The following is a 47,038-nucleotide window of genomic DNA, read 5'->3' as shown; positions in this document are numbered from 1 at the left end:
CTTGCCGCTGCACGCGGCCTGCCACGGCTGGAGGCGATGGTCGCCAACTGGATCCGCCGCGTCTGCGAGGTGGAAATCCCGCACGGCTGCCTCTACGTGAGCAGCGCGGTCGAGTTCGACGACCGGCCCGGCGCGGTGCGCGATGCGCTGTACGCGCTGGTCGACGACTGGCAGGCCGCGTGCAGCGGCAAGCGCCGGCTCGAACACGGCGGCGCGGAACACGCGGTGGTATTCGCCGAGGACGGCGATCTGCAAGTCCTCGCGCGAGCCGAAATGCGCGAACACGCCCGACTTGCTCATGCCGGTGCGCTCGGAGATGAGGCCGATGGTCAGGCCCTCCAGGCCGTCGCGCGCGGCCAGGTCGAGCGCGGCGGCGAGGATGGCGGCGCGGGTCTGCTCGCCCTTGCTGGCGCGGGGGGTGGGGGTGTCGGGCATGCGGTGAGTGGCTTGTGTTGAAACGAACGGTCGTGCTTTTTTAACCGGGATTGCGGGGCGGGGAAAGCGCGGAACGGTGACATTGGGGTTTGTCGGGAGGGGGCAGACATCATTTACCCTGCCCCGTTGTTCGTTTTTTAATAAAAACAATTATTCTGAACAAACGACAAATCTGAACAAAATCAGCCTGCGATGACCCTCGCCTCCATCGATCCTGCCGTGCAGCAAGCTGTCGCCGTTCTCACAGCGAACACCGGCCTATACGCCCAGCTCATTGACGCTGAAGAAGCCGAGGCGCAGCCGCGTTTGCGAATCGAACTCGCTGAAAATGTTGTGGACTACCTCGTACACAGCGAAGCAGAGATCACACCCGCCCTGCTGGTAATGCTGCACCTGCGCACAGACAGCACGCCGCCCGATCTGCTCATCGCCCCCCAGCTCACCGCAACCCAGGCCGCGCGCTGCCGCGAGCTGGGCATCCAGTTTCTCGACGCCGCCGGCAACGCCTACCTCAGCGCGCCGGGGTTGTTCGTGTTCGTGAGCGGGCTCAAGGCCGAGCCCAAGACCGCCGCGCGTCTCATCAAGGCGCGACCGGCGGCGGCTGGCGGCACCGGCAGCGCGATGCGCGTGGTGTTCACGCTGCTCGACCGCCCCGCTCTGCTCGACGCCACCTATCGCGACATCGCCGCCAGCGCCGGGGTGTCGCTCGCCAGCATCCGCCCGGCGCTCGACGATCTGACGCTGCGCGGGCATCTGCGCAGCATCGCTGCCGGCAAGCGCCGCCTGACCCAGCCGCGCCGGCTGTTCGAGGAATGGGAACACCTCTGGCCCACGCGGCTGAAGCCGCGCCTGAAGGGCCGCCGCTTCACCGCCAGCCGGCCCGACTGGTGGCGCGATCTGGACCCGCGCGAGCACGCCGCGCAATGGGGTGGCGACGTGGCGGCCTGGCATTACACGCATCAGCTCAAGCCGGCGACGGTCACGCTCTATGCCCATCCCGACGCCCTCGCCGACAGCACGCGCGGTCTGGCCCGCGCAGGTCTGCTGCGGGCCGATGCGCGCGGCGAGGTCGAAATCCTTCCGCGCTTCTGGCAGCTCGACACGCTCGCGCCGGCGTCGGCGCTGGTGCCGGCGATGCTGGTGCATGCCGAGCTGATCGCGACGCTCGATCCGCGCTGTCTGGCCGTGGCGCAGGCGCTGTACGAACAAGAGATTGCAAGCGCCATCGCCCTTGCTTGAGGCCCCAATGCCAGACTCGGTCCTCGTTGCCACGGCACCCATCCGAGCCCGCCCATGCCCACCCTCGGCCTCATCTCCGACACCCACAACCTCATCCGCCCCGAAGCGCTCGCGGCCCTGGCCGGCTGCGCCGCCATCGTCCACGCCGGCGACATCTGCGGCCCCGAGGTACTCGCCGCCCTCGCCCGCATCGCGCCGGTGACTGCCGTGCGCGGCAACAACGACCGTGGCGCCTGGGCTGCCGCCATTCCCGAGCAGGCCACGCTCGACATCGCCGGCATCCGCGTCTTCGCCGTGCACGACGCGCTCGACGAGCGGCGCCATCCGCAGGCCGCGCAGGCGCGCGTGATCGTCACCGGCCATTCGCACCGGCCCGCGCTGGCCGACGACGGCCGCGTGCTGCGCATCAACCCGGGCAGCGCCGGTCCGCGCCGCTTCACGCTGCCGATCGCGCTGGCGCTGCTGCACATCGCGCCCGGCGCCGACGGGCCGGCGCTGCGGGTCGAGTTCGTCAATCTGGCGGGCGACGCGGCGGTGCCGGTGGCGAGCCGCTGAACCTCACTCGCCAAACCGCTCCAGCATGAAGTCCACGAAGCTGCGCAGCTTCGGCGTCATGCGGCGGTCGCGCGCAATCACCAGATGCATCGGCTTGGGCGTCGGCAGCCAGTCGTCGAGCAGGCTTTCGAGCCGGCCGGCCGCGATGTCCTCGGCCAGCAGCGCGGCCGGCAGCAGCACCAGCCCGAAGCCGGCCAGCGCCGCCGTGCGCAGCGCGATGCCGTTGTTGGCGCGCAGCCGCACCGGCCCGGGCGGCGCCGGCGCCGCATCGCGCAGCCCCCAGGGCACGTCCTGCCCGCCATAGGTGAAGACAAGGCAGCGATGGCGCGCCAGATCGGCCGGCGTGGCGGGGCGGCCCTCGCGCGCCAGATAGCCGGGCGCGCCGCACAGCGCCATGCGATAGGGCCGCAAGGGCCGCGCCACCAGCCCCGAATCGTCGAGCCGGCCGACGCGGAACGCCGCGTCATAGCCCTGCCCGACCAGGTCGACGGTGAGATCGTCGAGCACCAGTTCGGCATTCACCTCGGGATGCGCGCCGAGATAGTCGACCAGCGCGCCAGCCAGCTGGAGGCAGCCGAAGGCCACGGTGCTGCTGATGCGCAGCGTGCCGCGCGGGCCGATGCGCATCGCCTCGGCATCGTCGTCGGCGGCTGCGACCTCGGCCAGGATGGCGCGGCTGCGCTCGCAGTAGCGCGCGCCGATCTCGGTGAGCGCGAGCCGGCGCGTGCTGCGCGCAAAAAGCTGCGCGCCCAATGCCTCTTCAAGCTGGCGGATGTGCTTGCCGACCATGCCGGCCGACATGCCGAGCGCGGCGGCGGCGGCGGTGAAACTGCCCCGGTCGGCCACGGTGACCAGGACTTCCATGCTGCGCAGCTTGTCCATGCGGATTGCGTACTCGCGGTGAGAACTCTAGGCACCGGCGCGCGGTTCACGCGGGCGGTGGCGGTTTGCACAATCCCGGCTCCCCAAACGCTTCGGAGAGCAGCAATGAAGATCGTCATCGTCGGCGCGACCGGCACGCTCGGTCAGGCCATCGTCGCGCAGCTCGGCGCGCGGCACGAGATCGTGGCCGTGGGCCGCACCAGCGGCGCCCGGCATGCCGACATCACCGACGCGGCCAGCATCGCCGCCGCGCTCGGCGCCATCGGCCGCTTCGACGCCATCGTGGCGGCCGCCGGCGATCCGCATTTCGGACCGCTGGCCGAGACCACGCCGGCGCAGTTCGCGGTCGGGCTGCACGGCAAGCTGCTCGGGCAGATCAACGTGGCGCTGGCGGCGCTGCCGCTGCTGAACGACGGCGGCTCGATCACGCTGACCAGCGGCTGCCTGAGCGACTGGCCGGTGCGCGGCGGTGCGAATGCAAGCGTTGCCAACAGCGGCATCGATGCCTTCGCGCGCGCGGCGGCGGTGGATGTGCCGCGCGGCATCCGCATCAACGCGGTGAGCCCGACGGTGCTGACCGAGTCGCTGCCGAAGTACGGCGCCTTCCTGCCCGGCTTCGAGGACGCACCGGCGGAGAAGGTGGCCCGGGCCTACCGGCGCAGCATCGAGGGCGCCGAAACCGGGCAGGTGTTCCGGGTCTGGGGCTGACGGCGGCAGCGGCGGCGCAACCGGCCTGCCGCGCCCGCCGCCCTCAGCCGCGCCAGCGCTCCATGTCGCGCCGATCCCGCTTGGTCGGCCGGCCGTGCAGCTGCACGCTCGGCTCGGGTGCGAGCTTGTGCTGCTCGGCCTCGCGCTCGCGGGTCTTGCGGCTGGCCTCGGTCTCGGCATAGAGCGCCTGGGCCACCGGCGCCGGGCCGCGCACATCGCTCACGCCCAGCACCTGAAGCTCGAACTCGCCGCCCGGCGAGCGCACCAGCAGCCAGTCGCCGCAGCGCACGTCGTGCGCCGGCTTGACGACCGAACCGTTGAGCTTGATGCGACCGGCCTGGCAGGCCTCGGTCGCCAGGCTGCGCGTCTTGAAGAAGCGCGCGGCCCAGAGCCACTTGTCGAGTCGGACACGTTCAGTCACGGCCATAGGCAGTCATCCCCGGCGATTGATCGATGAGCGAAGCCGACGCCCGCGCGGGCGTCGATGAAAACGCCATGCCGCCGCGCGGCACGGCAAACACGCGCTCGGGCGTCACCACGCAGATGGCATCGCCCGGCGCGGCAGCGGCCAGCAGGCCGCCGGTAAAGGCACCGAAGGCCGGCAGCACGCCCACGCGCGTGCCGAACCAGAAGCACGGCAGCCGGACGCCATCGCGCCGCGTGGCGAGCCGCCAGGCCGGATGCAGATGGCCGGCGAGCGTGTAGGCGCCCGCCACCGGCTGCGGGTGATGGCAGAGCGCAAAGCCGTCCTCGCGCCAGCCTTCAGGCAGCGCGTCGATGCGCAGATCGGCCGGCAGCGCGCCGGCCCTGGCGTCGTGATTGCCGCCGACGAGTGCCAGCGCGAGCTGGCTGCGCCGGGCGCGCCAGTCGCGCAGCGCGGCCAGCGTGAGCGGGTTGTGGCCGTGGCCGTCGTGCATGAAGTCGCCGAGAAAGATCACCCGCTCGGCGCCGTGGCGGTCGATGGCGGCATCGAGCCGGCGCAGGTTGTCGGCGGTGGTGCCGGCCGGCACCGGCATGCCGTGGGCGCGGTAGCTGGCAGCCTTGCCGAAGTGGGCGTCGGCGACCAGCAGGGTGCGGCGGCGCGGCCAGTCGAGCGCGCGTTCGGGCGCGAGAAACAGCTGTTCGTCGTGCAGCGTGAAATTCATGCGGACAAGGCTAGGCCTTTGGCGGGGCAATGGCTGTCGGCGGCGGGGCGGGGATTGCCCGCAGCGCGGTGACGGCGGCCGGTGCCGGTCACGGCGTCTTGCCGAGCGCGGCGGCGACGGCATCGATGCGGGCGCGCCGCACGGCAGTGCGGATCGCCTCGGTCGGGCTGGCGGCCGGGTCGCGGCGGGCATGGCTGGCAGCGGCAGCCTTGGCGGCGGCGCCGGCGTCCACGCCGCGCGCGGCGGCGAGTGCGGCGAGCCAGGGTTCACGCGGCGGATAGCCGCTGTCCTCGAAGCCGAGCCGGCCGCGCCGGTCGCATTCGCAGGCGTCGAGGGCGCGCGCGAAGCGCTCGGGCTTGCGCAGCGCGTCGCTGGCTTCGAGCGTGTCGAGCACGGTGGCGGCGCGCATCTCGTCGATCTTGCCGAAGCGCGTGTGCTCGCGCGCCACCAGCCGCGCCAGATCGCGGCAGTCGGCCGGCACCTTGAGCCGCGTGCTCACCAGCTCGACCAGATCGGCGCTGCGCCCTTCATGGCCGAGGTGGCGCGGCAGCACGTCGGGCGGCGTGGTGCCCTTGCCCAGGTCGTGCAGCAGCGCGGCAAAGCGCGCGTCGAGCGGCAGGCCGAGCTTCGCGGTCATGTCGATGACCATCATCGTGTGCACGCCGGTGTCGACTTCGGGGTGGTAGTCGGCGCGCTGCGGCACGCCCCAGAGCGCGTCGAGCTCGGGCAGCAGCCGCGCCAGCGCGCCGCAATCGCGCAGCACGGCAAACATGCGCGACGGCCGGGCTTCCATCAGGCCGCGCGCCAGTTCCTGCCAGACGCGCTCGGGCACGAGTGCGTCGACCTCGCCGGCCGCGACCATCGCGCGCATCAGCGCGAGCGTCTCGGGCGCGACGCTGAAATCGGTGAAGCGGGCGGCAAAGCGCGCCAGCCGCAGGATGCGCACCGGGTCTTCGGCGAAGGCGGCGCTCACATGGCGGAACACGCGCGCCGCGATGTCGCGCCGGCCGCCGTGCGGATCGACCAGTTCGACGGCGGCATTCACCTGCCGCTGGCCGGGCATGGCGGCGGCACCGACCTGCCCCGCCGCCAGCGCGAACGGTCCGCGCGCGATCGCGTTGACGGTCAGGTCGCGGCGCAGCAGATCGTCTTCGAGCGTCACGTCAGGCGCGGCATGCACCGCAAAGCCGTGATAGCCCGGGCCGGTCTTGCGCTCGGTGCGCGCGAGTGCGTATTCCTCATGCGTGACCGGATGCAGGAACACCGGGAAATCCTTGCCGACCGCCACGAAGCCCAGATCGAGCAGCTGCTGCGGCGTGGCGCCCACCACCACCCAGTCGCGGTCCTGCACCGGCAGCCCGAGCAGCTCGTCGCGCAGCGAACCGCCAACCTGATACACGCGCGGCGGCGCGGGCCGGGCGGGCGGCAAGGCGGGCGAGAGATCGGTGCGGGCTACGGTCATGGGCGGTGGCGGGCGGCGTGGTCGCTGGCGGGACGGGCGGTGGCGGGCACTGGGGTCGGTGTGACGGGCGGTGGCGTCGGCGGCGCGCGCTCAGGCGTCGTGCAGCGCGTCGTACTTGGCGATGGTCACCGGGTCGGCCACGCCGGCGGCGATCCATTCGGCCACCGCCGGCAGCGCCAGCACCGCCGCCACATAGCCCTGCGCCGCCAGCGACAGCGGCGCGGCATAGGTGACGAAGCGCGCCACCACCGGCGCATACATCGCATCGGCGGCGGTGAAATCGGCGCCGAACAGGAAGGGACCGCCGTGGGCCGCGAGCAGTTCCGTCCACAGCGCATCGATGCGCGCCACGTCGGCCAGCGCCTCGGGCGTGTGGCCCTTGCCCGGCGAGCGCTTGCGGATATTCATCGACATGGCCTGACGCAGCGCCGCAAAGCCCGAATGCATCTCGGCCGCCACGCTGCGGGCGCGGGCGCGCTGGCGCAGATCGGCCGGCCAGACGCGCGCGGCCGGATGGCGGTCGGCGAGGTATTCCAGGATCGCGAGCGAATCCCAGACCGCAAAGCCGTCGTCGAGCAGCACCGGCACCCGGCCGGCCGGCGACACCTCGGCGATGCGCGCCGCCGTGTCGGGCTGGGCCAGCCGCACCAGCCGCTCGGTGAAGTCGAGGCCCAGATGGCGCATCAGCACCCAGGGCCGCATCGACCAGGAGGAATAGTTCTTGTCGGCAATCACCAGCTCGTACATGGCATGACCTCGGCGGAAAGGGGGCGGTCAATGTCGCGGCGCATGACGCGGCGCGTCAAACGGCGATTGTCGATTGTGTGGATGCGTGCGCTGCATGCGCGGCTGCATGCATGTGGCGGGCCAGCGCTGCGCCGGCCCGCGCGGGCAATCAGCGGCCAGCGGCGCGCCGGAAGGCATCGAGATGCCCGGTGCGGCCCAGGCCGCCGAGCCAGCCGGCGGCAATCTCGACCGAGGCGAGCGGGCCCAGATGCAGCTCGGGCGCGGGCGCCCAGCCGGCCGGCGCCACGTTGTCCGCCTTCATCGAATCGAGGTTGTCGCGCGACATCAGCGGGCCGCCCGGCGCGTATTCCAGCGCCAGCGCCTGCAGGCGCGCGAGCGGCCCCGGCAGGCCGACGACGCAGCGCCGATGACCGGCCGACTGCGCCGCAAACTTCACCAGCTCGCGCAGCGAATACACCGTGGGGCCGCACAGCTCATAGCTGCGGCCGACGGTCTCGGCGTTGTCGAGCGCATTGACGAAGGCGCGCGCCACGTCGTCGACGAACACCGGCTGAAAGCGCGCCTCCGCGCCGCCGAGCGCCAGCACCGGCGCAATGCCGGCCAGCCTGGCGAACAGATTGAGAAAGCTGTCGTCCGGGCCAAACACCACCGACGGCCGGAACACCGTCAGCGCCAGCGCCGAGCCGGCCGCCTCGCCGCGCAGCGCAGCCTCGCCATCGCCCTTGCTGCGCAGATACATCGACGGCCCGGCCGAATCGGCGCCGAGCGCGCTCATGTGCAGCAGCCGCAGCGGCCGGCCGGCGCGCGCCGCCTCGGCCTTCATGGCGACGGCTATCGCGCGCGGCAGATCGACATGCGCGCGCGCGAAATCGGGCCCGTAGGGCTCGCCGCGGCGCGAATGCAGGATGCCGACCAGATTGATGACCGCGTCCTGCCCGACCATCAGCCGGGCGAGCGCGGCATGGTCGTTGACGTCGGTTTCCACCAGCCGCACGGTGGGCAGCGGCAGCAGTTCGCGGCCGCGCACCGCGCGCCGCGTGGGCACCGTGACGCTGGCGCCGCGATTGACCAGTTCGCCCGCGATGGCCCGGCCGATGAAACCCGTGCCGCCGATGAGAAGAATGCGTTGATGCTTCATGGACTCGCTTGTCGTTGATCTTGTTGTGCTGCGGGTCGGATCAGGGCAGATCGGTGGCGGCAAGCGCGCTGGGCGCAATGCTGCCGAGCCGGCTCCTGAGCGACTGGGGACGGCCCTCGAACAATGCCGCATAGAGCGTGGCGTTCGCGAGCACTCTCTTCACGTAGTCGCGGGTTTCGTTGAACGGGATGGTCTCGGCAAAGATGGCGCCCTCCACCGGACGGGTGAGCGTCGAGCGCCACTGGCGCGCCCGGCCCGGGCCGGCGTTGTAGGCCGCCGAGGCCAGCACCGCCGACTGGTCGAGATCGTCGTAGACCAGCTTGAGATAGCTGGTGCCGAGCGTGATGTTGGTATCGGGCTCGTCGATCAGCTCGGGCTTGTAGTCGGCCCAGCCGATGCGCTTGGCCACGTATTTGGCGGTCGCCGGCATCACCTGCATCAGCCCGGCCGCGCCGACCGAGCTGCGCACCGACGGCATGAAGCGCGACTCCTGCCGCACCAGGCCATAGACCCAGGCCGCATCCAGCCCCAGTTGGCCGGCCTGGCGCTCGACCAGCTCGCGGAACGGGCTGATGTAGCGCAGCGAGTAGTCGTGCTCATCGCGGGTGCGCTCGGCCGAGGCGATGGCGCGGTCGTACAGGCCCTGCCGGCGTGCGTATTCGGCGGCGGCGAGCAGCTGGCGGTCGCCCAGGCCGCGCAGCTGCCAGTTCCATTCGCGGATCGCCTCGAAGCGCAGGTTGAGCGCGTAGAAGCGCAGCGAGCGGCCAATGCCGGCGTTGACGGCGAACGGCGCGACTTCGCCATCGGCCGGCGCGGGCGCGCGCGGCGGCACGACGATGGGCCGGCCCAGATCCTCATGCGCGAGCAGCGCGTAGAACGAGCCGTCGCCGGCGATGGAGCGCAGCAGCTCCCTGGCGCGCTCGGGGCTTTGCGGCTGGATCGCGCGGGCGCGCCAGTAGATCCAGGCCGGGTCGGCGGCCATCGTCGGGCTCATGCGCTCGATGGTGCTGCGCAGCAGCTTCCAGTCGGCGGCGCGCAATGCGGCGCGCGCCTGCCACTGCAACACGTCGTCGGGCTGGCGGCTGTCGGGCGCGAGCGCGTCGGCGCGGCGGAAGTAGTCGAGCGCCTCGGCCAGTGTGCGGCGCGCGGCCACGCCGCCGAGCTGGCCCCAGGCGGCGGCGGCGCGCGGCGCGGCAAGGCGCGAGCCGATGCGGTCGGCCCAGACGGCGGCGGCGCGCACGTCGTCGCGCGCAATGCGGATGACGGCGAGCACGGCCAGCTCCTGCGCCACCGGGTCGGACAGATCGGCCTTGGCGAGGTAGGCGGCGGGCTTGTCGGCGGCCTGGTCGAGCGCGGACTTGTCGGGCAGGTTGCTGAGCCAGCGCGCGGCGCGGCGCGCCTCGGTCAGGCGGTTGGCGTCGTAGGCGATGCGCAGGAAATGCCAGATGTCGTCGTCGTTGAAGGCGCCGCCGGCGGCAACGGTCTCGACCAGCAGCTGGCAGCCGTCGCCCCAGCCCTTGCCGTCGAACAGCAGCGGGCTGGCATCGCGCGCGAGCGCATCGCGCAGCGCCTGGCGGCCGGTCGGCGACAGCTCGCCCTCGGCCGAGCCGGCGCTTTCGCCGAGCAGGCGCTGGGCACGGAAGGCCAGCGCATAGCAATCGAGCTGGCGGTCGTCCTTCAGCGCAAACAGCGGGTATTGCTGCTCGAACAGATTGGCGTCGCGGCGCCGGCCGATGGCCAGCAGCCAGTCGTTGCGCAGCCGGTCGGCGATCGCCTCGCCCTGCCAGCGCGACAGGAAGGCGAGGATGTCGGCATCGGGCGTCGTGGCGCGTGGCAGGCCGTTGCTGTCGTAAATCTGCGCGCGCAGCCGGTAGTACTCGACGTATGAAGGGATGTCGAAGCCGGCCGGCAGCGCATCGGCCAGCGCCTGCACGCGGGCGGCATCGTTGGCGCGCGAGGCCTCGCGCAGGGCGACGAAAATGTCGTCGGCGCTTTGCGGCACGGCGGCCCGGGCGGCAGCCGGCGCGGCACTCGCATCGAGACAGCAGCAAAGCGCTATCGCCACCACGGCGCGCACATTTTTACGAAGGAAGGCAGACACCATGAGCACGACCGGTTCGGGGGACGAAACGACTCTAGCACGCAGGGAATTGCGCCAATTGCTGCTCAAAAAGCGCGCCGAAATCCCCGCCGAAGCGCGTTTGCAGGCCGAGGCGGCGATTGCGCGCAACGCCTTCGATGCGCTGCTTGCGCTGGCCGGCGCGCGCGGATTGCAGGGGTTGGTGGTGTCGGCCTATCTGCCGATTCGCGGCGAGCCGGTGCTGGATGCGCTGTGGCAGCGGCTGCTGGAGGCCGGCGCGCGGCTGGCCTTGCCGGTGGTGGTGGAAAAGGCCGCGCCGATGGTGTTCCGCGAATGGGATGGGGCCGAGCCGACGGGGCGCGATGCGCTCGGGCTGGCGGTGCCGGCGGCGGATGTGCGGGTGACGCCGGAGGTGCTGGTGATTCCGTGCGTCGGGTTTGATCCGGCGGGGTGGCGGCTGGGGTATGGCGGGGGGTACTACGACAGAACACTCGAGCGCCTAGTAGATAAAGGGGCCAAATCTGTCGGCGTTGGCTTTGAACTATCAGCTCTTGATTTGCAACCTGCACTTCACGATATTAGGCTGCACTTCATCTGTTCGGAAGCCCGATTAATTGACGAACAGTCAGCGCACAAAAGCTAGACGGCAACTTAGCAACTTATAAAAAAGGGAAGAGAGCACTTCATCTCAATCAAACAAAGCTTAAATGGAGCAACTGTCCTTTCAACCAGAAAATGTCACACAACCACAAACCAAATTAAGACAAATTAGCCCCACACGACACAACGCGAGCACCTTTACTTTCCGCCAACGAAAATCATGAATAACAAGACAACCACCAGCTCATCAATCAGCTCATCAGACGTGGACGATTGGTTCGAAGAGGAATTCAATGAGCCGCATGAAATTCCCTCCACCGACCAAATCAAACTCGACCCAGCAGAAAAGTATTCAAGGAGTCAGCTTCGCGTCGTCAGAGAAACAAAAGATTATCAACTAGATTATCTGAAGCACGCGCTGCAACCAGGCAAGGAATTGATCGACACGGCCCCAGGTTATCAGCGCAGACTAAGGTGGCCTAATAAAAAACGGTCACTTTTGATTGAATCATTTTTACTTAATATTCCTGTGCCAGCCGTTTTTCTTTTCGAGCGAGACTACAACGAATATGAGGTTATCGACGGGCGACAGCGCATAGAGACTATTCGCTCATTTCTGGCCAATGAATTTCCACTCACCGGACTGGAATACTGGCCCGAACTTGATAGAAAGCGCTTCAATGATTTGCCCTTGGTTTTACAAAAAGGACTGTTGCGCCGCAGCCTCTCCGCCGTCGTGTTGCTGGCAGAAACACGTGGAGTAGGCACCGACGAAATTGATGTTCGCCGCGTGCTGTTCGATCGATTAAACACAGGAGGGATTCGGCTTAACCCTCAAGAACTACGGAACGCCCTTTACCCAGGAAAATTTAATGCGCTACTAATTAAACTAGCCCGATCAGCTCCTTTCACTACCGCGTGGGGCATTCCGCCGTACACACGTGATGAAGAGCATGATCCGCCCGAAGAACTTCTTAAGAACGCTCTTTTCGCATCGCTCGCCGATGCTGAGTTGGTATTGCGCTTTTTTGCTTTGAGAGATGCAATAATCGAAAAGCGAAGCGGATCACTTCGCCGCATCCTTGATCGCTACATGGCGAGTACCACGGAAATCACAACGGAAAATTTGGCAACGCTAGAGATTCAATTTTTAAGCGCATTATCTCGACTGACGAACCTGTTCGACCAAGAACCTTTTAAGTTGCCAACAACTAATCGCACGAGTCGCCCGCTGTACGATGCACTTATGGTTGCGCTTAGCTTGACACCAGAGTTGGATATCGAGAATCGCAAAAGAGAAATTCAGAAAATGCTTAAAGAGGCCTTGGGAAACCAGTCGAATTACGACGTACTTGTTGGCCGAGGAAATACTATCGATGCGGTACGACAACGTGTTGCACTAGCTGGAAAAATTCTGCGCACGGAGACTTAACTCCATGAGTAATCTGGACCACGTCCTTAAAGACTTTCGATCCGACGTCGAAAGGACAGAGCATTTACTCAATTTGATCAAAACCTTCAGAGAATTCGGAGCAAGCACCCCTCCATCATCACTACATGATGGAACCACCAAATGGACCACTGCAATGTCATTATATGACGCATCAAAACTTCGCCGCACAGACCTACCCATTTTATCCGGATCATTACAACTTTATCTCGCCGGACGATTTGAGTACTGCATCAAGCAAGTGGTAGAGGTCGTGGCAGATGAAATCGCATCCCGCGCCCTTAAATATGCAAACCTTCCAGACTGCATCAAGAGCGAGCTAAGAATAAAAACTTTAGAAATTGCTCAAAACCCACGAAAATATGGTTTCGATGACAATCAAGCCGATGCAATATTAACTGCGTTTGTAGAGTCGAAAGCTGATGAGAACAAACCCATAAACATTAGTAGCGCTGCCCTTTCCATCACAGAATCCAACATGAAGGATCGAATACTAACCGACATACTGAAACGAGTTGGAATTCAAGACTACTGGAAAGATGTGGGAAAACAGACCGCCATCAAACTTGAACTCGAAACATCTTCTGATGGCGAAACAACAGCAAAAGCCCAAGCAACGCTGAATGCAATCATGGATGAGCGAAATCAAATTGCACACCCAACATCCACAACGCAATTTCCGGATCCAGATCAAGTATTAAATGCGGCCAGATTCCTTAAGACACTTGCTTGCACCACAATTGATCTCGCAAAGATTTACTTGGCTGCAAATCGCCCCAGCTAGCTACAAGCTCGATAGATTGAATGCATCCAGTTAGAAATGCATTCAATCATCACCAATCTGCACGTAAGCTTATCGACGCCCCTGTAATCCCAACCGCCCCCAAAGCCCCTTCACCGGCCCTGCTGCATTCAACGTGTAGAAGTGCAATCCGGGCACGCCGGCCGCGAGCAACCGTTCGCAAAGCGCCGTCATCACATCGAGCCCAAACGCGCGAATCGACGGCAAATCATCGCCGTAATCGCGCAGCCGCTCGCCAATCCATCTCGGCAATTCGGCACCGCAGCCTTCGGCAAATCGCCGCAGACTCGTGAAATTGGTGATCGGCATGATCCCCGGCACGATAGGCACTTCAATTCCGGCCTTGCGCACGTCGTCCACAAAGCGGAAATAGGCGTCGGCATTGAAGAACATCTGCGTGATTGCCGAATCGGCGCCGGCATTCACCTTGCGCACGAAATTGGCCAGATCGGCCGAGGCCGAGCGCGCCTGCGGATGCACTTCCGGATAGGCCGCCACTTCGATATGAAAATGGTCGCCGGTTTCGGCGCGGATGAATTCGACGAGTTCATTCGCGAAGCGGAATTCGCCGATCTCGCCCCAGCCCGAGGGCAGGTCGCCGCGCAGCGCCACGATGCGGTCGACGCCGCTCGCGCGGTATTCGGCCAGGATCTCGCGGATGCCGGCGCGGGTGGAACCCACGCACGACAGATGCGGCGCGCAGGGCACGCCGTCGCCGATGATTTCGAGCGCGGCGGCGAGCGTGCCTTCGCGCGTGGTGCCGCCGGCGCCAAAGGTCACGCTGATGAAGTCGGGGCCGAGCGCGATGAGTTCCGCGCGCGTGGCCGCCAGCTTCAGCGCGCCCTCGGGCGTCTTGGGCGGGAAGAATTCAAAGCTGTAGCTGCGTTGCATGTGGGGTCCGATCAGGCTTCGCGGGCCGGGACGAGGAAGGACAGCAGCCAGGAAATCAGGCCGTAGAGCAGCCCGCCGAGCACGCCGGCGCCGAGGCCGCCGACGCTGAATCCTTCAAGGATCGAGCCGACAAACCAGAACAGCAGGCCGTTCACCACCAGGTAGAACAGCCCGAGCGTGAGCACCGTGATCGGCAGCGTGACGAGCACCAGCACCGGCCGGATCAGCATGTTGACCAGCCCCAGCACCGCCGCCGCGATCAGCGCCGAGCCGAAGCTGGCCACATGCACCGACGGCAGCAGCCAGGCCACGCCGAGCAGCGCGATGGCGTTGAGCAGCCAGACGAGCAAAAGCCGCATGTGTCCTCCTCTGGAAGATGGAGTGACGCCCCGCGAACGGGGCGCCAGAAGTCGCAGCCGGCCACCGCAAGCGGCGGCCGGGCGCCGATCAGTAGCGGTAGCTGTCGGGCTTGAACGGGCCCGACTTGTCGACGCCGATGTAGCGCGCCTGGGCGTCGCTCAGTTCCGTCAGCTTCACGCCGAGCTTGGCGAGTTGCAGGCGGGCAACCTTCTCGTCGAGGTGCTTGGGCAGCACGTAGACGCCGATCGGATAGGCCGAGGTGTTGGTGAACAGCTCGATCTGGGCGATGGTCTGGTTGGCGAACGAGCTGCTCATGACATAGCTCGGATGGCCGGTGGCGCAGCCCAGGTTCACGAGGCGTCCTTCGGCCAGCAGGATGATCCGCTTGCCGCTCGGGAAGATGACGTGATCGACCTGGGGCTTGATGTTGTCCCAGGTGTATTGCTTGAGGCTGGCAACGTCGATCTCGTTGTCGAAGTGGCCGATGTTGCAGACGATGGCCTGGTCCTTCATCGCCACGAGGTGCTCGTGGGTGATGACGTGCAGGTTGCCGGTCGCGGTCACGAAGATGTCGGCATGGGCGACGGCGTCTTCCATCGTCACCACGCGATAGCCCTCCATCGCGGCTTGCAGGGCGCAGATCGGGTCGATCTCGGTGATCCACACCTGGGCCGACAGCGCGCGCAGCGCCTGGGCGCAGCCCTTGCCCACGTCGCCATAGCCGCAGACCACGGCGACCTTGCCGGCGATCATCACGTCGGTGGCGCGCTTGATGCCGTCCACCAGCGATTCGCGGCAGCCGTAGAGGTTGTCGAACTTGCTCTTGGTGACCGAGTCGTTGACGTTGATGGCCGGGAACTTGAGCTTGCCGTCCTTGGCCATCTGGTACAGGCGCTTGACGCCGGTGGTGGTTTCCTCGGTCACGCCCTTGATGTGGGCGAGGCGGGTCGAGTACCACTTGGGATCGGTCGCGAGCTTGGCCTTGATGGCCGCGAACAGCACCGTCTCTTCCTCGCTGGTCGGGTGCGCGAGCACCGACTGGTCGGTTTCCGCGTCGGCGCCCAGATGCAGCAGCAGCGTGGCATCGCCGCCGTCGTCCAGGATCATGTTCGAGTAGCCGCCATCGGCCCATTCGAAGATGCGGTGGGTGTAGTCCCAGTACTGCTCCAGCGTCTCGCCCTTGACGGCGAACACCGGCGTGCCGCCGGCGGCGATGGCGGCAGCGGCATGGTCCTGCGTGCTGTAGATGTTGCACGAGGCCCAGCGCACTTCCGCGCCGAGCGCATTGAGCGTCTCGATGAGCACGGCGGTCTGGATGGTCATGTGCAGCGAGCCGGTGATGCGCGCACCGCGCAGCGGCTGCTCGGCGGCGTATTCCTGGCGGATCGCCATGAGGCCGGGCATTTCGGTCTCGGCGATCTGGATTTCCTTGCGGCCCCAGGCGGCGAGGCTCAGGTCGGCAACGATGAAGTCTTGCGTGGCAACGGGTTTGATGACGGCGCTCATGACTCGCGCCCTCCTTTCGTGGTTAGGGAAAGATGGTTCGCGAGCGCCGTTCTTGCACCGGGCGAGCGGCCCGGCTGGTGTGGCTGGACTGGCCGGCAGGGGATGCCGCAGTCCGCCGCGCTTCGAGCCTGGCAGGGTCGAAACCCCGTCGCAGCGCCCCTCGAAGTGCGGCGCGGATTATAGAGCGCGACTGCGCGCGCCCGATCGAACGAAAAGCCGGCCGCCGACTGGCTCAGAGCGTGCCGGTGCGGGTGTTCTCGTAGGTGGGCTTGCTCGCCGCTGGCGGGATGAGCGCTGCCGGCGCACTGGCGGCCTGCTTCGCGGCACGCATGCGCCCGAGCTTGCGCAGCGCGCGGCCCGGAAACGCCAGCCCGTTCGACCACAGCCAGCGGATCGGCGCGAAGCCCAGCACGATCGCGATCGGCACCAGGATGGTCGGCGACGCGCCGTGCTTGAGGCCGTGCACGAACAGCGAGTAGTACTCCTTGAAGATGGGCGCGGCGCGCATCTTTGCCTTGAGGATGCGCCACGGCACCAGCGGCTCGTCGAAGCAGTCGGGGATCGGCAGATTGCTCACGCGGAAGTTGAGCATCGAGCGCACGCACTTCTCGCACTTGCCGCAGTTGCGGCCGTTCGACGCCTCCTGCCAGCACACGCGCAAGCCCTGGGCGCCCGCCGGCCAGGTGGCGATGGCGGCCACCTTCTGCGTGCGGGTATGGCTCGCGCCGTCGTGGATGACGGCCATGCGCTCGCTCGACAGCAGCGCATCGGTGATCGGCAGCGAGCCGTAGGGAATCACCAGCTCGTCATAGGCCTTGGTGCTGCCCACCAGCGCCACGCGCGCCGTGCCCTGCACCGTGTGCAGTGCGGCGGCCAGCGCGGCCACATGCGCGTCTTCCCAGCTCACCTGCACCAGCTGGCGGAAGTTGGTGCGGATGCGGATCAGCGGCACCTGCACATCGGCCAGCGTGCGGCTGGCGCTCTCGAAGGCATGGTCGTAGGCGGCCTGATCGTCGAGCCCGATGTCGAAGCCGTGGATGAAGGCGCAGGCCTTGAGCTTGCGGGTGCGATGACCGACTTGCGCCTTGGCATGCCGCATCGCGGTAAACGTGGCATCGACCCCGCCCGAGAACGCCGCCACCGCCTCGAAGGGCGCGGCCGGCAGCAAGGGCTCCAGCACCGTGTCGGCGAACACGCGGATGCGCTTGTAGTTCTTCGGAATCCAGCGCGCCCAGGCTTCGCCGAATTCCTCGAGATTGGCGAGCAGGCCGTGGGTGACGGCGCCGGTCACATGCACATCGGCATGCAGCGTCATTGCCCACTGGTAGACAGCGAGCAGAAATATTTCAGCGTCAGGCTGATCCCAGGCCCAGGGCTTCTCGGCCTCGAACCACAGTTCGCCGAAGGACTGGCGCCCAGCCGGCGTCAGCAGGGAAATCTCGGCGCTGTGGCGCACAAAACGCTCGCTGCCCACGACGCGCGGTGCGCCGATCAGCAGCGTGTTGGGGCTTGCGCCCGTGGACGGCTTCGGATCCAAGAATGACCTCGCGGGTTGGGGCAACACGGAACGTCAATGGGCATTCCTATGTCGCCACTCGCACCTGAATGCGGATTTTCTCTTAGTTTTACCCGCTACCGTCCGGCGCCGATCAAAGGAACTTGCGCAGGTTTTCGACCTTGTCAGTCGCTTCCCAGGTGAATTCCGGCTCACTGCGACCAAAGTGTCCATAGGCCGCCGTCTTCTGGAAGATGGGCCGGCGCAGGTCGAGCATCTCGATGATGCCCTTGGGTCGCAGGTCGAATTCCTGCTCCACCAGCTGGGCGATCTTGCCGTCGTCGATGACGCCCGTGCCCTTGGTGTAGACGGTGATGTTGATCGGCCGCGCCACGCCGATGGCATAGCTGAGCTGCACCTCGCACTGCGTGGCGAGGCCGGCCGCGACGATGTTCTTGGCCACATAGCGCGCCGCATAGGCGGCCGAGCGGTCGACCTTCGTCGGGTCCTTGCCCGAGAACGCGCCGCCGCCGTGGGGCGCCGCGCCACCGTAGGTGTCGACGATGATCTTGCGGCCGGTCAGGCCGGCGTCGCCGTGCGGGCCGCCGATGATGAAGGCGCCGGTCGGATTCACGAGGTAGCGGGTGTCGCGCAGCATGTGCGGCGGCAGCACCGGCTTGATGATCTCCTCGATCACCGCTTCCTCGATTTCCTTGTGCGTCTTGGACGGATGGTGCTGGGTCGACAGCACCACGGTGTGCACCGACTCCGGCTTGCCATCCACATAGCGCACGGTCAGCTGCGACTTGGCATCGGGCCGCAACCAGGGCAGACGGCCATCGCGGCGCAGCTGGCTCTGGCGCTCGACGAGGCGATGCGAGAAGTAGATCGGGAACGGCATGAGTTCCGGCGTCTCGTCACAGGCGTAGCCGAACATCAGGCCCTGGTCGCCGGCGCCCTGATCCAGATGCAGGCCCTTGCCTTCGTCGACGCCCTGGGCGATGTCGGGCGATTGCTGGCCGTAGCACACATGCACCGAGCAGCCGTCGGCATCGAAGCGCAGTTCGGGATCGTTGTAGCCGATGCGGCGGATCGCCTCGCGCGCGACCTTGGCGTAGTCGACGGTGGCGCGGGTGGTGATCTCGCCGGCCAGCACGCACAGGCCGGTGGTCACGAGGGTTTCGGCGGCCACGCGGGCGGTCGGGTCCTGCGCCAGGATGGCGTCGAGGACGGCATCGGAAATCTGGTCGGCCACCTTGTCGGGATGGCCTTCGGAAACGGATTCGGAAGTGAAGAGAAAGTCGCGGCCCATGATTGTTTTGGCTCCTGTACGTTGGGTACGACGGGGCGGCCAAAGCGGGCTTGTCTCCCTGCGGGAGCGACGCTTTAGCGGTATTTGTAGAACGCCCCGCAAGTTGTCCAGTTAACTCGGCGTGCGAACATTATAGGTTTGTGACGCCGCCCTCTGCTGGGCCGTGGTTTGGCAAACAGCCAGCACAATCCGGCCCATCTTTCGACACTTCCCCACTCCAACGTTCCGATGCTGACCTTGCTGCGCGTCCTGTCGCTGCTTCCCCTGCGCGCGCTGGCTGCCATCGGCAGCGTCGGTGGCTGGATCACCTGGGCTTGCAGCCGCCGCTATCGCAGCCGCATGAGCGCGAATCTGCGCCAGGCCGGGCTGTATTCCAGGGCCACGCGCAATGCGGCGATCGCCGCTGCCGGTCAGGCGCTGGCCATCCTGCCCAAGATCTGGCTGCGCCCCAATGCAGAGGTGAAGCGGCGCATCGTCTGCAACTCGCTCGATGTGCTCGACGCCGCCGAAGCCGAGGGCCGCGGCGTGATCTATCTGGTGCCGCACATCGGCTGCTTCGAGGCGGCGGCGTCGCTGCTGGCATCGCGCAAGCCGCTGATGGCGATGTACCGGCTGCCGCACAAGTCCTATCTCAACGAGGTGCTGCGGCTCGGCCGGCTGCGCGAGGGCATGACGGTGGCGCCGGCCACGCTCGGCGGCGTGCGCGAACTGGCGCGGGCGCTCAAGCGCGGCGACACGGTGGCGATCCTGCCCGACCAGGCACCGTCGGGCGGCGAAGGGCTGTGGGTCGATTTCTTCGGCAAGCCGGCCTACACCATCACGCTGCCGGCCAAGCTGTGGCGCATGTCGGGCGCGGCCATCGTCATCACCGAGCCGCGGCTCGATGCGCTGCACGGCGTGTATCGGGTCGAGTTCACGCGCTTCGTGCCGCCCGCGTCGGACGATGCGGCGGTGTTCACGCTGGCCATGAACCATGCGCTCGAAGACCTGATCCGCCGCATGCCCGACCAGTACCTCTGGGGCTACAACCGCTACAAGCATCCGGCGGGCGCGCCCGAGCCGCCGGGCGGCCTCGCCAACCATCTGCGCTGACGCGCCTGCAACGCCGGCGATGCGCCAACTGCGCCGACGGGCCGGGGCGCCGCCATACTTCGCGCCCGCGCCTTCGGCCTGACCGGAGCGCCCTCGCCCGTCATCGCTTTCGCCCTGCCCATGTCCGAAGAAGCCGCCAAGCCTTCCGTCTCCCTTGCCTCGCGGCTGGCCGCCCATGCCGGCATCGGCTTCATCGCCGCGCTGCGCTTCGTGCCCTATCCGCTGCTGCGCGCGTTTGGCGAGGCGCTCGGCAGCCTGCTGTGGCAGGTGGCGCGCTCGCGGCGCCGGGTGGTGCTGCGCAATCTCGAACTCTGCTTTCCCGAACTGGACGAAGCCGAGCGCCGCAAGCTCGGCCGCGAGCATGTGCGGCGGCTGGCGCGCAGCGTGGTCGATCGCGCCATCCCGTTCTTTGCCAGCGCCGAGCGGGTCAAGCGCTTCGTGCGCATCGAGCATCGCGAGCGCATGCCCGACGACCGGCCGGTCATCCTGCTGACGCCGCACTTTCTCGGGCTCGATGCCGGCGCGCTGGCGCTGTCGATCGACCGCGACTGGTGCTCGGTCTTCAGCACGCAGAGCAATCCGGTGTTCGACCGGGCAATCCGCGCGGCGCGGCTGCGTTTCGGGCGCGGACTGCTCATCTCGCGCAACGAAGGCATGCGACCGATGGTGCGGGCGATCCGCGCCGGCCGCGCCTTCTACTACCTGCCCGACATGGATTTCGGCCCGCGCGACTCGGTCTTCGTGCCGTTCATGGGCATCGAGACCGCCACCATCACCGGGCTGGCGCGGCTTGTTCAAATGACCGGTGCGGTGGTCGTGCCCTGCGTCACGCGCATGACGCCCGACGGCTATGTGCTCACGCTCTACCCGGAGTGGGAAAACTTTCCGGGCGACATCAGCCCCGACGATCCCATCCACGCGCGCCGCATGAATGCCTTCATCGAGGAGCGCATCCGTGAGGCGCCGGCCGAGTACTACTGGGTGCATCGGCGCTTCAAGACGCGCCCGCCGGGCGAGCCGTCGCTGTACTGAGATCAGCCTTCGACGATCTTCTTGAGGTCGGCCGCGATGTCGGCCGGCGGTTGCTCGCCGCGCAGAAACAGCCGCAGCTGCCCTTGCGCATCGAGCACATACATGCCGGCGAAATGGTCGACGCTATAGCTGTCGGGCGTGCTGCCCGGCACCTTCTGATAGAAGGCGCGCCACTGCCTGGCAACCTCGGCCACCTGCTCCGGCGTGCCGGTGAGGCCGATGAAGCGCGGGTCGAAGGCCGGCACGTAATGGCCGAGCAGCTCGGGCGTGTCGCGCTCGGGATCGACCGAAACGAACAGCACCTGCACCTTGTCCGCGTCGGGGCCGAGCTGCTTCATGGCCTGCGACAGCACAGCCATCGTGGTCGGGCAGATGTCGGGGCAATGAGTGAAGCCGAAGAACAGCACCACCGCCTTGCCCTTGAACTGCGCCAGCGTGCGCGGCTGGCCGTCATGGCCGGTGAGGCTGAAATCACCGCCGATGCTGCTGCCCGTGATGTCGGTGCCGTGGAACTCCGGCTTGTGCGAGCAGCCGGCAAGAGCGAGGACGAGGGCAAGCGCAACGGCGGCAAACTTCATGGCAGATGGAGGTAGTGGTCGACCAGCAGCGCCGCGAACAGCAGCGCCAGATAGACGATGGAATAACGGAAGGTCTGGCGCGCCACCGCATCGCTGTAGCGACGCCAGACACGCCAGGCCAGTTGCACGAAACGCGCACCCAGCAGCAGGGCAGCGGCAAGGTACACCAGCCCGCTCATGCGGATGGCGAAGGGCATGAGCGTGACCGCCACCAGCGCCAGCGTGTACAGGAACACATGCAGCCCGGTCAGCTCGCGGCCATGCGTGACCGGCAGCATCGGCAGGCCCGAGGCGCGGAAGTCCTCGGTGCGGTAGAGCGCCAGCGACCAGAAATGCGGCGGCGTCCACACGAAGATGATGAGCACCAGCAGCCAGGCCTCGGGCGTGAGCTGGCCCGTGGCCGCGACCCAGCCGAGCGCCGGCGGCATCGCGCCCGACAGCCCGCCGATCACGATGTTCTGCGGCGTGCTGGGCTTGAGCAGCACCGTGTACACCACCGCATAACCGACGAAGGTGGCAAACGTGAGCCACATGGTTTGCGCATTCACCCAGGTGAGCAGCACGAACATGCCGGCGCCGCCCACCGCGCCCGCGAAGGCCAGCACCTTGTGCGGCGGCAACTCGCCGCTGGCGGTGGCGCGCCGGCGCGTGCGGCTCATGCGCGCATCCACCTCGCGCTCGATCAGGCAATTGACGGCAAATGCCGCGCCGGCCAGCAGCCAGATGCCTAGCGAGCCGGCCAGCAGCGTCTGCCAGTGCGGCGGCTCGGGCGTGGCCAGGAACATGCCGATCACGGCGCAGAACACCGCGAGCTGGGTCACGCGCGGCTTGGTCAGCGCCCAGTACTGGCGCAGGCGTTCGGGCGGGCGGACAAGAGCAATGCTGGCTTGCATGGCATGACCTCCTCAAGAACCGGCGGCGCCACCGGCAGGGTGCGCCGCGCGTGATTTCACGATGCCTGGAGCGGCCCCGCGCTGCGGGCCGGGCCGGCGCGCTGCGGCAGCGCCAGCGCGACGGCACGGCCTGCGCGCCGCCGGACCGCGAGCAGCACAAGCAGCAGCAGCCCGGCCCCCGCGTTGTGCGCGACGGCAACCGGCAGCGGCAGGCCGTACTGCACATTCGAGACGCCGAGCGCCACCTGCGCAAGCAGTGCCGACCCCAGCGCCAGCGCCAGCGGACGGAGTCCCGGCGCGAAGAAGGCCCGCAGCGCACAGCGCGCGATCGCGATGAAGGCCACCAGCGCAAACATGCGGTGCGACCAGTGGATGGCGGTGAGCGCGGCAAACGGCAGCGGCTCGCCGTCGGCGGCCAACCCGAGCGGGCGCAGCAGATGGAAGGCGTCGCGAAAGTTCATCGGCGGCAGCAGCGCGCGCTGGCACAGCGGCAGATCGGGGCAGGCCAGCGCCGCGTAATTGGTGCTGACCCAGCCGCCGAGCGCGATCTGCACCGCGAGCGCGCCGAGCGCCAGCGTGGCCGCCGCGCGCACCGAACGCATGCCGCGCGGCTCGGCCGGCCGGCGCCGCGCGCTGCCGGCATCGGAAGCAAAGCCGAGCCAGGCCAGCAGTGCAAGCGTTGTCATGCCGCCGAGCAGATGGCCGGTGACGATGGCCGGCTTGAGCAGCAGCGTGACCGTGAGCGCGCCGAACGCGCCTTGCAGCAGCACCACGCCCATCAGCAGCAGCGCCACGCGGGCCCGGCCCGGCGCCCGCGCGCGTTCGCGCCAGGCCGCCAGCGCCAGCGCGACGATCAGCAGGCCGAGCGTGGCGGCGACATAGCGGTGGACCATCTCCTTCCAGGCCTTGGCCATCGAGACCGGACCGAAGGGATCGGCCTCGGCGGCGGCGCCGATGTGCGCGCTGGCCAGCGCCGGCGTGGCATGGCCGTAGCAGCCGGGCCAGTCGGGGCAGCCCAGGCCCGCATCGGTCAGCCGCACGAAGGCACCGAGCACGATGGTGCAGAAGGCCAGCCCGGCCGCGAGCCGCGCCAGCAGCAGAAATCGGCCGTCATTCCCCGCCGCCCAGCGCACGAGCAGCGCCACGCCCGCGAGACCGAGCACGACGATGACGAACAGGACGACGGCGGTGGCGGGCTGCATGCGTGACCTGTGAGGAAAGAGAAGCGCAATCAGCCGATGCGCGAAACCTTGAGCAGGCGCGACAGGTCGCGGCGCATGCGGGCGGGATCGGGCTCGGCGGGCCAGGTGAGCATGAGTTCGTCGCGCGGATCGAGCAGATGCGGCGCGGCGTCGATGTCGGTGGCGTCGGGGTCGCCGGCAAGCCAGCGCGCGAGGGCGGCGCGGCTCGCGTCATTGGCCAGCCGCAGCACGATCAGGTCGGGATGCTCGGCCAGCAGCGCGCGGTCGGGCTGGCCGTCGTCGGTCACGATCCACAGGCGCGCGATGCGGTCGCGGTCCTCGCCGGTGGCGGTGCGCAGCTGGCGCGTGTAGTAAAGATTCTTTCGGCATGCCGCTTCGCAGGCGGCCGGCGCGGCGACCAGCATGCGCCAGCGGCGCGGCTGGGCCGATTGGTGCAGCGTGGCCGGCCGACCGTAGCTGTCGAGCAGATCGAGCGCCGGCAGACCGCGCGGCGGGTCGACGATGGCGCCGTAGTTGGCGCGCCCGCCCGGCCAGTCGAAGGAATAGGCGAGCAGTGCCGCCAGCAACGGCGCCGCGCTGATCGCGAGCACCAGCCACAGCTGCCACAGCCGGGGCCGAACGCGCAGCACGGCGGCCATGCTCAGGCGCCCTCGCGCGCGCCGGGGCGGGCGGCGGCGTCGTGCTCGTCCACGGCAAATTCGGCGCGCACGGCATCGTCGCCCGGCTGCGGATGGGCGCGCCGCCAGCCCGAGCGCAGCCATGCCACCAGCGCCACGCCGGCCAGGCCAAACCATTGCACCGCATAGCCGTAATGCTTGGTCGCGCCCGAGCCGGGCTGCTCCCACTGGCGCACCAGGCCGTCGCCGCTGTCGCCGGTCTGCTGCACGACGAAGGGTTGCAGCACGAGGCCGGTGCGCTGCGCGAAGGCGTCGAGCGAGAAGTTGAGCCAGATGCCCTTGTCCTTCTCGGCCCCCATGCCGGACAGGTTCCAGTAGCTGGCCACCTGGGCCTCGGCCTTGCCATCGAGCAGGATGTCGCCGGCCGGCGGCGGCGGTGCCTCGACATGTGCGCGCTCGGCCGGATCGCGCGGCAGCCAGCCGCGGTTGACGCTCACCGCCGCGCCGCCGTCGGCCGGCACAAAGGCGGTGATGAGGTAGAAGCCGACGCGCTCGCCGACCATGCGGTTGTCGATGTACACGGTCGACTCGGGCACGAAATGCCCGCGCAGCCGCACATGGCGCTGGGCCACGGCCTGCGGTTCGAGCAGCGTGCCGCCCAGCTCGATGGGCGCGGCTCGGTCGGCGGCGGCGGCCTGCTCGAACAGCGCGGTCTTTTCATGCGCGCGGTCGAGCTGCCAGCGCCCGAGCGCAAGCGTGAGCACAATGAAGCCGGCGGCCGCGACGCTGGGCCAGAACGAGGGTTTGAACGGGACTGCCACGGTGGTCCAATGCGGTGACTGATCGAACCGGGACAATGCCATGAAGCTGCTGATCGGCCTCGCCTTCGTCACCATCGTCGCCAGCCTGTTCTCGGCGCTGTTCTTCCTCATGAAGGACCGCGACGCCAAGGGCCGCACGGTGCGCGCGCTGACCCTGCGCATCGGGCTGTCGATCGCGCTGTTCCTGTTCATCCTGCTGGCCTGGCGGCTCGGCTGGATCGAGGCGAACGGGGTGCAGTTCAAGCGCGCGGCCTCGCTGCTTCAGAGCCAGTACACGAGCACATAGAGCCCGAGCCAGACCACATCCACGAAGTGCCAGTACCAGGCGGTCGCCTCGAAGGCGAAGTGGTGGCGCGGCGTGAAATGCCCGCGCCGCGAGCGAACGAACATCACGCTGAGCATGATGACGCCGAGCGTCACATGAAAGCCGTGGAAGCCGGTGAGCATAAAGAAGGTCGAGCCGAACACGCCCGACGTGAGCTTGAGATTTAGCTCGGTATAGGCGTGGTGATACTCGAAGGCCTGGAAGCCCAGGAACACCGCGCCAAGCAGCACCGTGAGCGCCAGCCCGAGCGAGAGCTGGCCGCGCTTGCCTTCGAGCAGGCCGTGATGCGCCCAGGTGACGGTGACGCCCGAGCTGAGCAGCAGCAGCGTGTTGATGGTGGGAATCGGCCACGGGCCCATGGTCTCGAAACTGTCGACCGTGCCGGCCGGGCCGAGCGTGGGCCAGGCCGAGCTGAAGCCGGGCCACAGAAAGGCGCGATGATCGGCATCGGACAGCCAGGGCACGGTGAGCACCCGGGTGTAGATCAGCGCACCGAAGAAGGCGCTGAAGAACATCACCTCCGAGAAGATGAACCAGCCCATGCTCCAGCGGAACGAGCCATCGACCTGCCGGCTGTAGCGGCCCGATTCCGACTCGTCGATGACCTCGCCGAACCAGCCGAACAGCATGTAGGCCAGGATCGCAAAGCCGAGCGCGAGCGACCACGGCCCGGGGCCGATGTCGTTCACCGTCATGGCCGCGCCGAACACGACAAACAGCATGGCGCAGGAGCCGACCAGCGGCCACTTGGATGGCGCCGGCACGTAGTAGTGCGGCGCTGCCACCGCATGCGCGGCCTGACCTGCCGGGGGCGTGACGCTCATGATCGGTTCTCCTTCGGTTGAAGCTTCATTTACGTCACCTCTTCAGGCCAGCACCAGCCGCACCACCACGACCAGCGTGAGCACGAAAAGCAGCCCGGCGACCAGCCCAGCCACGATGAGCTGGATCGGCCGGATGCGCGCCAGGTCGGCCGCATGCGCCGCGCCGCGCCGCACGCCGAAGAACGACCAGAACACCGCGCGCGCCACCTGCACGATGCTGGCGCGCGGCGGACGGTCGTCGGCGCCGCTCATGCGCCGGCTCCGCTGCCGACCTTGGCGCTGGCGGCCGCATTCGGTATCTCGAAGAAGGTGTAGGACAGCGTCACCGTGGCGACCTCGCGCGGCAGCTCGCGGTCGAGCATGAGCACCACGGCAAAGCGGCGCGTCTCGCCGGCGCGCAAGGTCTGCTGGCGAAAGCAGAAGCACTCCAGCTTGCGCAGATGGGCGGCGGCCTGCACCGGCGCATAGCTCGGGATGGCCTGACCGACGATGTCGCGCGCGCTGTGATTGGTGATCTCGTAGTCGATGCTGACCAGCTCGCCGGGATGGGTGTCGAGCGAGGCATGCAGCGGCCGGAAGCTCCAGTCGCCGCGCGTGTTGGCATCGAATTCGAGCGTGACCGTGCGACTGGCATCGACCGCCGCCGGCGTGGCGCTGTCGCGCCGCGTGAGCTGGTTGACGCCGGTCAGCTCGCAGATCGACTTGTAGAACGGCACCAGCGCAAAGCCGAAGGCGAACATCACCGCCGCCATCACCGCGAGCTTGCGCAGCATGACGGCGTTGAGGGCGATCGCGCGCGCGCGGCTCATGCTCATCAGGCGCCGAGCAGCCAGAACTTGACGATGATGCCGAAGAAGAAGGCGGCAGCGACCGAGGCCAGGATGAGCGCGGTGCGCAACGCGGCACGGCGGCGCGCGGCCAGATCGATGACCGGCAATTGGGTGGCGGCGCTGCGGGCTTCGCGCGGCAATGTCATCGCCATGAGTTCGTCGTTGATCTGCATGCTGATCTCCTCACTTCACGACCGGCGGTTCTTCGAAGGTGTGGAAGGGCGCCGGCGACGGCACCGTCCACTCCAGCCCTTCCGCGCCCTCCCAGGCCTGCGCGGCAACGCGCGGCCCGCCGCGAATGCACTTGAGCACCGCCCACAGAAAGATGAGCTGCGAGAAGCCGAAGCCGAAGGCGCCGATGCTGGCCACCATGTTGAAGTCGGCGAACTGGAGCGGATAGTCGGCATAGCGGCGCGGCATGCCCGCCAGCCCCAGGAAGTGCATCGGGAAGAAGGTGACGTTGAAGAACACCAGCGAGCACCAGAAATGCGCCTGCCCGAGCCGCTCGCTATACATGTGGCCGGTCCATTTCGGCAGCCAGTAATAGGCGCCCGAGAACAGCGCGAACAGCGAGCCCGCGACCAGCACGTAATGGAAGTGCGCCACGACGTAATAGGTGTCTTGCAACTGGATGTCGATCGGCGCGACCGACAGGATCACGCCCGTCAGCCCGCCGATCGTGAACACGAAGATGAAGCCGAGCGCGAACAGCATCGGCGTCTCGAAGGTCATGGCGCCGCGCCACATCGTGGCCAGCCAGTTGAAGATCTTCACGCCCGTGGGCACGGCGATCAGCGCCGTCGCGTACATGAAGAAGAGCTGGCCCGTGACCGGCATGCCGGTCGTGAACATGTGATGCGCCCAGACCATGAACGACAGGATCGCGATGGAGCCCGTGGCGTAGACCATCGAGCTGTAGCCGAACAGCGGCTTGCGCGCGAAGGTGGGAATGACGTGCGAGATGATCCCGAACGCCGGGAGAATCATGATGTAGACCTCGGGGTGCCCGAAGAACCAGAAGATGTGCTGGTACATCACCGGGTCGCCGCCGCCGGCCGCGTTGAAGAAGCTGGTGCCGAAATGGCGGTCGGTCAGCACCATCGTGATGGCGCCCGCGAGCACCGGCAGCACCGCGATCAGCAGGTAGGCGGTGATGAGCCAGGTCCACACGAACATCGGCATCTTCATCAGCGTCATGCCGGGCGCGCGCATGTTGAGGATGGTCACGATGATGTTGATCGAGCCCATGATCGAACTGGCGCCGAGGATGTGCAGCGCGAAGATGGCCATGTCCATGCCGATGCCCATCTGCACCGACAGCGGCGCGTACATGGTCCAGCCCGCCGCCATCGCGCCGCCCGGCACGAAGAAGCTGGTGACGAGCAGCAGCGCCGCAGGCGGCATCAGCCAGAAGCTGAAGTTGTTCATGCGCGCGAAGGCCATGTCGGAGCAGCCGATCATCAGCGGCACCATCCAGTTCGCGAAGCCCACGAAGGCCGGCATGATCGCGCCGAACACCATGATCACGCCGTGCATGGTGGTGAGCTGGTTGAAGCGCTCGGGCTCGAAGATCTGCAAGCCGGGCTGGAACAGCTCGGCGCGGATGCCCAGCGCCAGCACGCCGCCGCTCAGCAGCATGGTGAAACTGAACCACATGTAGAGCGTGCCGATGTCCTTGTGATTGGTGGCGAACAGCCAGCGCCGCCAGCCGGTGGGCGCGCCGTGATGCTCGCCGTGGGCGTGCGGATCGTGGGGCTGGTCGATGCCGGGCAGGACTGCACTCATCGCGTTCTCCGGCGGCCGGGTTGAAAGCCGCAAGTCACATGCATCTTCGATGGCGCCGCCGGCTCGGCAGCGCCGTCTTCATTACCGGGCGGCGCGCGCCGCCGCGATGTCGCGGGGCTGCACGATCTGGTCGACGCTGTTGCCCCAGGCGTGCTTGGTGTAGGTGATGACCGAGGCGATCTCCACATCCGACAGCTGCTGCCACGCCGGCATGCGGTTGTTGCGACCATGCAGCAGCACGCCGATCTGCTCGGCCGGCGCCGCCGTGACCACCGGGCTGGCGATCAGCGCCGGCGCGCCGATGGCGGCATTGCCGGTGCCGCCGGCCTGATGGCAGGCCGCGCAGTTGCTCTCGAACACGGTCTTGCCGCGCGCGGTCAGCTCGCCCAGCTGCCAGACCTTGGCCGGATCGTCCGCAAGCGCTTGCAGCTCGCGCTTCTTGGCGACGACCCAGGCGGCATAGTCCTCGCGCGAGAGCACCCGCACGACGATGGGCATGTAGGCGTGCTCCTTGCCGCAGAGCTCGGCGCACTGGCCGCGGAAGGTGCCGACCGTGGTGGCGCGAAACCAGGTATCGCGCACAAAGCCGGGGATGGCGTCCTGCTTGACCGCGAAGGCCGGCACAAACCACGAGTGGATGACATCGCTCGCCGTGGTGATGATGCGCACCTTGGCATCGACCGGCACCACCAGCGGCTGATCGACTTCGAGCAGGTAGTTGGGGTTGCTGTCGCGCTCGCTGCCGAGGGAAGCGAGCTGCAATTGCCCGCGCGGCGTGGCCAGCGTGGACAGCAGCGCGATGCCCTCGCCTTCGCCGCGCAGATATTCGTAGCCCCACTTCCACTGGTAGCCGGTGGCCTTGATGGTGAGGTCGGCGCTCGACGTGTCCTTCATCGCCACGACGATGCGCGTGGCCGGCACCGCGATGGCCACGACGATGAGGAAGGGAATCACCGTCCAGATGATTTCCACGGTGGTGTTCTCGTGGAAGTTGGCCGGCTTGTGGCCGAGCGACTTCCGGTGCCGCAGGATCGCGATGAACATCCACGCGAACACGAACAGGAAGATCGCCACGCAGATGCCCATCACGTAGTGATGCAGGCTGTAGATGTCTTCGGCGAGCGGTGTGACCGGGGGCGCGAGGTTGTAGCGACTCTGCACGCCATCGACCGCAAAGGCCGAAGGGGCGATGAGCGCAAGCGCAATGCCGAGCGTCCTGAGCATGATCTCCCTCGCTTTGGCAAGCGCTCGGCAGCGGGGCGGCGCGCGGCATGAACCGCACGACGCCGGGCCTGGGGCACCCGACCGGTTTTACGTTGGCATGTCGGCACGCGGCCAGCGCTTGGCGCAGCTGACGTCGGGCTGACGAAGAAGGCGGACCGATCATAGGAACGATCCGCCGCCATGCGCACCGGGGGCTTCCCCTCAGGCCGCCCTGTGGCGCAGGCCCGGGCGGTACCACCGTGCGGGCTCGGCCGAGTCTCGGCGCGGCGGTACCGGCAGCGCACTCGCGCTAACAGACGGCAACATCGCGCGCGGTTTCAGTCGCGTGGCGGGCCGGGGCGCTTGAGGGCCGAGAGCGGTACCGAGGCGATCTCGCCGCCGCCCGGCAGGGCTTCGCGGCGCTGGCGCGGCGCGGCGGCCCAGGCATGGCCGTAGACGATTTCGAGCGTGACGGCGATCAGGCCATCCGGCCCGCGCGCGCCATCGAGCGCGGCGAGGAAGCGGGTGCGGAAATCGCGCGCATGCAGGCGCGGCGCGCGCGCGGCGAGCGGATTGCCGCTGAGCGCACGCAGGTCGGCGAGCAGCCTGGCCGGATCGGCATAGGTGAGCGTGATGCGCTCCATGCCCATCACCGGATCGGCGAAGCCCGACCGCACCATCAGGTCGCCGAGGTCGTGCATGTCGGCGAAAGGCACAAAGGCGCGCGGCGGATCGCCGGGCCAGAGCGGGCGCAGCTCGCGCAGGCTGTCGGGACCGAGGCAGCTGAACATGAGCGCGGCGCCGGGCCGGCTCACGCGCCACCATTCGGCGATGGCGCGGCCGAGGTCGGGCGCGAAATGCAGCGCGAGGTTGGACCAGAGCAGATCGAAGCTGGCATCGGCGAACGGCAGCTGGGCGAAGTCGGCCTGCACCAGCTCGGCGCGCGCGAGGCCGGCAGCGCCGCTGCGGCCGCCGGGCAGGCTCGGCGAAAGCGCGCCCATGCCCACGCGGTCGAGCAGCCGCGCCACCGTGCCGCCGAGCCCGGCCGCCTGCCGCGTGCGCACGGCGGCGCGCGCGAGCATGGCGTGGGCCAGATCGACGCCGGTCCAGGCGGCCTGCGGATAGCGGTCGGCGAGCGCCGGCAGCGCATGGCCGGTGCCGCAGCCCAGGTCGAGCGCGCGCGCGGGCTCGATGCGCAGCGGATCGAGCCGTTCGAGCAGCCGCGATTCGACCTCGCGGTGGAAGAAGTCGTGGTGGTCGAAGTCGCGCGCGCGGCGCTCGAACTGGAGGCGCGCGGCATGCGGATCGATCAGGCCGGCGTCGGTGCGGGAAGTGGAGGAGGTCATGGCGCGGCAATGGTGCCATGCGCCAGCATCGGCGCGATGAGCCCTCGCCTGCCCACCGCCGCCCTGCCCGCGCCTGCCGATGCCGCCGCGCGCCGACCCGAAAAGCGGCATTCGCCGGGCGGGTTTGCGCGCGAACTGGCGGCGGCGCTGTTCGGCAATCGCTGCGTGGCTTGCGGCGCGGCGGCCGGCGCGCGCGGCCTGTGCGCCGCCTGCCTGCGCTCGGCCCGGCGCATCGAGCGCCAGCGGCCGCGCTGCCTGCGCTGCGCCGAGGCGCTCGACGCCACCGCATTCCACGCCCTGCCGCTCGACGGCGCCGGCCCGCTGCCGATTTGTGCGCACTGCGCCGCCGCGCCGCCGCCGTGGTCGCAGGCGGTGGTCGGCGCGGCCTATGAACCGCCCTGGGACCGGATCGAGCTGGCGCTCAAATTCGGCGCCGCGCTGCCCAATGCGCCGGCGCTCGCCAGCCTGATCGAGCTGGCGCTGCGCGCGCGCCACGCCGATCTGGCCGGCTGGTGGCTGCTGCCGGTACCGCTCGCGCCGGCCCGGCTGGCCACGCGCGGCTACAACCAGGCCGACCGCATCGCGCGGGCGCTCGCCGCCGGCACCGGCGCGCGGGTGGACAATGGCGCGCTTTTGCGGCGGCTCGACACGCCGGCCATCGCCCGGCTCGGCCGCGCCGCGCGGACCCGCGCGCTGACGGGCGCCTTCGCGCTGGCGCCGGGCGCGCAGCAGCGGCTCGCCGGCCAGCGCATCGCCCTCATCGACGATGTGATGACCACCGGCGCCACGTTGCGCGCCGCCGCGCTCAGCCTTGCGCCGTTGCGGCCCGGCGCGCTCTGCGTGCTGGCTGCGCTGCGCACGCCGCCGCCCGACTCCTGAACCAAGGCTTCTGCAATGTTCGATGTGGTGCTCGTCGAGCCCGAAATCCCGCCCAACACCGGCAATGTCATCCGTCTGTGCGCCAACACCGGCGCGCGGCTGCATCTGATCGAGCCGCTCGGCTTCACGCTCGACGACGCCAAACTGCGCCGCGCCGGGCTCGACTATCACGAGTACGCACGGGTGCGCACGCATGCCAGCTTCGATGCCTTTCTGGCCGCGCGTCAGCCCGATCCGGCGCGGATGTTCGCGCTCAGCCGGCATGCCTCGCGGCCGCATGCCGAGCTCGCCTTCCGGCCCGACGACGTGTTCGTGTTCGGCTGCGAGACGCGCGGCCTGGCGCCCGAACTGCGCGACCGCTTCGCGCCCGAGCAGCGGCTGCGCCTGCCGATGCAGCCCGGCAACCGCTCGCTCAACCTGTCCAACGCGGTCGCGGTGGTGGTGTTCGAGGCCTGGCGCCAGAACGGCTTTGCCGGCGGGCAATAGCCGCGCCCCAAGCAAAAACGGCCGGCAGCTCGACGCCACCGGCCGTTCTCTGCGCGGGCTGCGGTCAGGCCGCCGCGCGGCTCGCCGCAATCAGTTCGCGCATCACTTCGAGCAGTTCGTCTTCGCGGTAGGGCTTGCCCAGATAGGCATTCACGCCGAGCGCTTCGGCATGGTTGCGGTGCTTGTCGGCGGTGCGCGAGGTAATCATCACGATCGGCACATCGGCGATGCGCGAATCGCTGCGCACATTGCGCGTCAGGTCGAAGCCGTCCATCCGCGGCATCTCGATGTCGACCAGCATGACGTCGGGCCGGAACTCCTGGAGCTGCTCCAGCGCATCGACGCCGTCCTTGGCCAGCACCACCTGATAGCCCTCGCGCTGCAGCAGCCGCTGGGTCACGCGGCGCACGGTGACCGAATCGTCGACCACCATCGCCACCGGCAGGCTGGCCAGCGCGCCACTGCGCGGCGCCTCCGGCGTCGGCGGCCGGGCTGCGGCGTCGAGCGCGCCGTCGGCCGCCGCCGCGACCGCCTCGGCCGAAACCGCCTCGCCCTCGGCCTGCGGCGCCGGACGCGGCCTGACGCCGAGCCGCTCGACCAGCTGCACCGGATCGATGATGAGCACCACATCGCCCGAGCCGAGCACGGTCGCGCCAGTGATGCCGACCATCCGCGCCAGCTGCGGGCCGATGTTCTTCACCACCACTTCCTGATTGCCAACCACTTCGTCGACATGCAGCGCCACCCGCTTGCCGCCCGATTCGAGCGTCATCACCGGCGAATAGCGCTGGGCGATGGCATGGCTGTGCAGGTCGCCGAGCAGCGTGGGCAGATAGGCGAAGTCGGCCGGTGCGCCGGCCACGTCGAGCCGGCCGTCGGCATAGGCGGCCGCCAGCTGCGGCGCGCGCAGCTGCTGCACCAGCCCGACCAGCACCGCCGGAATCGCATGCAGCCGGCCGCCGGCGCGCACCAGCACCACCTGGGTCACGGCCAGCGTGAGCGGCAGCCGGATGGTGAAGGTGACGCCCTGGCCCGGCCGGTTGTCGATCTGCACCCGGCCGCCGAGCGCGCCGGCCTCGGCGCGCACCACGTCCATGCCCACGCCGCGCCCGGCCAGCGAGGTGACTTCGTTGGCGGTGGTGAAGCCGGGCGCGAACACCAGCTCGGCCGCCTGGGCGTCGCTGAGGATGGTGCCGGCGGCAATCAGTCCCTTGGCACGCGCCTTGGCGCGGATCGCCTCGACATCGATGCCGGCGCCGTCGTCCTCGAAGGCCAGCTCGACCTCGTTGCCGCGCTGGCGCACCGCCACCACGATGGTCCCGGTCTCGGGCTTGCCAGCGGCCAGCCGGCGCTCGCGCGATTCGATGCCGTGCACGACCGAATTGCGCAGCAGATGCTCGAACGGGCCGGTCATGCGCTCCAGCACGCCGCGGTCGAGTTCGACCGTGGCGCCGCGGATTTCGAGATTGACGCGCTTGCCGATCTCCTTGGCCGACTGGCGCACCACGCGATACAGCCGCTCGGAAGCGCTGTCGACCGGCACCATGCGCACCCGCATCAGGTCTTCCTGCAATTCGCGCGTGAGCCGGGCCTGGCTGGTGAGGCCCTTGTTGGCGCCCTCCATGCCCTTGACGATGTTCTGCTGGAGCGTGGTCACGTCGCTGACCGATTCGGCCAGCATCCGGGTCAGTTCCTGCAAGCGCGAGAAGCGGTCGAATTCGAGCGGATCGAAGGAACGGCCGGCCTCTTTCTCGGCCTCCATCCGGCTCATCATCTGGGCCTCGGCGGCGATCTCGATCTCGCGCAGCTGGCCGCGCAGGCGGCCGACGTTCTCGGTCAGATCGCCAAGCGCGCCCTTGACGGTACCGAGGTCGTTTTCGAGCCGGGCGCGGGCGATGGAGACTTCACCCGCGTTGTTGACCAGCCGGTCGAGCACGTCGGCGCGCACCCGCACCAGCGATTGCGGCCGGGCCGGGCGCTGCGGCGCGGCGGCCGGCCCGGCGGCGTCGGTCGGGCCGGCGGCGGCCGGCAGCGCGGCGGCTTCGGCCACGCCAGCCAGCTGCGGCTCGGCAGCGGCAGGCTCGGCCACCGTCGGCGCGGCGAACGGTTCGGACGGCGGCGCGATCGCGTCGGCCGCCACTTCGGCGTCGCTGCCGGCAAACGGCGCCGGTTCGCCCGGCTCGGTGCCCTCGCCGACCGGATAGCGCGGGCCGTCCGGATCGGTGAGCGGCGCCACCGGCCAGTTGAAGATGCGCGGCGGACCGTGCGGCAGCTCGTCGGCCTCGGCAGCAGGGAATGGCGCCGGTGGCTCGGACGGCGCCGGCACCGGTTCGGCGACCGGCGCCGGGACGACCGGCAGCGCCGCCTCGGCCTGGGGCTCGAAGATCGGCGCATCGCCGGCCAGCCGTCCGAATTCGGCATAGGCGCCGTCGAAGGCTTGCAGCAGGCCGTTGAACAGCTCGGCCGACGGCGTCTGGCGCGCCGCCTCGATGCGCGATTCGATGTCGTGGCAAAGCGCGCCGAGCCGCATCGCGCCGGCCATGCGCGCGCTGCCCTTCACCGTGTGCAGCGCGCGCAGCACGCCGGCGAGGGTTTCGGCATCGGTCGGCGCGGCGGTGAGCCGGGCCAGACCGCTTTCGATGCGCGGCATGTAGTCGCGCCCTTCCTCGATGAAGATGTCGATGAGGTCGGGGTCGATCTCGTTGTCGGGCAGCTCGATCCGGTCGGCGCCATCGGGCTCGGCCGGCGCGACCGGGCTGGCCGCCAGCCGGACTGGCGCGACCGCGACCGGCGCCGCCGGGAGCGCCGGCATTGCCGGCGCCGCATCGGCGACCTCGCCGGCCAGCTCCGACAGGTCGAGGTCGATGTTGCTGATCGAGCGCGTGAACACGTCCTTGGGCGCGAAGCCCACATGCAGCGTGGCGTCGGCCGACGGTTCGTCGGCCGGCAGCTCGATGTCGAGTTCGAGTTCGAGATCGTCGCCGAAGCTGTCGAGCCGGGTCTCGTCGATGGCGGGCGCGGGGCTTTCCTGGCGTGCGGCGCCGGCGCGCTCGCCCCAGTGCAGCGCGAGTTCGTGGGCGCGGGCCAGCAGGCCGGCGTCGGCCTCGGGATACAGGCCGGCGGCAAAGCGATGCAGCATGCCGGCCAGCCCGTCGAGCACGTTGTCGAGCGTGTCGAGCTCGGCGCTGGCGGGCACGATGTGGGCGCGGCTGGCGGCCTGGAGCGATTTCTCGACCGTGCCGGCCAGTTCATGCACCGGCAGCAGGCCGGCGGTGGCCGAGCAGCCGGCAAGCGAATGCGCGGCGCGCACCGCCGGCTCCTGCAGCCGGCCGTCGGGGAACTGGCGCCAGCGCGAGACTTCGGTTTGCAGCCGGCGCAGGCAGTCGTCGGCCTCGGTCAGATAGATCTCGTAGAGCTGGGTCGAGATGACGAGCGGGCCGATGCGACGCTCGTCGGGGCCGACCTGCGGTTCGGCCGACGTGGCGGCCGGTTCGGCTTGGGGCGTGGGGTCGGGCACCGGTTCGGGTTCGAACGCGGGCTCGACCAGCGACGGCGCGGCGGCCACGGAGGCGGTCGCGGCATCGGCGGGCAGCGCCGGTTCGTCGGCCGGCGCCGGCAGTTCGGCCGTCGGCTCGGGCTCGTGGGCCATGCCGCGCACCAGCGAGCTGCCGGCCAGGAAACCCATCGGCAGAGCCTCCTCCTCGCCCGGCGCCGGCGGCGTGCGCAGCAGCGCCTCGATGGCCGGCACGGTGGCCAGCAGCTCGGGCGGAAAGCGCGACGGCGGGATGATCGGCAGCGGCTCGGCCGACGCGGCCGGACTGGCGGCGGCTCCGGCTACCGGCGCGTCGGTTGGCGCGGCCGCGGGTACGTCTGCGGCAGCGTCGGCCTGGGTCGGTTCGGCGACTTCGGCGGCGGCATCGGCGACGGCGGCGATTTCCGCCGCAGCCGAAACCGCCGGCTCGGGCGCGAGCGCATCGACTGCGCCGAGATCGATGTCGAGCGCCGGCTCGCCGACCGGCGCGACGTCGGCGAGCGCAACCGCGCCGTCGAGCCGCTGGGTGGTGGCGGGCCCGACTTCGTCGCGGAAGCGGAAGTCGGGATAAAGCCCGTCGTCGTTCTGGAAATCCGGATCGAAACCGGGTTCATGGTCAAGCGGCGGCGCCGGGTAAACAGGTGAGTCAGGCGCCGCGAATGTGTGCTCACCACTCAAAAAAAAATGCTCGCCCTCCCGCACCCGGTCGGCTGCCGCGATGAGCCGTTCAGGCAACACCGCATGCAACTGGCCGGCGGCGATCTGCTCGACCCAGCTGCCGAACTGGCGATGCGCCGCGTGCGTCAGCCCGAACAGCGCCGTGTTGCCCGGCCGCTCCTCGGCCAGCCACACGTTGTAGACCTGCTCCAGCGCCCAGGCGGCCTCGCCGAACTGGCGCAGGCCGACCATCCGGCTCGATCCCTTGAGCGTGTGGAAGCTGCGCCGCAGCGTGGTGAGATTGCCCTGATGGCCCGGATCGCCCTTGCAGCGGCCGAGCGCGCCGTCGATGGTGTCGAGCACCTCGCGCGCTTCGCCCAAGAAGATGTCGAGCAGCTCGGCGTCGATGGTCTCGTCGTCGGCCGCGGCCAGCGCAAGCGTGGCGGCGTCGGGCGCCGGCGCGTCGAGCGAGGCCGGATTGCGATGGTCGAGTTCGGCGAGCGCGAGGCCGAGCGCCTCGACCGAGCCTTCGGGCCCGGTCTGGCCGGCCAGCGCCAGCGCATTGGCGGCGGCGATCTGGAGCCGGCTGTCGTCGACCAGATCGGCGTCCTGGCGGATCTGCGTGAGCAGGCCTTGCAGCGCCGGCACCACGCCGGTGGCGCCCGCGTCGCCGGCTTCGCGCAGCTGACCGAACAGTTCGCGCGCGCTGTCGATGCTGGCGCGGATCTCCTGCTCGACGCTGTCGTGATCGGCCGGCGCGGCGTCCGCGACCTCGATCGGCTCGATCGGCTCGATCGGCTCGATCGGCTCGGTCAGCTCGACCACTTCGGTCAGTTCGGCGAGCGGCGCATCGGCCAGTTCATGCGGCGCGAGCGTCAGCTCGGCGGCAGCGGCGTCGGGCTCGGGCGCGATGGCATGCAGCGGCGGCGGCACGGTCTCGGTCGGGCCACGACGCGGGCCGTCGGCGCCCTTGACGCGCCAGCCGCCGCGCTCGGGATCGCGCTCGAGTTCGGGATGCGGCGCGCCGGTCGGCTGGCGCAGCGAATCGACCACGAAGCCGAGCGCGCCGAAGGTCTGGGCCACGCGGTCGAACTCGACCGGATCGGGCTCGACCGTGGGATCGGAGAAGCGCTCGATCGCGGCGCGGCAGTCTTCCATCGCCTGATGGGCGCTGTCGTGCTCCAGCAGCGCGAGCGCGCCGGCGCTCTGCGCCAGCAGCGCGGCGCAGTTGCCCAGGCCGTCGCGCCGGGTCGGATCGCGGAAGAAGGCGTCGAGCGCCTGCTCGATGGCGCGCAGATTGGCCTGGATCTCGCCGACCAGCGTGGCCATGGTGGCGCGCTCGTGGGCTTCGCTCGACAGCGCGGCCAGCCAGGCCACCGACTCGGTGCTCGGCTCGCCGGCCAGCGCATCGCGCAGCCGCGCGGCGATGGTCTCGGCGCGCTCGGCGTATTCGGGGCTCAGGCGGTTGAAGGTGTCGAGCCCGTGTTCGAGGAACAGCACGGCGGTCGCGGTCTCGATCGCCAGCTCGGGCGTGGTGACGCCGGGCGCGGCGGCGCAGGTCTCGGCCACGCCAACGATGGCCGACGAGACGGTGACGATGCCCGGCTCGGCCAGCTCGGCCGCGACGTCGGCAAACAGCCGCGCCTGACGCAGCAGGCTGCCGGCCTCGGTCGGCTTGCCGCCGACATAGCGGTCCCAGGCCGAGCGCACGGCGGCGAGCTGCTCGCGCGCGCGCTTGACCACGCGGTTGTCGACCCGGCCGTAGCGCGGCTGCGCATAGTCGCGCGGCACCTCGGCCAGCCGGTACACGCTGCGCACCCGGGCGATCTCGGGCGATTGCGAATCGGCCGTCGACAGATGGAACAGCGCATCGGCGAGCAGCCGCTCGGCCAGCGCCGGCTGACCGCTCACGGCGCGCCGCATCTGCATGTTGACGCGCGCCGCCAGCCGCTTGAGATGCAGGTCGTCGGGCGCGACCGCGCCTTCGGCCAGCCCCTGGCAGAGCGCATGCAGCACGGTCCAGAACGAGCGCGCGGCGCCCGGCGTCTGCGCGGTGCGGAAGTTGCGCACCGCCGAACCCATCTCGGACGCGGCCGTGGCCGGATCGATGTTGCGCAGCAGCTTGAGCAGGCCGCGCTCGTACTGCGCGCGCGCCGGCGCCAGCGCAGCCGGATCGGCGACCGGCTCGCAACTGTCGTCGTCGATCACGCGCTCGCCGAGCTGCGGGAAGAACAGGTCGGCCGGATGGGCCCGGTCGATGCCGATGATGCGGGCCAACTCGCGGTACTGCGGAAACAGCCGCACCGGCTGATGCGGCTGGCCGGCGAGCAGGTCGTCGAGATAGTCGACCAGTCCGGCAAAGGCGCGCTCGATGCTCGCCACCGTGTCGGGCGAGCAGAGCGAGGGCGCGTCGACGAAGCGGTCATAGACCCGCTCGCCGAGCGCGGTGATCTGCGGCACGCCGTCGAGATCGACCATCTGCAGCGCGCCGTGCGCCTGATGCAGATGGGTGCGCGCGACGCGCAGCTGGGTGATCTCGTCGGCATGCACCGAAAAATTGCGCAGTCCGGCGATCGACGCTTCGAGCGCCTGCCGGACCTCGTCGATGACCCAGGACAGCGGACCGGTATCGATCCCTGCCGAGGCGTTGGCCGTCGTCATTCGCTAACTCCTTCTGGGCGAATCAGGCGACGCGGAAGCGTGCGACCGAGTTCTTCAGTTCCTTGGCGAGCGCGGCCAGTTCGCGGATCGAGCGCGCGGTCTGTTCGGTACCGAGCGAGGTCTGCTCGGTCACCGTCAGGATTCGCTCGATGCTGCGCGCCACGCTGCCGGCCGAGCCGGCCTGCTCCGACGTGGTGGTGGAGATGCGCTCGATCAGCTCGGCCAGCGTGCGCGACACCTCGCCGATGCCTTCGAGCGAACGGCCCGCGTCATCGGACAGCCGCGCGCCTTCGACCACACCCGCGGTCGACTTTTCCATGGCCGCCACCGCGTCCTGGGTATCGGTCTGGATGGTGCGGATCAGCGCCGCGATCTGCTTGGCCGCCTCGCCCGAGCGTTCGGCCAGCCGCTGCACTTCCTCGGCCACCACCGAGAAGCCGCGTCCCGCCTCGCCGGCCGACGCGGCCTGGATGGCGGCGTTGAGCGCCAGCACATTGGTCTGCTCGGTAATGTCGGTAATCAGCTCGACGATTTCACCGATCTCCTGCGACGACTCACCCAGCCGCTTGATCCGCTTGGACGTGTCCTGGATCTGCTCGCGGATTTCGTTCATGCCCGAGATCGCGTTCTGCACCGCGAGCCGGCCGTCGGCGGCCGCCTTCAGCGACTGCCGCGCCACCTCGGCCGATTCGGCCGCCGACGTCGACACTTCCTGAATCTGCTGCGCCATCAGCAGCACCGACTCGCCGGTCTCGCGGATTTCGCGCGACTGCGACTCGGATGCGGTGAGCAGCGCCTGCGAGCGCTGGGCCGCCTGGCTCGACGCATTCGCCACCTGCTCGGCGGCGTTGTTGATCCGGCCGACCAGGTTGCGCAGTTCCTCGACCGTGTAGTTGACCGAGTCGGCAATGGCGCCGGTGATGTCCTCGGACACCGTGGCCTGCACCGTCAAGTCGCCGTCGGCCACCTCTTGCAGTTCGTTCATCAGCCGCAGAATCGCCGCCTGGTTCTGGTCGTTGACGCGCTTCATTTCCTGCTCTTGCCGCTCGGCCTGCTCGCGCCGGCCTTCGGCCTCGACCGCCCGGCGCTGGCTCTCGTCGATGAAGCTCTTGCCGAGCGCGATGCCCAGCCCGACCACCAGCGCACCGCTCACCAGAATGATGAGGAAGTCGACCTTGCGGCCCGAGTCCTCGGCCAGATAGGCCGCGCGCAGCTCCAGCAGTCCGTCCTTCACCGCCTCGGAGTCGGTCGCGATGCGGGCGGCAAAACCGCGCGCCTCCTGCATCTGCTTGGCCGGCTCCATGCTCATCAGGCCGCCGAGCGCTTCGCGGTAGCGCGCGACGATGGCGCGCAGCCGGGCCACGCCGGCGCGGGTGTCGGCATCGTCGGTGGCGCGCTCCTGCTGGTCGAGCGCCTCGGAAAAGCGCGTGAGCTGGGCATCGAGCCGGCCGATCGCGGTCGCATCGTTGTTGAGCGCCGCGCTGGCGCCCATCAGCGCGCCGATGGTCCGCGTGACCTCGCCGGCCTGGGCCGCGAGCTGGAGCGAACTGACGTAGTCGCGCCCGGCCGCGCCGCGCGTGCGCGCCGCCGCCAGCTGACGCTCGACGATGGTGATGAGCTCGCGGTCGGCGCCCTTGGTCGCCTCGAAGGCGCGGCTTTGCTGCGCGATCAGCGCCTCGGCACCCTCGATGCGATTGGCCGCCGCATCGCTCGGCTCCCACAGCTTGGCGAGCTTATCGTAGGCCGCGGTCGAATCGCCCGAGGTGGAGTTCTGCAGCTCGACCAGACTGCGCTGCACCGTGCCGTGGGCATCGCGGAAGATGGCATAGGCCGCCTGCGAGCCGACCACCGCATCGCCGGCGGCACGCGCCATGCGCTGGGTGTGCATCAGCAGCGAGCCGACCACGTCGATCTGGCGGCTGAGCCGATTGGCCACGCTGAAGTCATAGGCCAGCGTCGCGGTGCCGATCACCGCCGCCGCCGCCAGCGCGCCAATCATCCAGCGCGTGTCGGCACCGACGCGGGCGCCGGGCAGGCCCTCGGCCTCGCCCGGCACCGCCAAGGCGGGCGCCGGCGCAGCCCCCGCGCGCCCGAGGCGTCCGCCCAGCCCGGACGGCAGTCGCAATACGGGGAACCTGAATGCCATGAGCCTCTCCTGTATCCCGCCCGTCGTCGGGCGAGCTGTTCAATGTGAATTCGGGAACCGCAATCTCAGATGGCCGAGATGTGCAGGAAGCGCGCATCGGTCGCCAGTGTCGCCAGACTGAGTTCGCGCCAGTCGCGCCGCTGATCGTCGGTCCAGACCGCCGCGCCGAGCGCACCCGGCTCGGTCGCCGATTCTGTACGGGTCCAGGCGCCGGTGGCGTGCAGACCAAGCATGCGGCTGACCAGCACCGCGGCGTTGATGTCGAGCCCCGCGCCAAACACCAGCAGCCGGCTGTCGCGGTCGAGCCGGGTCGGCGCGCCACCGAGATAGCGCGCCAGATCAACCACGCTCAGCAGATTGCCGCGCACGCTGGTCAGGCCGCAGAACCACGGCAGCGTGTGCGGCACCGGCACGATGCCCGGCACCGGCACGATTTCGCCGGCCTCGGTCAGATCGACCAGCCAGCGCTCGTCGTTGATGCCGATGCCCAGATGCGAGCTGCCGACATGCGAAACCTTGGCGCGCGCCAGCCGCTCGGTGAGATCGGCCTGGAACTGGCGCAGGCGGGTGCGGGGCTCGTTGCGTGCCATGGGATGCGTCAGGCGCCGAGCGCCGCGATCTTCGACAGCAGTTCGTCGGCGTTGATGGGCTTGGTGACGTAGTCGCGCGCGCCCTGGCGCATGCCCCAGATCTTGTCGGTTTCCTGGCTCTTGCTGGTGCACATGATCACGGGGATGTGGCCCACGTCGGGGTCGCGCGAGATCTGGCGCGTGATCTGGAAGCCGTTGGCACCCGGCATGACCACGTCCATCAGGATGAGGTCGGGACGCTGCTCATGCGTCTTGGCGACGGCTTCCTCGCCAGAATCGGCGGTGGTCACCACGAAACCGGCCTTGGTGAGCAGGTCGGCGAGGAAAAAACGCTCGGTCGGGGAATCGTCGACGACGAGAACCTTCTTGATCGCCATGAATTATTTCTCCGGGGAAGGGACGACTCAGGCGGCGCGGCCGGCGTGGGCGCGGACGGTCTTGAGCAGGCTGTCCTTGGTGAAGGGCTTGGTGAGGTATTCGTCCGACCCGACCAGCCGGCCCCGGGCCCGGTCGAACAGGCCGTCCTTGGAGGACAGCATGATCACCGGGGTGACGTGAAATTTCGGGCTCTTCTTGATGAGGGCGCAGGTCTGGTAGCCATCGAGCCGCGGCATGAGGATGTCGCAGAAGATGAGATCGGGGACGTGGTCGCTGATCTTGGCGAGCGCATCGAAGCCGTCTTCGGCCAGGATCACCTGGCATCCGGCCTGGACGAGAAAAATCTCTGCGCTGCGTCGAATCGTGCTGGAGTCATCGATCACCATGACCTTGATGCCGGCCAGCGGGGAGTCTTGAGTCATCGGATAAGCCTGATCCGCATCGCCGCAGCCGACGATGCCTGGGGAGAAACGATTCTAGTGGCGGGTCATGACGCAGGCGCAGCACGCCTTGCCGCTAATGTGCAATCGCACGCGTCCTTGACCCGACAAGACGGTGACTTTTGCTCTTTCTCAAAGCTCCGTCAGCTCGAAATCTTCCTTGCGCGCGCCGCATTCGGGGCAAGTCCAATTCGGCGGGACGTCTTCCCAGCGGGTGCCGGGCGGAATGCCCTCTTCGGGCGCTCCGGCCGCTTCGTCATAGATCCAGCCGCAAATCAGGCACATCCAGGTCTTCATCTTCGAATGGGGATAGTGAACTTCGGGTGAGGGAGCGACGCCGGACGCCGCGCGGGCGGGGCGAACGGAGTCGCTAGAATCGGTCGGGACGGTCCGGCTGCCGGCCGCGAGCGGCGGCGCGCCGGGCCGGCCCGACCAGCGCGCATTCTGCCCGGTCCCGTCCCGGAACTCCTCATGACCGATGTCAACACCCCCCCGCTGATCCTCACCTTCGCCGCCACCGATCCCACGTCGGGCGCCGGCTTGCAGGCCGATCTGCTCACCTTTGCCGCGATGGGCTGCCACGGGCTGTCCATCGTCACCGGCGTGACCGTGCAGGACACGGCCGGCGTCGAGGGCATGCTCGTGATGGAAGGCGAATGGGTCGAGGATCAGGCCCGGCTGCTGCTCGAAGACATGCGCGTGTCGGCCATCAAGGTCGGCGTGCTCGGCTCGGCCGAGAACGTGCAGATCGTGGCCGAGATCGCATCCGACTATCCCGAGCTGCCGCTGGTGCTCGATCCGGTGCTGTCGTCGGGCCGCGGCGATCCGTTTGCCGACGAGGACCTGATTGGCGCGATGTGCGAGCTGCTGCTGCCGCAGACCCTGCTCATCACGCCCAACAGCATCGAGGCGCGCCGGCTCGCCTACCGCGACGAGGAGGAGCCCGACGAAGAACCCGACCTCGCCGAATGCGCGAGCCGGCTGCTCGCGATGGGCGTGGAGAACGTGCTCATCACCGGCACCCACGAGGGCACGCCCACCGTGGTGAACCGCCTGTACAACGCCACCGGCCTGGTGCGCAGCGACGAATGGGAGCGGCTGCCGGGCACCTACCACGGCTCGGGCTGCACGCTGGCCTCGGCGATCGCGGCGCTGCTGGGCCAGGGCATGGCCCTGCCCGACGCGGTGCGCGAGGCCCAGGAATTCACCTGGGCGGCGCTGGCCGGCGGCTTCCGACCAGGCATGGGGCAGTCGCTGCCCGACCGCTTCTTCTGGGCGCGCGCCGAAGAAGACGGCGAGGAAGCGGCGCCATGACCGGCGGCACCGGCCAGCGCACGCTGCCGCCAGCCGCCAGTCCGGCCGAGCTGCGCATCGCCGCGCGCCGCGCGCTGCGCGGCCTCTACGCCATCACGCCCGAAGACCTGCGCGGCCCGGCGCTGGTGACCGCCACCGCCGCCGCCGTGGCCGGTGGCGCCGCGCTCGTGCAATACCGCGCCAAGCATGACGACGCCGCCCAGCGGCTCGCCGATGCCCACGCGCTCGCCGCCGCCTGCCGCCACGCCGGCGCCCTCTTCTTCGTCAACGACGACGCCGAACTGGCCCTCGCGGTCGGCGCCGACGGCGTGCACCTCGGCCGCGACGACGGCCCCATCGCCGCGCTGCGCGCCGCGCAGCCGCGCCTGCTGATCGGCGCCAGCTGCTATGCCGAGCCCGAGCGCGCCCGCGCCGCCGCCGCAGCGGGCGCCGACTACCTCGCCTTCGGCGCGGTCTTCCCGTCGCCGACCAAGCCCGCCGCCGTGCGCGCACCGCTCGCGCTGTTCGATGAAGCGCGCGCGCTCGGCCTGCCGCTGGTCGCCATCGGCGGCATCACGCTGGTCAATGCCGGCGAAGTCATCGCCGCCGGCGCCGACGCGCTTGCCGTGGTCACCGACCTGTTCCGCGCGCCCGACATCGCCGCGCGCGCCAGCCAATACGCGCAGCTCTGGCGCTGACGCGCCGGCCGCCCTCCCCTCAAGCCTTCACGGAGACTCCTCATGAGCAGGAACGACGAACTCTTTGCGCGCGCCCAGCGCAGCATTCCCGGCGGCGTCAACTCGCCGGTCCGCGCCTTCCGCCAGGTCGGCGGCACGCCGCGCTTTTTTGAACGCGGCGCCGGCGCCCGGCTGTGGGACGCCGACGGCAGCGAATACATCGACTACGTCGGCTCCTGGGGCCCGATGATCCTCGGCCACGCCCACCCCACGGTGGTCGAAGCCGTGCAGCGCGCCGCCGCCGAGGGCCTGGGCTACGGCGCCCCGACCGAAGCCGAAATCGTCATCGCCGAAGAGGTGATGAAGCTCGTGCCCTCGCTCGAAAAGATCCGCTTCGTGTCGAGCGGCACCGAAGCCGCGATGAGCGCCATCCGCCTCGCGCGCGGCGCCACCGGCCGCACCCGCATCGTCAAGTTCGACGGCTGCTACCACGGCCACGCCGACTCACTGCTGGTGAAGGCCGGCAGCGGCCTGCTCACCTTCGGCAACCCGACCAGCGCCGGCGTGCCGGCCGACTTTGCCGCGCACACCCTGGTGCTCGACTACAACGACATCGACGCCATCGACGAATGCTTCGCCAGGCTCGGCAGCGAAATCGCCTGCGTCATCGTCGAGCCCATCGCCGGCAACATGAACTTCGTGCGCGGCACGCCGCAATGGCACGCCCGCCTGCGCGAGCTGTGCACCCAGCACGGCGCGGTGCTGATCTGGGACGAGGTGATGACGGGCTTTCGCGTGGCGCTCGGCGGCGCGCAGTCGCTCTACGGCATCGCGCCCGACCTGACGGTGCTGGGCAAGGTGATCGGCGGCGGGCTGCCGGTCGCGGCCTTCGGCGGTCGCGCCGACGTGATGAAGTTTCTGGCGCCGGAAGGCCCGGTCTATCAGGCCGGCACGCTGTCGGGCAATCCGGTGGCGGTCGCGGCGGGGCTGAGCACGCTCAAGCTGATCCAGGAGCCGGGCTTTCACGAGCGGCTCGGCGCGCAGACCGCCAGGCTGATGGCCGGCTTCAAGGCTGCGGCCGAGAGCGCCGGGCTGCCGCTGGCGGTGGACAGCGTGGGCGGGATGTTCGGCTTCTACTTCCGCGACGGCCTGCCCGGCACGCTGAGCGAAGTGCACACGGCGGATGTGGAACGGTTCAAGAAGTTCTTCCACGCGATGCTGGATCGCGGCGTGTATCTGGCGCCGTCGGCGTATGAGGCGGGGTTTGTGAGCGCCGCGCACGATGACGCGGTGGTGGCGGAGACGCTGGTGAAGGCGGCGGGGGCGTTCAAGGCGGTGGCTTAAGCGGCAAGGTAATTAATTCAAGTATTGCGTATCGCCAAAATCGATCCGCAATACTGTATTTTTCAACGAAAGTCATTTGTACGCATTTGCATTTTTATGGCTTAAGACTTCAACAAATTACATATATTGCGATCAGTGGCCCTGCCTTAATAAAAATATAGTTAAATCGCCCCACTAGCAAATTTAGACACTATAAATATAGTGAATTACATTCCATCTTAAACTTGACGAACCCCACAATCGTGCACACGATATCGTATTTTTCGACGCCGATACGACAACGCCATAGTCATAATATTAGAATCGGTAACCCAGCCTAATGTTGGCCCACAGCGCCAACAGCATCTTGCGAATGAATTGCAAGGTTGTCTCGCCGATACACAACCCGTCAGCGCTCGCCCGCCCCTCGACATCGGGGCTTACCATATTCGCCACACATTGGAGACACAATGTCCAACAGAAGCGCAGTTGATACGATTCGAGGGTATTTTTATCAATTTGATTTATCCATATTAAGCATCGTCACACTCCCGAATCCCGACGACTCAATTGAAATTGAATGCATAGAGGATATCGACATTCGATCCGCAAACGAAACTA

Annotated in this window: 45 protein-coding genes, 2 pseudogenes and 1 riboswitch (1 of these 48 running past the window's edge); of the genes and pseudogenes, 16 read left to right on the top strand and 31 right to left on the bottom strand. The window is 68.6% G+C overall.

Annotated features, from left to right (window positions below; translation table 11 throughout):
- Positions 1-36: 36 nt before the first annotated feature.
- Positions 37-123, top strand: a pseudogene (locus B9P64_RS30650) (TetR/AcrR family transcriptional regulator); the annotation flags it as partial.
- Between the two features lie 21 nt (positions 124-144).
- Here the strand turns inward: B9P64_RS30650 and B9P64_RS18835 are convergent.
- A pseudogene (locus B9P64_RS18835) lies at positions 145-435 on the bottom strand (TetR/AcrR family transcriptional regulator); the annotation flags it as partial.
- Positions 436-768: 333 nt separating this feature from the next.
- Here B9P64_RS18835 and B9P64_RS18830 point away from each other — a divergent pair.
- Both B9P64_RS18830 and B9P64_RS18825 read left to right on the top strand, forming a co-directional pair.
- Positions 769-1,674 (top strand): type IV toxin-antitoxin system AbiEi family antitoxin, encoded by a 906-nt coding sequence (locus tag B9P64_RS18830; protein ID WP_176256888.1) that lies wholly within the window; start codon positions 769-771, stop codon positions 1,672-1,674.
- A gap of 54 nt (positions 1,675-1,728) precedes the next feature.
- Positions 1,729-2,229: a metallophosphoesterase family protein gene (locus tag B9P64_RS18825; RefSeq protein ID WP_085317699.1), complete on the top strand. Its 501-nt coding sequence runs from the start codon at positions 1,729-1,731 to the stop codon at positions 2,227-2,229.
- A gap of 3 nt (positions 2,230-2,232) precedes the next feature.
- Here the strand turns inward: B9P64_RS18825 and B9P64_RS18820 are convergent, their stop codons facing one another.
- The gene (locus tag B9P64_RS18820) at positions 2,233-3,111 is read right to left on the bottom strand and encodes a LysR family transcriptional regulator (RefSeq protein ID WP_085317698.1); all 879 of its coding nucleotides are present in this window, start codon (positions 3,109-3,111) and stop codon (positions 2,233-2,235) included.
- Positions 3,112-3,216: 105 nt separating this feature from the next.
- Between B9P64_RS18820 and B9P64_RS18815 the strand changes: the two genes are divergently transcribed.
- Positions 3,217-3,819, top strand: a complete 603-nt coding sequence (locus B9P64_RS18815) for a short chain dehydrogenase (RefSeq protein ID WP_085317697.1) — start codon at positions 3,217-3,219, stop codon at positions 3,817-3,819.
- A gap of 43 nt (positions 3,820-3,862) precedes the next feature.
- On the opposite strand, the gene B9P64_RS18810 is transcribed toward B9P64_RS18815, so the two are convergent.
- The 6 genes from B9P64_RS18810 to B9P64_RS18785 form a co-directional block, all read right to left on the bottom strand.
- Positions 3,863-4,240, bottom strand: a complete 378-nt coding sequence (locus tag B9P64_RS18810) for an RNA-binding S4 domain-containing protein (RefSeq protein ID WP_235840043.1) — start codon at positions 4,238-4,240, stop codon at positions 3,863-3,865.
- Positions 4,233-4,964: a ligase-associated DNA damage response endonuclease PdeM gene (gene pdeM / locus B9P64_RS18805; RefSeq protein ID WP_085317696.1), complete on the bottom strand. Its 732-nt coding sequence runs from the start codon at positions 4,962-4,964 to the stop codon at positions 4,233-4,235. Before pdeM ends, B9P64_RS18810 begins: the two co-directional genes overlap by 8 nt.
- A gap of 88 nt (positions 4,965-5,052) precedes the next feature.
- On the bottom strand, positions 5,053-6,426 hold the full coding sequence (locus B9P64_RS18800; protein ID WP_085317695.1) for a multifunctional CCA addition/repair protein: 1,374 nt from the start codon (positions 6,424-6,426) through the stop codon (positions 5,053-5,055).
- 90 nt (positions 6,427-6,516) lie between these two features.
- Positions 6,517-7,173, bottom strand: a complete 657-nt coding sequence (locus tag B9P64_RS18795) for a glutathione S-transferase family protein (RefSeq protein ID WP_085317694.1) — start codon at positions 7,171-7,173, stop codon at positions 6,517-6,519.
- A 148-nt stretch (positions 7,174-7,321) separates the two neighbouring features.
- A complete protein-coding gene (locus tag B9P64_RS18790) occupies positions 7,322-8,311 on the bottom strand; it encodes a complex I NDUFA9 subunit family protein (RefSeq protein ID WP_085317693.1) in 990 nt (329 codons plus the stop codon).
- A gap of 40 nt (positions 8,312-8,351) precedes the next feature.
- Positions 8,352-10,313 (bottom strand): lytic transglycosylase domain-containing protein, encoded by a 1,962-nt coding sequence (locus tag B9P64_RS18785; protein WP_176256887.1) that lies wholly within the window; start codon positions 10,311-10,313, stop codon positions 8,352-8,354.
- Positions 10,314-10,413: 100 nt separating this feature from the next.
- On the opposite strand from B9P64_RS18785, the gene B9P64_RS18780 reads away from it, so the two are divergent.
- The 3 genes from B9P64_RS18780 (at position 10,414) to B9P64_RS24615 (ending at position 13,225) form a co-directional block, all read left to right on the top strand.
- The gene (locus B9P64_RS18780) at positions 10,414-11,034 is read left to right on the top strand and encodes a 5-formyltetrahydrofolate cyclo-ligase (protein WP_176256886.1); all 621 of its coding nucleotides are present in this window, start codon (positions 10,414-10,416) and stop codon (positions 11,032-11,034) included.
- Between the two features lie 177 nt (positions 11,035-11,211).
- The gene (locus B9P64_RS18775) at positions 11,212-12,423 is read left to right on the top strand and encodes a DUF262 domain-containing protein (protein WP_085317690.1); all 1,212 of its coding nucleotides are present in this window, start codon (positions 11,212-11,214) and stop codon (positions 12,421-12,423) included.
- Between the two features lie 4 nt (positions 12,424-12,427).
- Positions 12,428-13,225 carry a HEPN domain-containing protein gene (locus B9P64_RS24615; protein WP_139826394.1) on the top strand — a complete coding sequence of 266 codons (798 nt, stop codon included), beginning with the start codon at positions 12,428-12,430 and terminating at the stop codon, positions 13,223-13,225.
- Positions 13,226-13,294: 69 nt separating this feature from the next.
- Here B9P64_RS24615 and metF read toward each other — a convergent pair whose 3' ends face one another.
- The 5 genes from metF to metK form a co-directional block, all read right to left on the bottom strand.
- Entirely contained in the window at positions 13,295-14,134 is an 840-nt protein-coding gene (gene metF, locus B9P64_RS18770) for a methylenetetrahydrofolate reductase [NAD(P)H] (RefSeq protein ID WP_085317689.1), read from the bottom strand.
- 11 nt (positions 14,135-14,145) lie between these two features.
- Positions 14,146-14,493 (bottom strand): phage holin family protein, encoded by a 348-nt coding sequence (locus B9P64_RS18765; protein ID WP_085317688.1) that lies wholly within the window; start codon positions 14,491-14,493, stop codon positions 14,146-14,148.
- A gap of 88 nt (positions 14,494-14,581) precedes the next feature.
- The gene (gene ahcY / locus B9P64_RS18760; protein WP_085317687.1) at positions 14,582-16,000 is read right to left on the bottom strand and encodes an adenosylhomocysteinase; all 1,419 of its coding nucleotides are present in this window, start codon (positions 15,998-16,000) and stop codon (positions 14,582-14,584) included.
- 103 nt (positions 16,001-16,103) lie between these two features.
- A riboswitch (S-adenosyl-L-homocysteine riboswitch) is annotated at positions 16,104-16,168 on the bottom strand.
- Positions 16,169-16,232: 64 nt separating this feature from the next.
- Positions 16,233-17,537: a hypothetical protein gene (locus B9P64_RS18755; protein ID WP_085317686.1), complete on the bottom strand. Its 1,305-nt coding sequence runs from the start codon at positions 17,535-17,537 to the stop codon at positions 16,233-16,235.
- A 112-nt stretch (positions 17,538-17,649) separates the two neighbouring features.
- Positions 17,650-18,807: a methionine adenosyltransferase gene (gene metK / locus B9P64_RS18750; protein WP_085317685.1), complete on the bottom strand. Its 1,158-nt coding sequence runs from the start codon at positions 18,805-18,807 to the stop codon at positions 17,650-17,652.
- Positions 18,808-19,035: 228 nt separating this feature from the next.
- Between metK and B9P64_RS18745 the strand changes: the two genes are divergently transcribed.
- Positions 19,036-19,899: a lysophospholipid acyltransferase family protein gene (locus B9P64_RS18745; RefSeq protein WP_085317684.1), complete on the top strand. Its 864-nt coding sequence runs from the start codon at positions 19,036-19,038 to the stop codon at positions 19,897-19,899.
- 120 nt (positions 19,900-20,019) lie between these two features.
- Entirely contained in the window at positions 20,020-20,931 is a 912-nt protein-coding gene (locus B9P64_RS18740) for an LpxL/LpxP family acyltransferase (protein ID WP_085317683.1), read from the top strand.
- 2 nt (positions 20,932-20,933) lie between these two features.
- Here the strand turns inward: B9P64_RS18740 and B9P64_RS18735 are convergent, their stop codons facing one another.
- The 5 genes from B9P64_RS18735 to B9P64_RS18715 are packed head-to-tail and all read right to left on the bottom strand — an operon-like array spanning position 20,934 to position 25,042.
- Positions 20,934-21,509, bottom strand: a complete 576-nt coding sequence (locus B9P64_RS18735) for an SCO family protein (RefSeq protein WP_085317682.1) — start codon at positions 21,507-21,509, stop codon at positions 20,934-20,936.
- Entirely contained in the window at positions 21,506-22,402 is an 897-nt protein-coding gene (gene cyoE, locus B9P64_RS18730; protein WP_085317681.1) for a heme o synthase, read from the bottom strand. Before cyoE ends, B9P64_RS18735 begins: the two co-directional genes overlap by 4 nt.
- Positions 22,403-22,458: 56 nt before the next feature.
- Entirely contained in the window at positions 22,459-23,604 is a 1,146-nt protein-coding gene (locus B9P64_RS18725) for a COX15/CtaA family protein (RefSeq protein WP_085317680.1), read from the bottom strand.
- Between the two features lie 29 nt (positions 23,605-23,633).
- Complete coding sequence (locus B9P64_RS18720) at positions 23,634-24,242, bottom strand: hypothetical protein (protein WP_085317679.1); 609 nt, start codon at positions 24,240-24,242, stop codon at positions 23,634-23,636.
- 2 nt (positions 24,243-24,244) lie between these two features.
- Positions 24,245-25,042 (bottom strand): SURF1 family protein, encoded by a 798-nt coding sequence (locus B9P64_RS18715; RefSeq protein WP_176256885.1) that lies wholly within the window; start codon positions 25,040-25,042, stop codon positions 24,245-24,247.
- Between the two features lie 40 nt (positions 25,043-25,082).
- Between B9P64_RS18715 and B9P64_RS18710 the strand changes: the two genes are divergently transcribed.
- Positions 25,083-25,328: a twin transmembrane helix small protein gene (locus B9P64_RS18710; protein ID WP_085317677.1), complete on the top strand. Its 246-nt coding sequence runs from the start codon at positions 25,083-25,085 to the stop codon at positions 25,326-25,328.
- Here B9P64_RS18710 and B9P64_RS18705 read toward each other — a convergent pair.
- The 7 genes from B9P64_RS18705 to B9P64_RS24610 all read right to left on the bottom strand — a co-directional run bounded on the left by B9P64_RS18705 (position 25,304) and on the right by B9P64_RS24610 (position 31,355).
- Entirely contained in the window at positions 25,304-26,191 is an 888-nt protein-coding gene (locus tag B9P64_RS18705) for a cytochrome c oxidase subunit 3 (RefSeq protein WP_085317676.1), read from the bottom strand. The genes B9P64_RS18710 and B9P64_RS18705 overlap by 25 nt on opposite strands.
- Positions 26,192-26,233: 42 nt before the next feature.
- A complete protein-coding gene (locus B9P64_RS18700; RefSeq protein WP_085317675.1) occupies positions 26,234-26,443 on the bottom strand; it encodes a DUF2970 domain-containing protein in 210 nt (69 codons plus the stop codon).
- On the bottom strand, positions 26,440-27,006 hold the full coding sequence (locus B9P64_RS18695) for a cytochrome c oxidase assembly protein (protein WP_085317674.1): 567 nt from the start codon (positions 27,004-27,006) through the stop codon (positions 26,440-26,442). Before B9P64_RS18695 ends, B9P64_RS18700 begins: the two co-directional genes overlap by 4 nt.
- Positions 27,006-27,194, bottom strand: coding sequence for a cytochrome oxidase small assembly protein (locus tag B9P64_RS18690; protein ID WP_085317673.1), 189 nt, complete (start codon positions 27,192-27,194; stop codon positions 27,006-27,008). The genes B9P64_RS18695 and B9P64_RS18690 overlap by 1 nt, the downstream gene beginning before the upstream one ends.
- 10 nt (positions 27,195-27,204) lie before the next feature.
- Positions 27,205-28,806: a cytochrome c oxidase subunit I gene (gene ctaD, locus B9P64_RS18685; RefSeq protein ID WP_085317672.1), complete on the bottom strand. Its 1,602-nt coding sequence runs from the start codon at positions 28,804-28,806 to the stop codon at positions 27,205-27,207.
- A gap of 81 nt (positions 28,807-28,887) precedes the next feature.
- Entirely contained in the window at positions 28,888-30,030 is a 1,143-nt protein-coding gene (gene coxB / locus B9P64_RS18680; protein WP_085317671.1) for a cytochrome c oxidase subunit II, read from the bottom strand.
- A 317-nt stretch (positions 30,031-30,347) separates the two neighbouring features.
- Positions 30,348-31,355, bottom strand: a complete 1,008-nt coding sequence (locus B9P64_RS24610) for a methyltransferase domain-containing protein (protein ID WP_176256884.1) — start codon at positions 31,353-31,355, stop codon at positions 30,348-30,350.
- 36 nt (positions 31,356-31,391) lie between these two features.
- Here B9P64_RS24610 and B9P64_RS24605 point away from each other — a divergent pair, with 36 nt between their 5' ends.
- Positions 31,392-32,234, top strand: coding sequence for a ComF family protein (locus B9P64_RS24605; RefSeq protein ID WP_139826392.1), 843 nt, complete (start codon positions 31,392-31,394; stop codon positions 32,232-32,234).
- Positions 32,235-32,249: 15 nt separating this feature from the next.
- Positions 32,250-32,720, top strand: a complete 471-nt coding sequence (locus B9P64_RS18670; protein ID WP_085317670.1) for a tRNA (cytidine(34)-2'-O)-methyltransferase — start codon at positions 32,250-32,252, stop codon at positions 32,718-32,720.
- Positions 32,721-32,784: 64 nt separating this feature from the next.
- Here the strand turns inward: B9P64_RS18670 and B9P64_RS18665 are convergent, their stop codons facing one another.
- From B9P64_RS18665 to B9P64_RS18640, 6 genes are all read right to left on the bottom strand, one after another.
- A complete protein-coding gene (locus B9P64_RS18665) occupies positions 32,785-39,570 on the bottom strand; it encodes a hybrid sensor histidine kinase/response regulator (RefSeq protein ID WP_085317669.1) in 6,786 nt (2,261 codons plus the stop codon).
- Positions 39,571-39,592: 22 nt separating this feature from the next.
- On the bottom strand, positions 39,593-41,716 hold the full coding sequence (locus B9P64_RS18660; RefSeq protein WP_085317668.1) for a methyl-accepting chemotaxis protein: 2,124 nt from the start codon (positions 41,714-41,716) through the stop codon (positions 39,593-39,595).
- Between the two features lie 65 nt (positions 41,717-41,781).
- Positions 41,782-42,306: a chemotaxis protein CheW gene (locus B9P64_RS18655; RefSeq protein WP_085317667.1), complete on the bottom strand. Its 525-nt coding sequence runs from the start codon at positions 42,304-42,306 to the stop codon at positions 41,782-41,784.
- 8 nt (positions 42,307-42,314) lie between these two features.
- Positions 42,315-42,683: a response regulator transcription factor gene (locus B9P64_RS18650; protein WP_085317666.1), complete on the bottom strand. Its 369-nt coding sequence runs from the start codon at positions 42,681-42,683 to the stop codon at positions 42,315-42,317.
- A gap of 27 nt (positions 42,684-42,710) precedes the next feature.
- Entirely contained in the window at positions 42,711-43,106 is a 396-nt protein-coding gene (locus tag B9P64_RS18645; protein WP_085317665.1) for a response regulator, read from the bottom strand.
- Positions 43,107-43,256: 150 nt separating this feature from the next.
- On the bottom strand, positions 43,257-43,421 hold the full coding sequence (locus tag B9P64_RS18640; RefSeq protein WP_085317664.1) for a rubredoxin: 165 nt from the start codon (positions 43,419-43,421) through the stop codon (positions 43,257-43,259).
- A gap of 174 nt (positions 43,422-43,595) precedes the next feature.
- On the opposite strand from B9P64_RS18640, the gene thiD reads away from it, so the two are divergent.
- The 4 genes from thiD to B9P64_RS28230 all read left to right on the top strand — a co-directional run.
- Positions 43,596-44,438 (top strand): bifunctional hydroxymethylpyrimidine kinase/phosphomethylpyrimidine kinase, encoded by an 843-nt coding sequence (thiD, locus tag B9P64_RS18635; protein WP_085317663.1) that lies wholly within the window; start codon positions 43,596-43,598, stop codon positions 44,436-44,438.
- 56 nt (positions 44,439-44,494) lie between these two features.
- Positions 44,495-45,115 (top strand): thiamine phosphate synthase, encoded by a 621-nt coding sequence (thiE, locus tag B9P64_RS18630; RefSeq protein ID WP_407919694.1) that lies wholly within the window; start codon positions 44,495-44,497, stop codon positions 45,113-45,115.
- Between the two features lie 42 nt (positions 45,116-45,157).
- Positions 45,158-46,438: a glutamate-1-semialdehyde 2,1-aminomutase gene (gene hemL / locus B9P64_RS18625; RefSeq protein ID WP_085317661.1), complete on the top strand. Its 1,281-nt coding sequence runs from the start codon at positions 45,158-45,160 to the stop codon at positions 46,436-46,438.
- Positions 46,439-46,887: 449 nt separating this feature from the next.
- Positions 46,888-47,038: the 5' end (the start) of a hypothetical protein gene (locus tag B9P64_RS28230; RefSeq protein WP_235840042.1), read on the top strand. It continues 257 nt past the right edge of the window; only the first 151 of its 408 coding nucleotides appear in the window; it begins with the start codon at positions 46,888-46,890; its stop codon lies beyond the right edge, outside the window.

This window comes from Derxia lacustris (genome assembly GCF_002105195.1).
Lineage (GTDB): Bacteria > Pseudomonadota > Gammaproteobacteria > Burkholderiales > Burkholderiaceae_E > Derxia > Derxia lacustris.
This window is presented reverse-complemented; position numbering and strand designations above follow the sequence as displayed.

Bases quoted from the DNA above. Each gene is read 5' to 3' on its own strand.
- B9P64_RS18745 (WP_085317684.1), top strand. From the start codon at position 19,036: ATGCTGACCTTGCTGCGCGTCCTGTCGCTGCTTCCCCTGCGCGCGCTG.
- B9P64_RS18645 (WP_085317665.1), bottom strand. From the start codon at position 43,106: ATGACTCAAGACTCCCCGCTGGCCGGCATCAAGGTCATGGTGATCGAT.
- B9P64_RS18725 (WP_085317680.1), bottom strand. From the start codon at position 23,604: ATGCAGCCCGCCACCGCCGTCGTCCTGTTCGTCATCGTCGTGCTCGGT.
- B9P64_RS18705 (WP_085317676.1), bottom strand. From the start codon at position 26,191: ATGAGCGTCACGCCCCCGGCAGGTCAGGCCGCGCATGCGGTGGCAGCG.
- B9P64_RS18655 (WP_085317667.1), bottom strand. From the start codon at position 42,306: ATGGCACGCAACGAGCCCCGCACCCGCCTGCGCCAGTTCCAGGCCGAT.
- B9P64_RS18650 (WP_085317666.1), bottom strand. From the start codon at position 42,683: ATGGCGATCAAGAAGGTTCTCGTCGTCGACGATTCCCCGACCGAGCGT.
- ahcY (WP_085317687.1), bottom strand. From the start codon at position 16,000: ATGAGCGCCGTCATCAAACCCGTTGCCACGCAAGACTTCATCGTTGCC.
- B9P64_RS18660 (WP_085317668.1), bottom strand. From the start codon at position 41,716: ATGGCATTCAGGTTCCCCGTATTGCGACTGCCGTCCGGGCTGGGCGGA.
- B9P64_RS18670 (WP_085317670.1), top strand. From the start codon at position 32,250: ATGTTCGATGTGGTGCTCGTCGAGCCCGAAATCCCGCCCAACACCGGC.
- B9P64_RS18775 (WP_085317690.1), top strand. From the start codon at position 11,212: ATGAATAACAAGACAACCACCAGCTCATCAATCAGCTCATCAGACGTG.
- B9P64_RS18795 (WP_085317694.1), bottom strand. From the start codon at position 7,173: ATGTACGAGCTGGTGATTGCCGACAAGAACTATTCCTCCTGGTCGATG.
- B9P64_RS24615 (WP_139826394.1), top strand. From the start codon at position 12,428: ATGAGTAATCTGGACCACGTCCTTAAAGACTTTCGATCCGACGTCGAA.
- B9P64_RS18820 (WP_085317698.1), bottom strand. From the start codon at position 3,111: ATGGACAAGCTGCGCAGCATGGAAGTCCTGGTCACCGTGGCCGACCGG.
- B9P64_RS18700 (WP_085317675.1), bottom strand. From the start codon at position 26,443: ATGAGCGGCGCCGACGACCGTCCGCCGCGCGCCAGCATCGTGCAGGTG.
- B9P64_RS18815 (WP_085317697.1), top strand. From the start codon at position 3,217: ATGAAGATCGTCATCGTCGGCGCGACCGGCACGCTCGGTCAGGCCATC.
- B9P64_RS24610 (WP_176256884.1), bottom strand. From the start codon at position 31,355: ATGACCTCCTCCACTTCCCGCACCGACGCCGGCCTGATCGATCCGCAT.
- B9P64_RS18765 (WP_085317688.1), bottom strand. From the start codon at position 14,493: ATGCGGCTTTTGCTCGTCTGGCTGCTCAACGCCATCGCGCTGCTCGGC.
- metF (WP_085317689.1), bottom strand. From the start codon at position 14,134: ATGCAACGCAGCTACAGCTTTGAATTCTTCCCGCCCAAGACGCCCGAG.
- thiD (WP_085317663.1), top strand. From the start codon at position 43,596: ATGACCGATGTCAACACCCCCCCGCTGATCCTCACCTTCGCCGCCACC.
- coxB (WP_085317671.1), bottom strand. From the start codon at position 30,030: ATGCTCAGGACGCTCGGCATTGCGCTTGCGCTCATCGCCCCTTCGGCC.
- B9P64_RS18740 (WP_085317683.1), top strand. From the start codon at position 20,020: ATGTCCGAAGAAGCCGCCAAGCCTTCCGTCTCCCTTGCCTCGCGGCTG.
- B9P64_RS18710 (WP_085317677.1), top strand. From the start codon at position 25,083: ATGAAGCTGCTGATCGGCCTCGCCTTCGTCACCATCGTCGCCAGCCTG.
- pdeM (WP_085317696.1), bottom strand. From the start codon at position 4,964: ATGAATTTCACGCTGCACGACGAACAGCTGTTTCTCGCGCCCGAACGC.
- B9P64_RS18825 (WP_085317699.1), top strand. From the start codon at position 1,729: ATGCCCACCCTCGGCCTCATCTCCGACACCCACAACCTCATCCGCCCC.
- hemL (WP_085317661.1), top strand. From the start codon at position 45,158: ATGAGCAGGAACGACGAACTCTTTGCGCGCGCCCAGCGCAGCATTCCC.
- B9P64_RS18720 (WP_085317679.1), bottom strand. From the start codon at position 24,242: ATGGCCGCCGTGCTGCGCGTTCGGCCCCGGCTGTGGCAGCTGTGGCTG.
- B9P64_RS18735 (WP_085317682.1), bottom strand. From the start codon at position 21,509: ATGAAGTTTGCCGCCGTTGCGCTTGCCCTCGTCCTCGCTCTTGCCGGC.
- metK (WP_085317685.1), bottom strand. From the start codon at position 18,807: ATGGGCCGCGACTTTCTCTTCACTTCCGAATCCGTTTCCGAAGGCCAT.
- ctaD (WP_085317672.1), bottom strand. From the start codon at position 28,806: ATGAGTGCAGTCCTGCCCGGCATCGACCAGCCCCACGATCCGCACGCC.
- B9P64_RS18790 (WP_085317693.1), bottom strand. From the start codon at position 8,311: ATGAAGCATCAACGCATTCTTCTCATCGGCGGCACGGGTTTCATCGGC.
- cyoE (WP_085317681.1), bottom strand. From the start codon at position 22,402: ATGCAAGCCAGCATTGCTCTTGTCCGCCCGCCCGAACGCCTGCGCCAG.
- B9P64_RS18800 (WP_085317695.1), bottom strand. From the start codon at position 6,426: ATGACCGTAGCCCGCACCGATCTCTCGCCCGCCTTGCCGCCCGCCCGG.
- B9P64_RS18640 (WP_085317664.1), bottom strand. From the start codon at position 43,421: ATGAAGACCTGGATGTGCCTGATTTGCGGCTGGATCTATGACGAAGCG.
- B9P64_RS18665 (WP_085317669.1), bottom strand. From the start codon at position 39,570: ATGACGACGGCCAACGCCTCGGCAGGGATCGATACCGGTCCGCTGTCC.
- B9P64_RS24605 (WP_139826392.1), top strand. From the start codon at position 31,392: ATGAGCCCTCGCCTGCCCACCGCCGCCCTGCCCGCGCCTGCCGATGCC.
- B9P64_RS18780 (WP_176256886.1), top strand. From the start codon at position 10,414: ATGAGCACGACCGGTTCGGGGGACGAAACGACTCTAGCACGCAGGGAA.
- B9P64_RS18690 (WP_085317673.1), bottom strand. From the start codon at position 27,194: ATGCAGATCAACGACGAACTCATGGCGATGACATTGCCGCGCGAAGCC.
- B9P64_RS18695 (WP_085317674.1), bottom strand. From the start codon at position 27,006: ATGAGCATGAGCCGCGCGCGCGCGATCGCCCTCAACGCCGTCATGCTG.